54 protein-coding genes and 1 riboswitch (1 of these 55 only partly in view) are annotated in these 55,818 nt (G+C 66.9%); of the genes, 14 read left to right on the forward strand and 40 right to left on the reverse strand.

Translation table 11 applies throughout. The features are described from left to right. Positions 1–279: 279 nt before the first annotated feature. From AC6CH3_RS03525 to AC6CH3_RS03545, 5 genes are all read left to right on the forward strand, one after another. A complete protein-coding gene (locus tag AC6CH3_RS03525; protein ID WP_498131147.1) occupies positions 280–1,524 on the forward strand; it encodes a PucR family transcriptional regulator in 1,245 nt (414 codons plus the stop codon). Positions 1,525–1,612: 88 nt separating this feature from the next. Next, positions 1,613–2,542: an ACP S-malonyltransferase gene (locus AC6CH3_RS03530; RefSeq protein WP_498131148.1), complete on the forward strand. Its 930-nt coding sequence runs from the start codon at positions 1,613–1,615 to the stop codon at positions 2,540–2,542. Next, a complete protein-coding gene (locus AC6CH3_RS03535) occupies positions 2,539–3,627 on the forward strand; it encodes a beta-ketoacyl-ACP synthase III (protein ID WP_498131149.1) in 1,089 nt (362 codons plus the stop codon). The genes AC6CH3_RS03530 and AC6CH3_RS03535 overlap by 4 nt, the downstream gene beginning before the upstream one ends. A 79-nt stretch (positions 3,628–3,706) precedes the next feature. Beyond that, a complete protein-coding gene (locus AC6CH3_RS03540; RefSeq protein WP_400581526.1) occupies positions 3,707–3,952 on the forward strand; it encodes an acyl carrier protein in 246 nt (81 codons plus the stop codon). A 174-nt stretch (positions 3,953–4,126) separates the two neighbouring features. Beyond that, positions 4,127–5,362, forward strand: a complete 1,236-nt coding sequence (locus AC6CH3_RS03545) for a beta-ketoacyl-[acyl-carrier-protein] synthase family protein (RefSeq protein ID WP_498131150.1) — start codon at positions 4,127–4,129, stop codon at positions 5,360–5,362. Positions 5,363–5,433: 71 nt separating this feature from the next. Here the strand turns inward: AC6CH3_RS03545 and AC6CH3_RS03550 are convergent, their stop codons facing one another. The 17 genes from AC6CH3_RS03550 to AC6CH3_RS03630 form a co-directional block, all read right to left on the reverse strand. Continuing rightward, a complete protein-coding gene (locus AC6CH3_RS03550) occupies positions 5,434–5,937 on the reverse strand; it encodes a DUF3145 domain-containing protein (RefSeq protein ID WP_498131151.1) in 504 nt (167 codons plus the stop codon). A 248-nt stretch (positions 5,938–6,185) separates the two neighbouring features. Continuing rightward, positions 6,186–7,112, reverse strand: a complete 927-nt coding sequence (locus tag AC6CH3_RS03555) for a tyrosine recombinase XerC (RefSeq protein WP_498131152.1) — start codon at positions 7,110–7,112, stop codon at positions 6,186–6,188. 91 nt (positions 7,113–7,203) lie between these two features. Next, positions 7,204–8,385, reverse strand: a complete 1,182-nt coding sequence (gene dprA / locus AC6CH3_RS03560; protein ID WP_498131153.1) for a DNA-processing protein DprA — start codon at positions 8,383–8,385, stop codon at positions 7,204–7,206. A gap of 11 nt (positions 8,386–8,396) precedes the next feature. Continuing rightward, positions 8,397–9,941 (reverse strand): YifB family Mg chelatase-like AAA ATPase, encoded by a 1,545-nt coding sequence (locus tag AC6CH3_RS03565; RefSeq protein ID WP_498131154.1) that lies wholly within the window; start codon positions 9,939–9,941, stop codon positions 8,397–8,399. Next, entirely contained in the window at positions 9,941–10,297 is a 357-nt protein-coding gene (locus AC6CH3_RS03570; protein WP_498131155.1) for a YraN family protein, read from the reverse strand. The genes AC6CH3_RS03565 and AC6CH3_RS03570 overlap by 1 nt, the downstream gene beginning before the upstream one ends. A gap of 106 nt (positions 10,298–10,403) precedes the next feature. Next, a complete protein-coding gene (locus tag AC6CH3_RS03575) occupies positions 10,404–10,730 on the reverse strand; it encodes a DUF2469 domain-containing protein (RefSeq protein WP_498131156.1) in 327 nt (108 codons plus the stop codon). 67 nt (positions 10,731–10,797) lie between these two features. Further along, positions 10,798–11,469 carry a ribonuclease HII gene (rnhB, locus tag AC6CH3_RS03580; RefSeq protein ID WP_498131157.1) on the reverse strand — a complete coding sequence of 224 codons (672 nt, stop codon included), beginning with the start codon at positions 11,467–11,469 and terminating at the stop codon, positions 10,798–10,800. A 2-nt stretch (positions 11,470–11,471) separates the two neighbouring features. After that, positions 11,472–12,266 carry a signal peptidase I gene (lepB, locus tag AC6CH3_RS03585; RefSeq protein ID WP_498131158.1) on the reverse strand — a complete coding sequence of 265 codons (795 nt, stop codon included), beginning with the start codon at positions 12,264–12,266 and terminating at the stop codon, positions 11,472–11,474. Then, positions 12,267–12,947, reverse strand: coding sequence for a signal peptidase I (gene lepB, locus AC6CH3_RS03590; RefSeq protein ID WP_498131159.1), 681 nt, complete (start codon positions 12,945–12,947; stop codon positions 12,267–12,269). Positions 12,948–13,031: 84 nt separating this feature from the next. Continuing rightward, positions 13,032–13,391: a 50S ribosomal protein L19 gene (gene rplS, locus AC6CH3_RS03595; RefSeq protein WP_003806064.1), complete on the reverse strand. Its 360-nt coding sequence runs from the start codon at positions 13,389–13,391 to the stop codon at positions 13,032–13,034. 264 nt (positions 13,392–13,655) lie between these two features. Next, positions 13,656–14,450, reverse strand: coding sequence for a tRNA (guanosine(37)-N1)-methyltransferase TrmD (trmD, locus tag AC6CH3_RS03600; protein ID WP_498131160.1), 795 nt, complete (start codon positions 14,448–14,450; stop codon positions 13,656–13,658). A gap of 1 nt (position 14,451) precedes the next feature. Then, the gene (gene rimM, locus AC6CH3_RS03605) at positions 14,452–15,021 is read right to left on the reverse strand and encodes a ribosome maturation factor RimM (RefSeq protein ID WP_498131161.1); all 570 of its coding nucleotides are present in this window, start codon (positions 15,019–15,021) and stop codon (positions 14,452–14,454) included. A gap of 135 nt (positions 15,022–15,156) precedes the next feature. After that, positions 15,157–15,399, reverse strand: coding sequence for an RNA-binding protein (locus tag AC6CH3_RS03610; RefSeq protein ID WP_400581538.1), 243 nt, complete (start codon positions 15,397–15,399; stop codon positions 15,157–15,159). A gap of 1 nt (position 15,400) precedes the next feature. Further along, entirely contained in the window at positions 15,401–15,811 is a 411-nt protein-coding gene (gene rpsP, locus AC6CH3_RS03615; RefSeq protein ID WP_056632653.1) for a 30S ribosomal protein S16, read from the reverse strand. 193 nt (positions 15,812–16,004) lie between these two features. Beyond that, entirely contained in the window at positions 16,005–16,442 is a 438-nt protein-coding gene (locus AC6CH3_RS03620; RefSeq protein ID WP_498131162.1) for a hypothetical protein, read from the reverse strand. A 110-nt stretch (positions 16,443–16,552) separates the two neighbouring features. After that, complete coding sequence (locus AC6CH3_RS03625; RefSeq protein ID WP_498131163.1) at positions 16,553–17,428, reverse strand: VOC family protein; 876 nt, start codon at positions 17,426–17,428, stop codon at positions 16,553–16,555. Positions 17,429–17,500: 72 nt separating this feature from the next. Next, on the reverse strand, positions 17,501–18,589 hold the full coding sequence (locus AC6CH3_RS03630; protein WP_498131164.1) for an amidohydrolase family protein: 1,089 nt from the start codon (positions 18,587–18,589) through the stop codon (positions 17,501–17,503). Between the two features lie 62 nt (positions 18,590–18,651). Continuing rightward, positions 18,652–18,759, forward strand: a riboswitch (TPP riboswitch). Between AC6CH3_RS03630 and thiC the strand changes: the two genes are divergently transcribed. Then, entirely contained in the window at positions 18,754–20,601 is a 1,848-nt protein-coding gene (gene thiC / locus AC6CH3_RS03635; RefSeq protein WP_498131165.1) for a phosphomethylpyrimidine synthase ThiC, read from the forward strand. (Overlaps the previous riboswitch by 6 nt.) A gap of 89 nt (positions 20,602–20,690) precedes the next feature. On the opposite strand, the gene AC6CH3_RS03640 is transcribed toward thiC, so the two are convergent. Then, positions 20,691–21,425: an alpha/beta fold hydrolase gene (locus AC6CH3_RS03640; RefSeq protein ID WP_498131166.1), complete on the reverse strand. Its 735-nt coding sequence runs from the start codon at positions 21,423–21,425 to the stop codon at positions 20,691–20,693. Between the two features lie 52 nt (positions 21,426–21,477). Beyond that, a complete protein-coding gene (ffh, locus tag AC6CH3_RS03645) occupies positions 21,478–23,055 on the reverse strand; it encodes a signal recognition particle protein (protein WP_494034271.1) in 1,578 nt (525 codons plus the stop codon). Positions 23,056–23,198: 143 nt separating this feature from the next. Here ffh and AC6CH3_RS03650 point away from each other — a divergent pair, with 143 nt between their 5' ends. Continuing rightward, positions 23,199–24,602 carry a glucose-6-phosphate dehydrogenase gene (locus AC6CH3_RS03650; protein WP_498131167.1) on the forward strand — a complete coding sequence of 468 codons (1,404 nt, stop codon included), beginning with the start codon at positions 23,199–23,201 and terminating at the stop codon, positions 24,600–24,602. Between the two features lie 137 nt (positions 24,603–24,739). Here AC6CH3_RS03650 and AC6CH3_RS03655 read toward each other — a convergent pair whose 3' ends face one another. Both AC6CH3_RS03655 and AC6CH3_RS03660 read right to left on the reverse strand, forming a co-directional pair. After that, on the reverse strand, positions 24,740–25,078 hold the full coding sequence (locus AC6CH3_RS03655; protein WP_498131168.1) for a P-II family nitrogen regulator: 339 nt from the start codon (positions 25,076–25,078) through the stop codon (positions 24,740–24,742). Further along, positions 25,075–26,439: an ammonium transporter gene (locus AC6CH3_RS03660; protein WP_498131169.1), complete on the reverse strand. Its 1,365-nt coding sequence runs from the start codon at positions 26,437–26,439 to the stop codon at positions 25,075–25,077. Before AC6CH3_RS03660 ends, AC6CH3_RS03655 begins: the two co-directional genes overlap by 4 nt. A gap of 250 nt (positions 26,440–26,689) precedes the next feature. On the opposite strand from AC6CH3_RS03660, the gene AC6CH3_RS03665 reads away from it, so the two are divergent. Then, positions 26,690–27,949: an MFS transporter gene (locus tag AC6CH3_RS03665; protein WP_498131170.1), complete on the forward strand. Its 1,260-nt coding sequence runs from the start codon at positions 26,690–26,692 to the stop codon at positions 27,947–27,949. Between the two features lie 66 nt (positions 27,950–28,015). Here AC6CH3_RS03665 and ftsY read toward each other — a convergent pair whose 3' ends face one another. The 7 genes from ftsY to coaD form a co-directional block, all read right to left on the reverse strand. Then, positions 28,016–29,227 (reverse strand): signal recognition particle-docking protein FtsY, encoded by a 1,212-nt coding sequence (gene ftsY / locus AC6CH3_RS03670; RefSeq protein WP_498131171.1) that lies wholly within the window; start codon positions 29,225–29,227, stop codon positions 28,016–28,018. 211 nt (positions 29,228–29,438) lie between these two features. After that, positions 29,439–33,041: a chromosome segregation protein SMC gene (smc, locus tag AC6CH3_RS03675; RefSeq protein WP_498131172.1), complete on the reverse strand. Its 3,603-nt coding sequence runs from the start codon at positions 33,039–33,041 to the stop codon at positions 29,439–29,441. 110 nt (positions 33,042–33,151) lie between these two features. Beyond that, positions 33,152–34,108: a bifunctional DNA-formamidopyrimidine glycosylase/DNA-(apurinic or apyrimidinic site) lyase gene (gene mutM / locus AC6CH3_RS03680; protein ID WP_498131173.1), complete on the reverse strand. Its 957-nt coding sequence runs from the start codon at positions 34,106–34,108 to the stop codon at positions 33,152–33,154. A 7-nt stretch (positions 34,109–34,115) separates the two neighbouring features. Then, positions 34,116–34,841 carry a ribonuclease III gene (rnc, locus tag AC6CH3_RS03685; RefSeq protein ID WP_498131174.1) on the reverse strand — a complete coding sequence of 242 codons (726 nt, stop codon included), beginning with the start codon at positions 34,839–34,841 and terminating at the stop codon, positions 34,116–34,118. Positions 34,842–34,862: 21 nt separating this feature from the next. Continuing rightward, entirely contained in the window at positions 34,863–35,066 is a 204-nt protein-coding gene (gene rpmF / locus AC6CH3_RS03690; protein WP_009356569.1) for a 50S ribosomal protein L32, read from the reverse strand. Between the two features lie 36 nt (positions 35,067–35,102). Further along, complete coding sequence (locus AC6CH3_RS03695; protein WP_498131175.1) at positions 35,103–35,627, reverse strand: YceD family protein; 525 nt, start codon at positions 35,625–35,627, stop codon at positions 35,103–35,105. A gap of 184 nt (positions 35,628–35,811) precedes the next feature. After that, on the reverse strand, positions 35,812–36,312 hold the full coding sequence (gene coaD, locus AC6CH3_RS03700) for a pantetheine-phosphate adenylyltransferase (RefSeq protein WP_400581554.1): 501 nt from the start codon (positions 36,310–36,312) through the stop codon (positions 35,812–35,814). Positions 36,313–36,404: 92 nt separating this feature from the next. On the opposite strand from coaD, the gene AC6CH3_RS03705 reads away from it, so the two are divergent. Beyond that, a complete protein-coding gene (locus AC6CH3_RS03705) occupies positions 36,405–37,613 on the forward strand; it encodes an aminotransferase class I/II-fold pyridoxal phosphate-dependent enzyme (protein ID WP_498131176.1) in 1,209 nt (402 codons plus the stop codon). Positions 37,614–37,615: 2 nt separating this feature from the next. Further along, a complete protein-coding gene (locus AC6CH3_RS03710) occupies positions 37,616–38,401 on the forward strand; it encodes a spermidine synthase (protein ID WP_498131177.1) in 786 nt (261 codons plus the stop codon). A gap of 16 nt (positions 38,402–38,417) precedes the next feature. Here AC6CH3_RS03710 and rsmD read toward each other — a convergent pair whose 3' ends face one another. From rsmD to thiL, 4 genes are all read right to left on the reverse strand, one after another. Further along, entirely contained in the window at positions 38,418–39,023 is a 606-nt protein-coding gene (gene rsmD, locus AC6CH3_RS03715) for a 16S rRNA (guanine(966)-N(2))-methyltransferase RsmD (protein ID WP_498131178.1), read from the reverse strand. A gap of 63 nt (positions 39,024–39,086) precedes the next feature. Then, positions 39,087–41,348, reverse strand: a complete 2,262-nt coding sequence (locus tag AC6CH3_RS03720) for an ATP-dependent DNA helicase RecG (RefSeq protein WP_498131361.1) — start codon at positions 41,346–41,348, stop codon at positions 39,087–39,089. Further along, complete coding sequence (locus AC6CH3_RS03725; RefSeq protein ID WP_498131362.1) at positions 41,348–42,370, reverse strand: DAK2 domain-containing protein; 1,023 nt, start codon at positions 42,368–42,370, stop codon at positions 41,348–41,350. The genes AC6CH3_RS03720 and AC6CH3_RS03725 overlap by 1 nt, the downstream gene beginning before the upstream one ends. A gap of 22 nt (positions 42,371–42,392) precedes the next feature. Continuing rightward, entirely contained in the window at positions 42,393–43,418 is a 1,026-nt protein-coding gene (thiL, locus tag AC6CH3_RS03730; protein ID WP_498131179.1) for a thiamine-phosphate kinase, read from the reverse strand. Positions 43,419–43,625: 207 nt separating this feature from the next. On the opposite strand from thiL, the gene AC6CH3_RS03735 reads away from it, so the two are divergent. Beyond that, positions 43,626–44,078, forward strand: coding sequence for a DUF3515 family protein (locus tag AC6CH3_RS03735; RefSeq protein WP_498131363.1), 453 nt, complete (start codon positions 43,626–43,628; stop codon positions 44,076–44,078). A gap of 48 nt (positions 44,079–44,126) precedes the next feature. Here the strand turns inward: AC6CH3_RS03735 and AC6CH3_RS03740 are convergent, their stop codons facing one another. The 6 genes from AC6CH3_RS03740 to leuC form a co-directional block, all read right to left on the reverse strand. Beyond that, complete coding sequence (locus tag AC6CH3_RS03740) at positions 44,127–45,272, reverse strand: D-alanine--D-alanine ligase family protein (RefSeq protein WP_498131180.1); 1,146 nt, start codon at positions 45,270–45,272, stop codon at positions 44,127–44,129. A gap of 2 nt (positions 45,273–45,274) precedes the next feature. Then, on the reverse strand, positions 45,275–46,327 hold the full coding sequence (locus AC6CH3_RS03745) for an NAD(P)H-dependent glycerol-3-phosphate dehydrogenase (protein WP_498131181.1): 1,053 nt from the start codon (positions 46,325–46,327) through the stop codon (positions 45,275–45,277). Next, the gene (locus AC6CH3_RS03750) at positions 46,324–47,070 is read right to left on the reverse strand and encodes a lysophospholipid acyltransferase family protein (protein WP_498131182.1); all 747 of its coding nucleotides are present in this window, start codon (positions 47,068–47,070) and stop codon (positions 46,324–46,326) included. The genes AC6CH3_RS03745 and AC6CH3_RS03750 overlap by 4 nt, the downstream gene beginning before the upstream one ends. A 9-nt stretch (positions 47,071–47,079) precedes the next feature. Continuing rightward, positions 47,080–48,405, reverse strand: a complete 1,326-nt coding sequence (murA, locus tag AC6CH3_RS03755) for a UDP-N-acetylglucosamine 1-carboxyvinyltransferase (protein WP_400581564.1) — start codon at positions 48,403–48,405, stop codon at positions 47,080–47,082. Between the two features lie 200 nt (positions 48,406–48,605). Then, complete coding sequence (leuD, locus tag AC6CH3_RS03760; RefSeq protein ID WP_400581565.1) at positions 48,606–49,208, reverse strand: 3-isopropylmalate dehydratase small subunit; 603 nt, start codon at positions 49,206–49,208, stop codon at positions 48,606–48,608. Between the two features lie 9 nt (positions 49,209–49,217). Further along, complete coding sequence (gene leuC, locus AC6CH3_RS03765) at positions 49,218–50,672, reverse strand: 3-isopropylmalate dehydratase large subunit (protein WP_498131183.1); 1,455 nt, start codon at positions 50,670–50,672, stop codon at positions 49,218–49,220. A 111-nt stretch (positions 50,673–50,783) separates the two neighbouring features. On the opposite strand from leuC, the gene AC6CH3_RS03770 reads away from it, so the two are divergent. From AC6CH3_RS03770 to AC6CH3_RS03780, 3 genes are all read left to right on the forward strand, one after another. After that, positions 50,784–51,503 carry an IclR family transcriptional regulator gene (locus AC6CH3_RS03770; RefSeq protein WP_043420062.1) on the forward strand — a complete coding sequence of 240 codons (720 nt, stop codon included), beginning with the start codon at positions 50,784–50,786 and terminating at the stop codon, positions 51,501–51,503. Positions 51,504–51,562: 59 nt separating this feature from the next. Continuing rightward, entirely contained in the window at positions 51,563–52,114 is a 552-nt protein-coding gene (locus AC6CH3_RS03775; RefSeq protein WP_498131184.1) for a DUF1697 domain-containing protein, read from the forward strand. A 71-nt stretch (positions 52,115–52,185) separates the two neighbouring features. After that, positions 52,186–52,938, forward strand: a complete 753-nt coding sequence (locus AC6CH3_RS03780; protein ID WP_498131185.1) for a hypothetical protein — start codon at positions 52,186–52,188, stop codon at positions 52,936–52,938. A 47-nt stretch (positions 52,939–52,985) separates the two neighbouring features. Here the strand turns inward: AC6CH3_RS03780 and AC6CH3_RS03785 are convergent, their stop codons facing one another. Both AC6CH3_RS03785 and AC6CH3_RS03790 read right to left on the reverse strand, forming a co-directional pair. Then, positions 52,986–54,329, reverse strand: coding sequence for an HNH endonuclease (locus AC6CH3_RS03785; protein ID WP_498131364.1), 1,344 nt, complete (start codon positions 54,327–54,329; stop codon positions 52,986–52,988). Between the two features lie 226 nt (positions 54,330–54,555). After that, positions 54,556–55,818 carry the 3' portion of a GTPase gene (locus AC6CH3_RS03790; RefSeq protein ID WP_498131186.1) on the reverse strand. The gene runs 354 nt beyond the window's last position, so only the last 1,263 of its 1,617 coding nucleotides appear in the window; its start codon lies off the right edge, out of view — the gene reads right to left on this strand; its stop codon occupies positions 54,556–54,558.

Here is a 55,818-nt window from a genome sequence, read left to right on the forward strand (position 1 = left end):
CCGTTCGCTGGAGATGCTGGCCCGCCGCGGTGAGGTTGACGCCCAGGCACCTGCGCAGGCCATCGAGAAGTACCGCCTGCACAACGTCAACGCCGGCACCACCGGCAACGCGGGCGGCGAGTCCTGACTCGCCCGGCACACGCACGACGGCGGCCCTCACCGAAAGGTGGGGGCCGCCGTCGTCGTTCGGTGCTTTTGTGGTGCTGTGATGCAGCGCAACCGCAGTTGTAGCCTTTGTACAAAATGGAGCTTGCAGGTTAGGCACCGTATGCTCGATGCATGCCCCAGCCAACCCCCACCCCCGAAAAGCGTAAACCGGTGTCGCGCAGCGTCACACCGGAGAAGTCAGAGACCCTGAAGAAGCTCAGGGCGAGTGTTGGCCAGTTGTCCACCACCACCATGCGCCAGCTGGAAAAGTCCCTGCCCTGGTATACGCGACTCAGTTCTGATGAGCGCTCGGCGCTGGGGCTTGTGGCCCAAAACGGAATCGCCGCCTTCGTTACCTGGTACGAGCGTCCCAGCTCCCCCTCATGGATCCTCACCGATGTTTTCGGTACGGCCCCCACGGAACTCACCCGGTCCATCAGCCTCCAAAAGGCCCTCCAGCTGATCCGGATCGTCGTTGAAGTGGTTGAGGAACAGGTGCCCGTGATCGCGCCGGAGGCCGACCAGCCGTCACTGCGCGAAGCAGTGTTGAGGTATTCACGCGAGGTGGCCTTTGCTGCCGCGGATGTCTACGCGAGGGCCGCCGAGTCGCGGGGATCATGGGACACCCGGTTGGAAGCCTTGATCGTGGACGCCATCCTGCGCGGTGAAAACACCGACGCGCTGCGGTCCAGAATCGCTGCCCTCGGCTGGAAAGCCCAGGAGAGATTCACGGTGATGGTCGGAAATTCGCCGTCGGAACCCAGCGCCAGCTATGTCAGTGAACTGCGCCGCACCGCCGGCCGGTACGCGGAGGACGCCCTCGTCGGGATCCAGGGCGACCGTCTCATCCTGATCCTCGGCGGCGTCCATGACCGCGAAACGGCGTATCTTAAACTGAGCGAAATGTTCGCGCCGGGCCCCGTCGTATACGGCGCAGAGGCGAGTTCCCTGCTGGAGGCCAGCGGCTCTGCCCAGTCGGCCTTCGCCGGGCTCACCGCCGCACGGGCCTGGCCGTCCGCCCCGCGGCCGGTAGCGGCCGACGACCTGCTTCCCGAGCGGGTGATCTCCGGGGACGATGCGGCGCGCCGGTCACTCGTCAAAAACATCTACCGGCCCCTCCTGGCCGCGTCCAACGGGCTTGTGGAAACGCTGGGCACCTACCTGGAACTGGGGCATTCGCTGGAGGCAACAGCCCGGGAACTTTTCGTCCACGCCAATACCGTCCGTTACCGGCTCAAGCGGGTTTGTGACGTGACAGGCTGGGATCCGCTGCTCCCGCGGGAGGCCTTCGTGCTGCAGGCCGCCCTGGTAGTGGGCCGGCTTTCGACCCCGCCGAAGGCCGCCGTAGAACGCCAGCCTGGGCGGAACCAGAGCTGAACCGTTGTAGACTTCCTACAAACTGACCCAGTGAGCTTGGTGTACGCAAACACCCTTGGTTCACGCGGTAATTTGGAAAGCTGGTTACGTGCTTGCAATCGTCTGCCCTGGACAGGGCTCACAGACCCCCGGTTTCTTGGCCCCTTGGCTGGAACTGCCTTCCGTAGCAGGCCATCTGGCCTCCCTCAGCGAAATCGCAGGCATTGACCTCACTGCGCATGGGACAACCTCGGATGAGGAGACCATCAAGGACACCGCCGTTGCGCAGCCCCTGATCGTCGCTGCCGGACTCGTGGCGGCAAAGTCACTGTTTGATGTCGAACTCAGCACCCTGCCGGTCATCCTGGCCGGACACTCGGTGGGCGAGATCACGGCCTCGGCACTGGCCGGGGTGCTCACGGAAAAAGAAGCCATGACTTTCGTCCGCGAACGCGCCAACAGCATGGCCGCGGCCGCTGCCGTCACGCCCACCGGCATGAGCGCCGTAGTTGGCGGCGACCCCGCCGAGGTGCTGGCCGCCATTGAGGCCGCCGGCGCCACCCCCGCCAACGTGAACGGTGCGGGCCAGACCGTCGCCGCCGGCACCTTCGAGCAGCTCAAGGCCCTGGCGGAGAACCCGCCGGCAAAAGCCCGGGTGATTCCGCTCAAGGTGGCCGGGGCATTCCACACCTCGCACATGGCACCTGCCGTAAGCGCGCTCGAAGCCCTGCGCCCTGAGCTGCAGCCCCAGGCGCCCGCTGTTCCCCTGCTGTCCAACTTCGACGGCCAGGAAGTCACGGACGGCGCTGCCGCCGTCGACAGCCTGATCGCCCAGGTGTCCCGTCCCGTCCGCTGGGACCTCTGCATGGAATCCCTCGTGCAGCGCGGGGTCACCGGCGTCATTGAGCTGGCACCCGCCGGCACGCTGGCGGGCCTCGCCAAGCGCGGGATGCCCGGCGTCAAGACCGTGGCAGTGAAGACCCCCGAAGACCTGTCCGCAGCCCTTGCATTGTTCGCTGAACTGGAGGGACAGGCATGAGTGTTCCCACGCTAAAGCAGGCACCCATCAACGAGCACACCCGGATCCTCGGCGTCGGAGCCTACCGTCCCGACGTGGTGGTGACGAACGAGGACGTCTGCCAGTGGATTGACTCCTCCGACGAGTGGATCCGGCAGCGCACGGGAATCATCACCCGCCACCGCGCCCCTGCCGACGTCAGCGTGATTGACATGGCGGAAGGCGCCGCGCGCGAGGCCCTCTCAAAGGCCGGCATCGAGGCCTCCCAGCTCGGAGCCGTCATTGTGTCCACCGTGACGCACCCCTACGCCACGCCGTCCGCGGCCGCAAGCCTTGCCGACCGGCTCGGCGCAACGCCCGCACCCGCATTCGACATCTCGGCCGCCTGCGCAGGGTACTGCTATGGCATTGCCCAAGGCGATGCACTGGTCCGCTCCGGCACCGCCGAGTACGTGCTCGTCGTCGGGGCCGAGAAACTGTCCGACGTCATCGACAACAGCGAACGCACCATCTCGTTCCTGCTGGGCGACGGCGCCGGCGCCGTGGTCATCGGCCCGTCGGAGACGCCGGGCATCGGCCCGTCCGTCTGGGGTTCCGACGGCAGCAAATGGGATGCGATCGGCATGACCCACTCCCTGCTCGATGTTCGCGAGTACTCCGCGGCGCACTCCGGGTCACTCGTCCATGCAGGCTCACCGCAAGGCAGCCCCCTCAGCGCGGACGAAGCGTCCGTCACCGACGCCGCCCTCTGGCCCACCCTGCGCCAGGACGGCCAGACCGTCTTCCGCTGGGCCGTCTGGGAGATGGCGAAGGTGGCACAGCAGGCGCTCGATGCCGCAGGTGTCCAGGCCGAGGACCTCGTGGCGTTCATTCCCCACCAGGCCAACATGCGCATTATCGACGAAATGGTCAAGAAGCTGAAGCTGCCCGAGACCGTCACGGTGGCGCGCGATATCGCGGACGCCGGCAACACATCGGCGGCGTCCATCCCGCTTGCCACGCATCGGCTGCTGCAGGAACACCCCGCGCTGAGCGGCGGCCTCGCGCTGCAGATCGGCTTCGGCGCGGGCCTGGTTTTCGGCGCCCAGGTTGTAGTCCTTCCGTAGGAATCCCCACCAAACCGCAACCGCGGTTTGCCCCGTTTCCGGCAGCCCATGCCGGCAATAACAAGAAAAGGAGCCATCAATGGCTAGCAACGAAGAGATCCTGGCCGGACTGGCTGAAATCGTCAACGAAGAGACCGGTCTGGCCCCCGAGGCTGTCGAGATGGACAAGTCCTTCACCGAGGACCTGGACATCGATTCCATCTCCATGATGACCATCGTCGTTAACGCCGAGGAGAAGTTCGGCGTGCGTATCCCCGACGAAGAGGTCAAGAACCTCAAGACCGTCGGCGACGCCGTGGACTTCATCTCCAACGCCCAGGCCTAAGCAGGCCCCAGCCGCAGAGCGGCTGAAACCCGGCTGGCCGGCCCGCATTTCACTGCTGTGGCCGGCCAGCCGATGCACCACCACAGATTTTCGAACTCCCCTCGCACGCCACCGATGCAGGCCGTCCGGCCACGAAGCACGGGACAGGCTCGCGCACCGACAGAGAGTGATCCCATGACACGCAAAGTAGTCATTACCGGTCTGGGTGCCACCACGCCCATCGGCGGCGACGTACCCACAATGTGGCAGAACGCGCTGAAGGGGGTTTCCGGCGCCCGCACGCTGGAGGACGACTGGGTCGCCAAGTACGAGCTTCCCGTTCACTTCGCCGCCCGGTGCTCCACGCCCGCCCTTGACGTCCTGAGCCGCGTTGAAGCCAAGCGCATGGACCCCTCGACCCAGTTCGGCGTTATCGCTGCCCGCGAAGCCTGGGCTGACTCCGGCATCACGGAATTCGACCAGGACCGCCTGGCCGTGGCCTTTGCCACCGGCATCGGCGGCGTCTGGACCCTCCTGGACGCCTGGGACACCCTGAAGGAGAAGGGCCCCCGCCGGGTCCTGCCCATGACGGTCCCCATGCTCATGCCCAACGGTGTGGCCGCAGCGGTCAGCCTTGACCTCGGCGCCCGGGCAGGCGCCCACACGCCCGTCTCGGCCTGTGCCTCCGGCACCGAGGCCTTGCACCTGGGCCTGGACCTGATCCGCTCCGGCAAGGCCGACATCGTGATGTGCGGCGGCGCCGAAGCCGCCATCCACCCGATGCCGCTGGCCGCGTTCGCCTCCATGCAGGCCCTCTCCCGCCGCAACGACGATCCCGAGGGCGCCTCCCGGCCCTACGACCTCGGCCGCGACGGCTTCGTCATGGGTGAAGGCGCCGGAGCCCTCGTCCTCGAGGCCGAAGAGCACGCCCTTGCCCGCGGTGCCCGGATCTACGGCGAACTGGCCGGCACGTCCGTGACGGCTGACGCCTACCACATCACAGCTCCGGACCCGCAGGGCCTGGGCGCCACCCGCGCTCTCAAGGCAGCCATGTTTGACGGCCGCATCCAGGCCGAGGACGTTGTCCACGTCAACGCGCACGCAACGTCCACACCCGTGGGCGACAAGCCGGAATACACCGCGCTGAAGGCCGCCCTGGGCGGGCAGGTCGACAACGTGGCCGTATCCGCCACCAAGTCGCAGATGGGCCACCTGCTGGGCGCTTCCGGCGCCGTGGAGGCTGTCCTCACCGTGCTGGCCGTGCACGAGCGCAAGGCCCCCCTGACGATCAACCTTGAGAACCAGGATCCGGAGATCCCGCTCGACGTCGTCACCTCCGCCCGCGACCTGCCCGCCGGAGACATCGTGGCACTGAGCAACTCGTTCGGCTTCGGCGGCCACAACGCCGTCATCGCCGTCCGCAGCGTGTGATCACTGATGCATAGCGAAGAAGCCCCCGCCGGTTGGCGGGGGCTTCTTTCGTTGCTATGGGGATCGGCGGGTCAGCCCACCTGGTGCAGCCAGCGGACGGGTGCGCCCTCGGCCGCATGCCGGAAAGGCTCCAGCTCCTCATCCCAGGCCTCGCCGAGGGCAAGGGAGAGCTCGTGGTAGACGGCGGACGGATCGCCCGCACCGGACTCATAGGCGTAGCGGATGCGGTCCTCGGAGACCATGATGTTCCCGTGAACATCCGTCACGGCATGGAAAATTCCCAGCTCGGGCGTGTGGGACCAGCGGCCGCCGTCCACGCCCTGGCTGGGTTCCTCTGTCACCTCGAAGCGCAAATGTGCCCAGCCCCGGAGGGCAGACGCCAGCTGCGCACCTGTCCCCTGCACTCCGGCCCAGGAGAGCTCCGAACGGAACATTCCGGGCGCGGCAGGCTGAGGGGTCCACTCAAGATCTGTCCGCTTGTCCACGACAGATCCGATGGCCCACTCGACATGAGGGCACAGTGCGGTAGGCGCCGAGTGAATGAAGAGCACACCGCGGGTCATTACAACAGACATTCCATCCTCCATAGCTGTAGGTACGTCTTCCCCAACGACCTGCATGGATGGATATCTGGTGCTTCGGCGCCGCGTGGTGCCTCGAACTCCTGCCAATCTATGAAACTGTTGCCGGGCTTGCAAGATGGCCAAAGGCTTAAAGCACAACTTGAAAGTTGCCGGACTTGGCTCTTATTGTGCCGTACCCCGCGTAATTACGCCAGTGGGATTCGGCGCGCCGTCAGGGCTCGCCGGGGACGGCCTGGGCCTTACGCCCTCGGGTGGGCCTGCTGGTAGCTTTTGCGGAGACGGTCAACCGAGACGTGGGTGTAGATCTGGGTGGTGGCAAGGCTGCTGTGCCCCAGAATCTCCTGGACCGCGCGAAGGTCGGCCCCTCCGTCGAGCAAGTGCGTGGCCGCCGAGTGGCGCAGCGCATGGGGACCGGTGGCTGCGGTGTCCCCCAACGCTTCGAAGAGGCCGTTGACGACGCTCCGCACCTGGCGCTGGTCCACACGGCGGCCCCGCACCCCCAGGAACAGGGCAGGCCCGCTGCCTGCCGATGCGAGCTTGGGGCGGCCGCGGCGCAGCCAATCGTCGACGGCGAGCGCGGCCGGCAGTCCGTAGGGAACCGTCCGTTCCTTGTTACCCTTGCCGAGGACACGGAGGGTTCTGCGATCGGGGTCGAGGTCATCGACGTCAAGACCGGCCAGTTCCCCGACGCGCAGGCCGGTGGCATAGAGCAGTTCGACCATTGCCCTGTTCCGCAGCGCCATCGGCGCGCCGTCCTGCGCCGCCTCGTTGAGTTCCGTGAGCAGCCGGGTGAGTTGCTGTTGCTGCAGCACGCCCGGCAGCGAGCCTTCAACCTTTGGTGCCTTCAGGCGCAGGGCCGGATCCGTGTCAATCATCTCTTCCCGGAGCGCCCAGGCGGTGAAGGTCCGGGCAGTGGCCGACCGGCGGGCCAGGGTGGAGCGGGAGATGCCGGCGTCACTCTGTGCGCCCAGCCATCGTCTGAGCGTCCCGAGCTCAATCTCTCCGAGGTCGCGGATTCCCTCCCCTGCGGCGTGTTCCAGCAGGCTTCCGACGTCGGAGAGGTAGGCACGTACGGTGTGCTCCGAGCGGGCCCGTTCGCCGGTCAGGTACCGGCCGAAGCTGCCGACCGCCTCCGCCAGCGCCGGCGGCAGTTCCACTTTCTCCACGCTCTCACTTTCCCAGCAATCGGCGTGCCGTCAAGGAACCCCGCGGCGAGCCGCCGCGTGGCGTTCCCCGGCATGCCGCCACGTACGCCCGTCAGCCGGCATGCTTAGACCGCTTCCAGCCGCCGTTGTGGGATTCGGCAAGTCCCAGGAGCCCTAGCCGTCCGAGCCCCGCCCGCACAGACTCGGGGCCAAGTCCGGCCACGGTGCAGAGTTTTTCCACTGAACTGGTGGACCGCAGCGGCAGGGCATCCAGCAGGATCAGATCCTCCAGCGTGAGTCCGTCATGGACGGCACTTCCGCCGCGTGGATCAGGCATGAAGTCGCCGCTGGGCGCCGCGAGCTCGGCAACCTCGCCGGCATCCGTCACACATACCGCGCCGCCGTCACGCAGGAGCCGGTGGCATCCGGCCGAGTTGGCGCTGTGGATGGATCCAGGCACTGCGCCCACAGCCCTGCCCAGGGACTCCGCGTGGTGCGCCGTATTCAGCGCTCCGGACCGCCATCTGGCCTCGACAACAACCGTCACCGACGCGAGGGCCGCGATGATCCTGTTGCGCTGCAGAAAGCGGTAGCGTGTAGGCGCCGATCCTGGCGGCACCTCGGCGAGGACTGCGCCCTGGTTCGCGACGGCCCGCAGCAGGTCCTCATTCCCCGAGGGATAGAAGCGGTCAACTCCCCCGGCCATCACGGCGATTGTCGGCATGGATTCCGAACTGCCGGCCAAGGCGGCGCGGTGGGCATGCGCATCGATGCCGTAGGCGCCTCCCGAAACCACCGTGAAGCCCCGCTGCGCCAGGGAGTATGCAAGGTCGCCGGTCACTGCCGCGCCATAGCTCGTGCTGTCACGGGAACCGACCAGTGCAATCGACTTCGGTGCAGCAGGAAGCTCCTGCTCGACTCCACGCCACCACAGGCAGATCGGTTCGTGGATGCCGAGATCGACCAGCTGGCGGGGCCACAGATCGTCTCCCGGAATGATCACCCGGCCGCCAAGCCGGTGCATGGTGGCCAAGTCCCGTTCAGGGGCGAGGTCCGGGACCCTTGGCGCCCAGCGCTTGAGAGCTGCACCCAATCCCGCCCAGGAGGCCCCCGAACTGTGTTCCGCCAGTACGCCCGTGAGTTCCCGTTCCAGCGCGGGGCCATAGCTCAACTGCCCGGTGGCAATGCCCAGCGCGTCCAGAGCCCCCGCCACCTGCACCAGAGCCAGTCCTGCCGAGTCCTGAGGCTCCATGAGCCGGGACAGGGCGGCCCGCGCGAGTCTCTCGTTCTGCATGTCGCTCCCTTTCACGCGGCGGCCGAAGCAGCCTGCCGGAGGCCCAGAGCCTGTCCGATGTCATTGAGGTCAGGGCGTTCCCGGCCGGCAAGGTCTGCCAGGGTCCACGCCAATCGCAGGACGCGGTCGTAGCCGCGGGCTGTGAGCACTCCTCTAGCGAGGGACTGGTCCAGGATGCGCGTGGTGGTGGGCGGGAGCCTGAACTCCCCGCGCAGAATCCTTCCGGGGACCTGCGAGTTGGTTTCCATGCCCGCAGGGCCAAGGCGCTGCAGCTGGCGGCGCCTGGCCGCCCCGACCCTGCCGGCGACTGTCGCGGTGTCTTCCTCGCCGCCGGACTGGCCAAAGTCTGCCAGTGAAACCCGCTCGACCTGCAGCTGGATGTCGACCCGGTCAAGCACCGGCCCGGACATCCGCGCCAGATACCGGCGGCGCATCATGGGGGTGCACACGCATTCGATGCCCTTGCCCGATGCCTTCCCGCAGGGACACGGGTTCGCCGCAAGGACCAGCTGGAACCGGGCAGGGTAGGCTGCCGTGCCCGCGGATCTGTGAATCACCAGTTCTCCGCTCTCCAGCGGCTGCCGGAGGGCATCGAGCACTCCCCGTTCGTATTCGGGAGCTTCGTCGAGGAACAAAATTCCGCGGTGGGCGCGTGACGCGGCGCCGGGCCGCGGCAGTCCCGTGCCGCCGCCGATGATGGCGGCGGACGTCGCCGTATGGTGCGGATTCTCGAAGGGCGGGCGCCGGACCAGCTGCAGCGAGGACGACGGCAGCGCACACAGCGAGTGGATCGCTGTCACCTCCATGGCTGCGGTGTCGCCCAGATCGGGCAACAGCCCGGGCAGCCGTTCGGCCAACATGGTCTTTCCCGCACCCGGCGGTCCTGTGAGGAGCAGATGATGGGCCCCCGCTGCGGCAACTTCCAAGGCCCTGCGTGCATCTCCCTGGCCGGCAACATCGCACATGTCAGGGGCCGCGCCGGGCGTAGCGTCCGTTTCTTCGCCCGCTCCCTCATCCTGCGGTTCGAAATCAAGGGCCAGCTCCTGGGGGTCCGCGCCGAAATCGAAGGCGAGCCGGGCGAGGGTTCTGTAGCCCTGGACCCGTGCGCCGGGCACCAATGCGGCTTCGGCGGCGTTCGCCTGTGCCACCACGACGTCCTGATAGCCCGCCTGGACCGCAGCCATCACGGCAGGGAGGACACCGCGGACGGGCCGCAGCCGCCCGTCCAGGCCGAGCTCGGCGATAAATACCGTACGGCCCGTAGTCCTGATGTCATCGGCCGCACACAGTGCTGCCATGGCGATGGCAAGGTCGAAGCCCGAGCCCCGTTTGGGCAAGGACGCAGGAATGAGGTTGGCGGTGATTTTCCGCCGGCTCAGCGGGATTCCGGAGTTCTGCGCGGCGGAACGGATCCGTTCCTTCGCCTCGTTGAGAGAAGCGTCAGGCAGCCCCAGGATCACAAAGGCGGGCAATGTCTGGCCGATGTCGGCCTCGACCTCCACGATGTAGCCGTTTAGCCCCACCAGGGCCACGGAGTAGGTTCTTCCCAGGCCCATTACCCCACCCCCGGCAGGTGCTCAAGGGTCGGCTCGCACACGCCGTCGTCCAGCACCGCAATCACGTCCACGCGGCGCAGCGGCATCCGGAGCTCGTGGTCGCGGCACCAGGCCGCTCCCAGCCGGTGCAACCGTGCAAGCTTGTCCGTGCCCACCGCTTCGAAGGGGTGCCCATAGGCGAGGGACCGCCGCGTTTTCACCTCGGCGATGACGAGGGCGTCGCCGTCGAGCGCAACAATGTCGATCTCTCCTTCAGGGCAGCGCCAGTTGCGCTCCACGATGAGCATGCCCAGCGATTCCAGGTATTCCGCCGCGAGCTCTTCCCCGCGCCGGCCCAGCAGGTCTTTGGCTTTCATTTTCTACCTCCGCAACCAGACTGCGGGGGCAGCGTCGGCGCCAACAGACGCCTATCGCCCTATGTGGGAAAACCGGCCGAACGGACCGCTGTGGAGGAGGAGTCGATCAGTTGCCCAGGCCGGAGTCCTTGGGCAGGGCAAGCTCCTCGTTGCGCGGGAGCTCCTCGACGTTGACGTCCTTGAAAGTGATGACGCGGACGCTCTTCACAAACCGGGCGGACCGGTACACGTCCCAGACCCAGGCGTCCTGGAGTGTGAGGTCGAAGTAGACCTCGCCGTCGGCGCTGCGCGCCTGCAGGTCCACGTGGTTGGCGAGGTAAAAGCGGCGCTCGGTCTCAACCACGTAGCTGAACAGCCCGACGACATCGCGGTATTCACGGTAGAGCTGAAGCTCCATGTCGGTTTCGTAGTTTTCAAGATCCTCGGCACTCATGGTTCCATCTTGCACCATGCAGCGGGCCCCTGCGCACACGGAACAGGCGCAGCGGGGCGGCTGCAGCTTATTCGGACAGCAGGTTCCAGCTGACGCGGTGATAGGGGCTGGGGCCGGAGACCCGGATGGCTTCCCGGTGGGCCGCCGTGCCATACCCCTTGTTGACGTCCCAGCCGAAGGCGGGGTATTCACCGTGCAGCACCTGCATGGTGCGGTCCCGTTCCACCTTGGCCAGAACGCTCGCCGCGGCGACACTCAGGCACTGCATGTCCGCCTTGACCAGCGTGTGCACCGGCGCTTCGCAGCCCGGATCGACCACCACCTCGTCAAACAGCGACGGCTGGGCGTCGGGCGAAAGCCAGTTGTGGCTGCCGTCCAGCAGCACCACATCCGGCGTGATTCCGGCGCCGAGGATTTCGAACCACGCACGGTTGCCTGCCGCCCTCAGCGCCCCCATGATGCCCAGCTCGTCGATTTCCCGGGCAGTGGCGTGGCCAACTGCTGAGGCAACGCTCCAGGCCCTGACCAGGGGGTCCAGCCGTTCGCGGTCAGCGGGCTTCAGCAGCTTGCTGTCCCGGACATCCGCCAGCAGCTCCATCCTCCGCAGGTCCACCACGGCAATCCCCACACTGACGGGGCCGGCCAGGGCACCGCGGCCCACCTCATCGACGCCGGCCAGGAACCGCGCTCCCCGGGGAAGGAAGCGCTTCTCGTAGTCAAGGGTGGGTGCAACGGACATCGCTAGCCTTCCGAGGGGACACTCTTGAAGACGTCCGGATAGTTGTCCAGTGCCGCCCAGCGGTTCAGCGGCCAGGCGATGACGGTGGCCTTGCCCTCCACGTCGACCAGATCAATGAAACCGCCGTTGGAATCCATGTGTGCCCGGGAGTCGGCGGAATGGTTGCGGTTATCCCCCATGACCCAGACCTTGCCTGCCGGCACCACGACGTCGAAGTCGCGCACCAGCGGCACCTCGGCAGGGTTGACGTACTTTTCATCCAGCGGGGCCCCGTTGACGGTCACTTTGCCGTCGGGGCTGCAGCAGGACACGCGGTCCCCGGGCAGGCCGATGACGCGCTTCACCAGATGCTGCTCTGAGTTGTCCGGAAGCAGGCCAACGAAGGTCAGGCCGTCCTCGACCCAGGTGAAGGGGCCGTCCACTTTCTGCGGCGACGGCGGCAGCCATCCCTTCGTGTCCCTGAACACCACCACGTCGCCGCGCTCCAGGGCGAACGGCTCCGGGACCAGCAGGTTGACGAAGATGCGGTCGTTGACGTCCAGGGTGCTGACCATGGACTCCGACGGGATGTAGAACGCGCGGAACAGGAACGTTTTGATGAGGAAGGATAGAACGACGGCGATGACCACCACCGTGGCGATCTCCTTCAGCCACAGCAGGAACGGGTTGCGCTGCGGGGCGGGCTCCTTCACGCGGCGGCCGGCAGGCGCAGCCGGAACGGGCTCACCCAAAGCATGCCTTCCCTGCCTGGCAGCGGCCTGCTGCGGCTCGGAAGTCCCGGGATCGTTCTCCGGCATTTACTGTCCGTCCTTAGTCGTTGTAGTGGCCACCTGCGGCGGCCGTGCCACTGAGGCAAATCTATCAAGCGGCCAGATGATCTGTACCGGCCGGCCGATTACCTTGTCCATGCGCACCATGCCCCCGCCGGGCGCGCCCAGCAGGCTGCGGGAGTCGGCCGATACGGAGCGGTGGTCCCCCATCAGCCAGAGCCGTCCAGCCGGCACGGACACACTGAACTTCTGGTCGCTGGGCGCATCTCCTGCTTGGATATAGGGTTCCACGGCCGGCTGGCCATTTACTGTGAGCCGCTGCTGGACGTCACAGCACACGATGCTGTCGCCTGGCAGCCCGATGACGCGCTTCACGTAGGTGGTGTCGCTGCCCGTGAAGCCCAGCCAGTTTCCGGCGGCGGCCACCGCCTCCGGCAGCGGGCCCGCGCCGGAGTGCAGCGGCGCGAAGGAACCGCGGCCGTCAAACACCACGACGTCGCCGCGGCGGATCGGCTCGGACTGAAAATCGGTGCGGGACACCAGGATCCTGTCGCCCGTACTGAACAGCGGTTCCATGGACGCCGAGGGAATGAAGTAGACATCCAGCCACAGTGAACGGACCAGTCCGCTGAGAAGGACGGCCAGGGCGAAGGCCAGAAACACGAAACGCCAGCCCGGTTTCCCTGGCTGGCGTTTCGTGTCGTCCATGATCCGTATCCTGTGGCGCTGTTGCGGATGGCTCCGGCGCTGGCCGGACACGGGTCGGGGACCCGCCGTGAAAGTCCGAAAGACTTACTTGGCGGTGCTGAAGTCGCGCTTTTCCTTGATCTTCGCAGCCTTACCGCGCAGTGCACGCATGTAGTAAAGCTTGGCGCGGCGCACGTCACCCTTGGTGACGAGCTCGATCTTTTCGATGATCGGGGAGTGCACCGGGAAGGTACGCTCTACGCCGACACCGAAGGAAACCTTGCGGACGGTGAAGGTCTCGCGAATGCCGTCACCCTGGCGGCCCAGGACGAAGCCCTGGAACACCTGGACGCGGGAGTTCTTGCCTTCGATGATGTTTACGTGAACCTTGAGGGTGTCACCCGCGCGGAACTCAGGAACATCGGTGCGCAGCGAGGCTGCATCTACGGAATCGAGGATATGCATTGATCCACTCCTGGTGAACGCCACAGGTCATTCACTTTGGGTCACGGAGACCAAGCCAGGACAGACGTCCGGGAATTGCCGCCGAAGTGTTGTTGTCCGGTACCGCCACTGATTGGCCGTACCGGGGTGCCCTGCTGTTGGCTGCGCTCCCCCTGTGGCAGGTGCGGGCCCAGCAGACACAAGGGTTAATTATGCCCCATATGGCACGAATTGGATAATTTTGGAACGCTTCGTGCCGCTGGGAAGCAGCGGCGCGGGAACTGCCTAGGCGTCCGGCCGCCGCTTCAGGTGACCGTCGACGACGTCGTACCCCAGGTCCGCGAGAGCGGTGCGGTCCGCGCGGGGAAGATTTCCGGCGTCGAACGCCTCCAGCAGGTCCGGGCGGCGTTCCGCCGTCCGCCGGTACTGCTCGCGGCGGCGCCACTGCGCGATTTTTCCGTGGTTGCCGCTGAGCAGGACCGCCGGAACTTCCCGTTCCCGCCAGACGGAGGGCTTGGTGTAGACGGGGTACTCGAGCAGGCCGTCCGAGTGCGACTCCTCCACCAGGGACTCGGGGTTGCCCACCACACCCGGCAACAGCCTGCCGATGGCCTCCACCATGGCCAGGACGGCAACTTCGCCGCCGTTGAGCACATAGTCGCCGAGGCTCACCGGACGCACCGTGAAGTGCTCCGCCGCCCATTCGATGACCCGCTCGTCGATGCCTTCATAGCGGCCGCAGGCGAAGACCAGATGGTCCTCCTCGGCAAGCGCGTAGGCCAGCGCCTGGTTGAACCGCTCCCCCGCAGGGGACGGCACGATCAGCACCGGCTTGCCTGCCTCTGCCGGACGCGCGTCTGCCACCGACGCCAGCGCCTGCGCCCACGGCTCCGCCTTCATGACCATGCCGGCGCCACCGCCGTACGGAGTGTCGTCCACCGTCCGGTGGCGGTCAGTGGTGAAGCTCCGGAGGTCGTGGACGTTCAGGTCCAGCAAGCCGTCCTGGCGCGCCTTGCCGATCAGCGACAGATCCAGCGGTGCCAGGTACTCGGGGAAAATACTGACGACGTCGATGCGCATCTTAGGCTTTGGCCCCCGGCTCAGGTTCGCCGCTGTCGTCCGTGCCCTGCTCGCCGCCATCTTCGGTGTTGATCTCGAACAGCCCGGCCGGCGGGGTCACCAGGACGTAGCCCTCCTCAACGTTGACCTCCGGGACGATCTGTTCCACGAACGGGATCAGGATTTCCTTCCCGTCCGGCGTCTCCACGACAAGCAGATCCTGCACGGGCATCGTGTTCAGGGCGGAGATCTTGCCCACCACCTGGGTACCCACGCGGGCTTCGAGGCCGACGAGCTCGTGTTCGTACCAGCCCTCGTCCTCGTCCTCGTCGAGTTCCTCAGTTTCGATGAACAGCTTGGCGCCTCGGAGTGTCTCGGCTTCGTTCCGCGTGTCAATTTCCTCGAAGGCGAGGAGCAGGATGTCCTTGTTCCAGCGGGCACTGTGCACGGTCAGGGGGCCTGCCGACGCCGGTTCCACCACGAATTCGGTTCCGGGGACAAACCGGTCCCCGGGGGCATCGGTGAGCACCTGGACTGTCACCTCGCCGCGGATTCCGTGGGGTTTGCCGATTCGTGCCACCTGAAGCTGCATGTGTTCCTCTGTTCCGGAGTGCGTTTCTGAAAGTTGGCGCTGTGCCGTGCCCGGCCGGCGGGCGGTGAAAGCAGTCCGGCCCCTCCACCGTTGCTGGTGGAGGGGCCGGACTTTAAGGCAAGTGTTGCAGGCGCGTTACCGGCGGCGGTCGGTATCGACGACGTCGACCCTGACCTGCTCGCCATCTGCCAGCGCAGCCACCACAGTTCGCAGTGCGCGCGCGGTGCGGCCCTGGCGTCCGATTACCCGTCCCAGGTCTTCCTGGTGAACGCGCACCTCGAGGGTATCCCCGCGGCGGTTGCTCTTCGTGCTGACCTTGACATCCTCAGGGGAGTCAACGATTCCGCGGACAAGGTGTTCGAGCGCTTCTGCCAGCAACTTACTCAGCCTCGGTGGTCTCTGCTTCAGCCTCGGCGGGAGCTTCTGCCTTGGCCTTCTTGGTGATGGCTTCCGGGATGATCACGGAACCCTTTTCCGGGGCAACGAAGGCTTCCTTGGCAACCTTGGTCTTCAAGGTGCCTTCCTGGCCCGGGAGGCCCTTGAACTTCTGCCAGTCGCCGGTGACCTTGAGGATCGCGGCAACCTGCTCGGACGGCTGTGCGCCGACGCCGAGCCAGTACTGGGCACGGTCGGAGTCGACCTCGATGTATGAGGGCTCCTCGGTGGGGTGGTACTTGCCGATTTCTTCGATGGCACGTCCGTCACGCTTGGAGCGTGCGTCCATGACGACGATGCGGTAGTACGGTGCGCGCATCTTGCCGAAGCGCTTAAGGCGAATCTTTACGGCCACTTTTGTGGTCACTCCTGTTTCTGAAACGGGCTGAACCCGCGTTTCTGCACCCGTGGGGCGGGCCGTACTTGGGGGTTCGAAAGGACAGGATCCAGACGCGGAGAGAGGGGCCACGCAGATCGAGTACCTGTTTATTGTGCCAGATCAGCGGCCCGATTTCGACTTGACACGGGCGGGGGCCTGAAGCGGCAGGTCAGGAGGACCAGACGTAGAGGCCCGTGCGGCTGTTCTCGTCGACGCTTTCGGCGAGTTCGGCCAGCTGCTGGACGTATTTCCGCGCCTCGGCGGCCCCGAACGGCATGTCATCCTCGGCGGCCCACCGCTCGGCGACATCGTCAAGGACGTTGCCCTCGCCCTCCGATTCGTAGCTGACCAGCTCCGCCAGCGCCCGGACCATGGCCGGCGGCACACCGAGCAGCGAGTCGCTGGCCACGTCCACCATGGCCAGTTCGTAGTCGGCGCCTGCCGCATGGACAGCCGCTCCGGCGAGGTCCCCGAGCTGTTCGATTTCAAAGTCGCTGATCCCCGGGATGCGGACGCCGACCGCGGGGGCGGCTGCGCCCGACTCGAGGTCGGCGGCGCGCTTGAGGGCGTCACTGTGCGTGGCAACAAAGATTTCGGTGAAACCCATGGAATTCGTCCTCGTTCCGTCGACGGCGGGAACCCGGCGGCGGTAAAGGCCGCCCGGGATGTTCGAGTTCAGCCTAACCCACAGGCCCGCCCCGAATCGCGAGCACCGGCTCAGCGTACGGCGACGCGGATCCGGTTGCGCCACGGGTCCTCGAAGCGCAACTCCGCCCCCGTGTGGCGGGCAGCAACGCCGGCGGCCTTCAGGCGGTCGGCGAGCGCGCCGACGTCGTCCCCTGCCGGGACTTCGATGAGGACTTCGCCCAGCCCGAGTGTGTCCCGGCGCGGTCCGGCGCCGCGGCTGTTCCAGACGTTCATGGCCATGTGATGGTGGTAGCCGCCGGCCGAGACGAACAGGGCCTGGCCGTGCCAGCCTGCGGTCTTTTCGAATCCCAGGGTCCCGACGTAGAAGTCATGGGCCGACTGGACGTCACCCACCTGCAGGTGCACGTGGCCCACGCCGGCTTCCGTGCCGCGCTGGCCCTCCAGCGCGTCCTCGGTCAGGTGGTCCTGCAGGTACTTCTGCGGCGGCAGGGCGAGGCTGTCCATGACCACGTTCTTGCCGTCCCAGGACCACGACTCGCGGGGGCGGTCCCAGTAGAGCTCGATGCCGTTCCCCTCAGGGTCGCTGAAGTAGAAGGCCTCACTGACAAGGTGGTCGGCGCTGCCCGTGAACGACCGGGGCTCATACTGGGCGGCGGTGGCGACTGTGGCGGCCAGGGCGGCCTGGTCGTCGAAGAGGAGCGCGGTGTGGAAGAGGCCGGCTTCGCCCCGTCCCGGAATGTTCAGTCCGGGCGCGGGAGCCAGATGGACCAGGGGCGTGTTCAGCCGCCCCAGGTAGAGGCCGCCATCCTGCTCTGCTACGACGTCGAGGCCGAGCGCCCGATGGTAGTAGTCCGTCATAAGCTTCATGTCGCCGACCTTGAGCATCACGGTGCCCATGGTGAGATCGGCAGGAAGAAGATCCTGGCTGCTGGCTGCTGGTGTCATGCGAATGCTCCCGACTCCCTGGCCACCGGATTTCGATGGTCTCTACCTATCTAAATTACTTGAAGCTTCAATTTATTCCGAGCGGACGACACTTCCCCGCAACACCACGGCCCGGAGCCGCCTTATGGTTTCTGGCACTTCCCGCGGGTCCTCTGAACACACCACGACATCGGCGCTCGCGCCCTCGGCCAGGCCGTCCGCACGCAGCCACCGGCGGGCCCTCCAGCACGCAGCATCCAAAGCGGCGGCGGCGGGAAGCCCCGCGCCGTGGAGGGCCAGGATCTCGTCCGAAATCCGGCCGTGCCCGATCACGCTGCCCGCATCAGAGCCCGCAAAAATCTCCACCCCGGCCTCGTAGGCGTCCCGGACCCGCTCGGTCCGGCGCTCCCACAGCGCCCGCATATGGGCCGCGTAGCGGGGAAACTTGGACTCGGCCCGGGCGGCGATCTCCGGGAACGTCGCTATGTTGACCAGTGTCGGCACGATCGGCACGTTCTGCTCCACGAGCCGCGGGATGTGCCGCGGCAGGAGCCCCGTGGCGTGTTCAATGCAGTCGATGCCGGCATCCAGCATCTGGTCGAGGACGTCCTCGCCAAAGCAGTGCGCCGTGACCCTTGCGCCTTCATCATGTGCCGCGCTGACCGCGTCCCGGACAGCAGCGTCTGGGAATGACGGGGCAAGGTCGCCGGCGTCACGGTCGATCCAATCCCCGACCAGCTTGATCCAGCCGTCCCCGGAACGCGCCTGCTTCCGGACCGCCTCCACCAGGTCCTCCGGCTCAACCTCGACGGCGAAATTCTTCAGGTACCGTCGGCTCCGGGCAATGTGCCGTCCGGCACGGATGATCCTCGGCGCCTCAGGGCGCCGCTGCAGCCATCGGGTGTCACTGACCACTCCCGCGTCCCGGACAAGCAGGGTGCCGGCATCGCGGTCGGTCATCGCCTGGGCGTAGGCCACGTCGTCGTCCACGGCGCCGGACGGCCCCAGCCCGATGTGGCAATGCGCGTCCACGAGGCCGGGCAGCACCCAGCCGCCGAGGACCACGTCCGGAATGCCGCCCGGACGCTGAAAGGTCAGTTTGCCGTCCACAGCCCACAGGCCGGTCCGTTCCTGATCCGGGCCGGTGAGCACTGTGCCGGAGAATTCGATGATGCGCGCCATGGATCCAGCCTGTCATATCAGGCGTGGACGGGCACCGCCCAGCCGCCCTGTGGTAGCTTCGTCTACGACCACACGGGTGCCCCTGCAGGGGCTGAGATCGGGCTAGCGCAGCCTGCGACCGTTGAACCTGTCCGGGTAATGCCGGCGAAGGAAGTGAGCAGTACATGAGCACCCAGAAAACAGAGCTGATCCCTGCCCAAAAAGATGCGGCCCAAAATGAAGCTGCCCAAAAAGAAGCAGCCTCCGGCGGAGCAGGCGCGGATATCACGCAGTCCCTGAAGTCGCATTCGCTGGCGTACATCGAGGGCGACGGCCTCCGCGTTCCGGTCACGGAAATCGCCCTGGAGCCGTCACCCAGCGGGGAGCAGAACGAGCCGTTGCGGGTCTACCGGACGGCCGGACCCGGCAGCGATCCCGTGGTGGGCCTCGCGCCGTTCCGCGCGGAATGGATTGAAGCCCGCGGCGACACCGAGCCCTACAGCGGCAGGGAAAGGAACCTGCTCGACGACGGCCGGTCGGCCGTGCGCCGCGGCGCCGCGTCCGCGGAGTGGAAGGGCGCGCAGCCGGTGCCACGCCGCGCCGTCGGCGGTAAGACGGTCACGCAGATGCACTATGCCCGACAGGGCGTCATCACCCCCGAGATGCGGTTCGTGGCACTCCGGGAAAACTGCGACGTTGAGCTGGTCCGCAGCGAAGTGGCGGCCGGGCGCGCCATCATCCCGAACAACATCAACCACCCCGAATCCGAGCCCATGATCATCGGCAAGGCATTCCTGGTGAAGATCAACGCCAACATCGGCAACTCGGCCGTGACAAGTTCCATCGCCGAAGAGGTGGACAAGCTGCAGTGGGCCACCCAGTGGGGCGCGGACACCGTCATGGACCTCTCCACCGGCGATGACATCCACACCACCCGCGAGTGGCTGATCCGCAACTCGCCCGTCCCCATCGGCACGGTTCCCATCTACCAGGCGCTGGAGAAGGTCAACGGCGAGGCCAACGCCCTCACCTGGGAGATTTTCCGTGACACTGTGATCGAGCAGTGCGAGCAGGGCGTGGACTACATGACCATCCACGCCGGGGTCCTGCTGCGCTACGTCCCCCTGACGGCCAACCGGGTGACCGGCATCGTGTCCCGCGGCGGCTCGATCATGGCCGGCTGGTGCCTGGCGCACCACCAGGAGAACTTCCTGTACACGCACTTTGACGAGCTGTGCGAGATCTTCGCGAAGTACGACGTCGCCTTCTCACTTGGAGACGGCCTCCGCCCCGGGGCCACCGCGGACGCCAACGACGCCGCCCAGTTCGCCGAACTCGACACTCTGGCCGAACTGACCCAGCGGGCCTGGGAGTACGACGTGCAGGTCATGGTCGAAGGTCCCGGCCATATCCCGTTCCACCTGGTGCGGGAGAACGTGGAGCGCCAGCAGGAGCTGTGCAAGGGCGCTCCGTTCTACACCCTGGGCCCGCTCGTCACGGACGTGGCACCCGGCTACGACCACATCACCTCGGCCATCGGCGCCACGGAAATCGCCCGCTACGGCACCGCCATGCTCTGTTACGTGACGCCCAAGGAACACCTGGGCCTGCCGAACAAGGACGACGTCAAGACGGGCGTGATCACGTACAAGATCGCCGCCCACGCCGCCGACCTCGCCAAGGGCCATCCGGGAGCGAATGAGAGGGACGATGCCCTGTCCAAGGCGCGCTTCGAGTTCCGCTGGCGGGACCAGTTCGCCCTGTCCCTGGACCCGGTGACCGCTGAGGCCTTCCACGACGAGACGCTGCCGGCAGAACCGGCCAAGACCGCGCATTTCTGCTCCATGTGCGGGCCCAAGTTCTGCTCCATGCGCATCAGCCAGGACATCCGCAACGAATATGGCTCCGCAGAAGCACAGGCGGCGCTGGCCGAGATGGCCGAAGGGATGCGGGAGAAGAGCCAGGAGTTCCTGGCCGCCGGCGGGAAGGTTTACCTGCCGGAGCTGAAGCTTCCCGAGTCCGCCCGCCAGTAACGGCCACCCCTATCGGGCCCGGTCCGGCAGGCATTGGGGGCCCGCCGGACCGGGCCTGCGGTGCACTCCGTGCGGGTAAGGAACGTTGGTCAGGACGCCCGCGGCTGCTGCCGCCGGCTGACCTCGGCAATGAACGACCGGATAAGACGGTCGCCTTCCACGGAGTCGTGGGGCCGGTGCCCGCCCGCTGCAATGCGGTGCAGGGCACCGGTTTCCCGCAGGTACCCGGCGATCTCCTCATAGAGGGGCTCCCAGCCGCCAGTGAGGACCAGCGTGGGAACGCCGGGGACGATCTGCAGCGGTGCATGCCAGGGAGGTGCCTGCAGCCGCAACCGCCTCGCGGCGCGCTGGGCCTCCGGGGTGCTTGGACCGTGGCCTTCCGCGGCGAAGGCGCGCCGCAGATACTCCCGCTCATAGTCGTCGTCGCCGAGCTGGTGCCGGACCTCGAAAAGGGGCTCCATCAGCGCCCGGTGGGCTGCCGTGGCCGGCAATTCGGCAGTCAGCGACAGGCAGGCCGGCTCCACGAGCGTCAGCGAGAACACGAGGTCGGGCCGTTCGACGGCGGCCATCATCGCCGCGATCGCGCCTTGGGCATGCGCCACTATGTGGCCACCGGCGGCACCGCGGCCGTCGTCTGCCAGCGACCGCAGCACGATCCGCGCGTCCTCGGCGAAGTCGGTTTCCAGCGGCTCGGCTTCGGCATCATACCCGTGCCGCCGCAGGAAGAGGGCGTCATACTGCAGGGCCATGCCGTGCTGGCGCGGCCAGGCGGCGGAGCCGAAACTCCCCGCGCCGTGGACGAACACTACCCGCTGCTTAAACATGACCCAACCTTATGGCAGCGGTCCGGCATCCGAGCAGGCAGACATGGTTCCGCTACTTGCCGAGGAACTTGTCGAAGCCCTTGGGAAGGTTCAGCTGGGACGGATCGAAGTCGCCGCCCTGCTGGCCGAAGGACGCACCCGTGGGCAGGGCCTTGGCTGCGTTGGCGCGCCGGGCCTCCGCCTCCCGGAGCTCCTGGGCTGCCTTGGCGGGGTTACCCGAGCGGGCCTTCTTCTTGGGTGCGCTCTTGGCACCCTTGCGGGGCCCGCCGCCGCCCATGCCCGGCATTCCGGGCATTCCCGGCATGCCGCCGCCCTGGGCCATCTTCTTCATCATCTTCTGGGCTTGGCCAAAGCGCTCGAGCAGGCCGTTGACCTCGGAGACGTGCACGCCGGAACCCTTGGCGATGCGGGCGCGGCGTGAACCGTTGATGATCTTGGGGGCCAGCCGCTCGTGCGGGGTCATGGAACGGACGATCGCCTCGACCCGGTCGATTTCGCGTTCGTCGAACTGCTCCAGCTGCTGGCGGATGTTCTGGGCACCGGGCATCATCATGAGCATTTTCTTCATGGAGCCCATGTTGCGGATCTGCTGCATCTGCGCGAGGAAGTCGTCCAGGGTGAAGTCTTCCTGGTCGGCGAACTTCTTCGCCATCCGGGCAGCTTCGTCCTTGTCCCAGGACTTCTCGGCCTGCTCGATCAGGGTCAGGACGTCGCCCATGTCGAGGATGCGGGACGCCATGCGGTCCGGGTGGAACATTTCGAAGTCGTCCACGCCCTCGCCGGTGGACGCGAACATCACGGGCTTTCCGGTGACCGACGCAACGGACAGCGCGGCGCCGCCGCGTGCATCGCCGTCGAGCTTTGACAGTACGACGCCGGTGAAGTTGACGCCCTCGTCGAAGGCCATTGCCGTGTTCACGGCGTCCTGGCCGATCATGGCGTCGATCACGAAGAGGACTTCGTTGGGGACGATGGCCCGGCGGATCTGGCGCGCCTGTTCCATCATGTCGGCGTCCACGCCGAGACGTCCGGCGGTGTCGACGATGACGACGTCGTGCAGCTTCTGGCGGGCCTCTTCGACACCGGCGCGGGCGACGGCGACCGGGTCGCCGGCCGGGTGCTCCAGCTCGGAGGTGGCGCCGGGGTGCGGGGCGAAGACGGGGACGCCGGCGCGCTTGCCGACGACCTGCAGCTGCGTCACGGCGTTGGGGCGCTGAAGGTCGCAGGCCACGAGGATGGGGCTGTGGCCCTGCCCCTTCAGCCATTTGGCGAGCTTGCCCGCGAGGGTGGTCTTGCCGGCACCCTGGAGGCCGGCGAGCATGATAATCGTGGGCCCGGTCTTCGCCAGCCGGATGCGCCGGGTCTCGCCGCCGAGGATTTCAACGAGTTCCTCGTTGACGATCTTCACGATCTGCTGGCTGGGGTTCAGTGCACCGGAGACCTCGGCGCCGAGGGCGCGTTCACGGACCTGGCCGGTGAATTCACGGACCACGGGCACGGCAACGTCGGCGTCCAGCAGGGCCCGCCGGATCTCACGGACTGTGGCGTCGACATCTGCCTCGGTGAGGCGGCCCTTGCCACGGAGATTCTTGAAGGTTGCTGTCAACCGGTCAGAGAGTGAATTGAACACGCGCCGTGCACTTCTTTCAGTGGATGTACGGATGGCGGCCCTGCGGCACACCAGCGTCTCGGCTGCTGTTGCCAGCTGCGTCGACGACGGGACTCAACTATCTAGGGTACCAAGACGGGCCTCCAAGATGGCATGCTGGCACAGTGACGAGCCAAACAACTGTAAAAACCCTGCTCATCCTCGGTGCTTCCGGTGACCTGACAGGACGGCTCCTGCTCCCCGGACTGGCCCGCCTGGTGGCCACCGGCCGGGCGGACGGCCTTCGGCTCGCAGGGGCAGGTTCCGATCCGTGGCCGCAGGAGCAGTGGCGGGACCGCGTCCACACGGCCTTCGCCGAGGCCGCCGGTGCGGCCGATGACGCCGGAAAAAAGGCCCTCTCTGCGCTCAAAGAATCCACCGCTTACCACCAGCTCGACGTTACGGCCGATGGCCCGCTGGCTTCCCTGCTGGCCGGTCTGGAAGGCCCCGTGGCAGTGTACTTCGCGCTGCCGCCGCACGTGAGCCAGAAAGCCTGCGAGATCCTGCAGCCCGGCCAAGTCCCGGCCGGTACCCGCCTGGTCATGGAGAAGCCCTTCGGCTCGGGCGAAGAGTCGGCGCGCGAACTGAACCGCACGCTCCTGACCCTCGTTCCGGAAGATCACATCCACCGTGTGGACCATTTCCTGGGCAAGGCCACCGTCCTGAACATCCTGGGACTCCGCTTCGCCAACAACTTCCTGGAGCCTGTCTGGAACCGCGGGCACATAGAAAAAGTGGAGATCATCTTCGACGAGGACCTGGCCCTCGAAGGGCGTGCCCGCTATTACGACGGTGCCGGAGCGCTGCGGGACATGATCCAAAGCCACCTCCTGCAGATCATGGCGCTGATGGCCATCGAAGCGCCGGCCACGATCCGCGAGCGCGATCTCCGGGACGCCGTGACGGCCGTGCTCCGCGCCAGCAGCGTCAAGGCCCCGTACCGGGCCAGCACGCGGCGGGCCCGCTACACTGCCGGCAGCCTGAACGGCAGGCAGGTTCCCGACTACGTCAGGGAAGAGGGCGTGGACCCGGGCAGGAACACGGAAACGCTCGCCGAGGTCCGGGTCGACATCGACAATTGGCGCTGGAAGGGAGTGCCGTTCATTCTGCGCTCGGGCAAGGCCCTCGGGGAAAAACGCAAGGAAGCGGTGGTCACGTTCCGGCCGGTCCCCCACCTGCCCGGAGGATTCACCGGCGTCGACGCCCCGAACAAGCTCAGGATCGGTTTCGGGCCGGACACGCTGGAGCTCGACGTCGACGTCAACGGCCCCGGGAACATCTTCAGTCTGGACCGCACCACGCTCCTTGCAGAACTGAATGCCTCCGAGCTGCTCCCCTACGGGGAAGTGCTGGAGGGCGTCCTGACCGGCGACCCCCTGCTGTCCGTCCGCGGGGACACTGCGGAGGAGTGCTGGCGCGTCGTTGAGCCGGTGCTCCAAGCCTGGGCAGGGGATGACGTCCCGCTCGAAACGTACGACGCCGGCACGTCCGGTCCCGGGGGCTGGTCCGGTCCGGCCCGGGCCGGCTGACTCCGGGCCACCCAGCCGGGCCGGCTCGGCTCCGGGCCGGCCCGCTCCAGGCCGGCCCGCTCCAGGCGCGCGAAAGGGCCGGTCACCCGATGGTGACCGGCCCTTTCGGTGTTGCCTCTGGCTGCCGGGTTGCGTTGTCAGATGGCGGCTACGCCGCGTTCACCTGTCCGCACCCGCACTGCTTCAAAGACATCGATGGTCCAGACCTTGCCGTCGCCTGCGCGGCCGGTGTTGGAACTGGCGATGATGACGTCGAGGATGTCGTCAGCCTGTTCGTCCGTGGCCAGGACCTCCACGCGGATCTTGGGCAGCAGGTCCACGTTGTACTCGGCACCCCGGTAGACCTCGGTGTACCCCCGCTGCCGGCCGTAGCCGCTGGCTGCACTGACCGTCAGGCCCTGGACCCCGTAGGCCTCCAGGCCTTCCCGGATGGATTCGAGCTTCTCCGGTCGGACGATTGCTGTAATCAGTTTCATGCCCCCACGCTTTCCTTACCTGATGCTGAATCGGACTTCTGCTCTGCGGTTCCTGCAGCGGGAACGGCATCCGTACCGCTGGTCGGGGCATTGCCCTTGATCAGTTCATGCAGCGGCTGGAAGCTGCCCCCTTGGCCGCCGACACCGAACTCGTAGGCGGTCTCGGCGTGCAGGCTGAGGTCCACACCCACCGCTTCCTGTTCCTGGGAGACACGGAAGCCCATGGTCTTGTGGATGGCCAGTGCGATCAGGAGCGTCAGGATGGCCGAGTATGCGATGGCGATTCCGGCCGCCGCGAGCTGTGCCCAGAGCTGGGTCAGGCCGCCGCCGTAGAAGAGGCCGCCGCCGACGCCGTCAACGGGCGTTGCGATGAAGCCCAGGGCCACGGTGCCGATGATGCCGGACACGAGGTGCACGCCCACAACGTCCAGGGAGTCATCGAAGCCCCAGCGGAACTTGAGGCCGACGGCCAGGGCAGATGCGGCACCGGCTACGAGGCCGAGTCCGAGGGCACCAACCGGGCTGACGTTTGCACAGGCCGGGGTAATTGCAACAAGGCCGGCTACAACACCGGATGCAGCGCCCAGGGAGGTGGGGTGTCCGTCACGAATTCGTTCCGTGATGAGCCAGCCGATCATGGCGGCGGCAGGTGCTGCAAGGGTGTTGACCCAGATCAGGCCGCCCTGCTCAGCGGAAGCGGCCAGGCCGCCGTTGAAGCCGAACCAGCCAAACCACAGGATGGCAGCCCCGAGCATCACGAAGGGGATGTTGTGCGGGCGGTGGTTCGGGTCCTTGCCGAAGCCCTTGCGGTTGCCGATGATCAGGACGAGGATCAGAGCCGCCACGCCGGCGTTGATGTGGACCACGGTGCCGCCGGCGAAGTCGATGGCCGGGCCAAGCGCCTGGCCGATTGCGCCTTCCTCACCGAAGAGGCCGCCACCCCAGACCATGTAGGCCAGCGGGCAGTAGACCAGCGTCACCCAGACGGGCACGAACACGGTCCAGGCGCCAAACTTGGCGCGGTCCGCGATGGCTCCGCTGATCAGGGCCACGGTAATGATGGCGAACGTTGCTCCGTAGCCGACAAGAAGGAGGCCGTCCGGTTCCGTGATGCCTTCAAGGCCGAAGTTGGCGAACGGGTTCCCGACCATCTGCAGGAAGCCGTCACCGCCCGTCATGGAGTAGCCCCAGAGTACCCACACAACGCTCACGATGCCGATTGAGATGAAGCTCATCATCATCATGTTCAGTGCTGCTTTGGCGCGCGTCATGCCGCCATAAAAAAATGCCAGACCTGGTGTCATGAACAGCACGAGTGCCGCCGCCACCATGAGCCATACGTGACCTGCGGTAAGTTCCATGGTGCACGTCCTCCCTATGATCGATGCTGCGGAGAGATATCCCCTTGGCCAACGGAGATATCCCCTTGGCCAACGCCTTTTGCGTCCTCCATAAAGTTTTGCTCCGGTGTGTTTCGCTGGCGGAGGATTTAGATTGCCGGTCTGTTACAAGAACCTCCCGGAAGTAAATGGTGCATATCTGGCTTGTTACGGTTATGTTTCACGCTTCCCATGCCTCGTTTTCCGCCCGCTGTCCAAGGATCTCCTCTTCATGACGCCACGCCCCCGTCCCGCCCCCGGAAGACTGCGGTTCCCGGCTTTCAGGCGCACCGGAGATGCCCGGCTGCCCCGTGACATCAAGGTGATGCTCGTCGCGGCGTTCCTTATCGCCCTCGGGTTCGGGCTGGTGGCGCCGGTGCTCCCCCAGTTCGCCACCACTTTCGACGTCGGCGCTACCGCAGCCGCAGTGATCGTCAGCATCTTCGCGTTCATGCGGCTGCTGTTCGCCCCCGCGGGCGGGGTGCTGATCGGGCGGCTGGGCGAGCGACCGGTCTACGTGACGGGCCTGCTGATTGTTGCCGCCTCCACCGCTGCCTGCGCCTTCGCCCAGGACTACTGGCAACTGCTGATCTTCCGGGGCCTGGGCGGTGCCGGCTCCGTCATGTTCACGGTCGCGTCTATGGCACTGGTGATCAGGCTGGCCCCTCCGGAAAGCCGCGGCAGGGTTTCGGGAGCCTATGCCTCCGCGTTCCTGATCGGCAACGTCTGCGGGCCGATCGTGGGGGGCATGCTGGCCGGGTTCGGGCTGCGGGTTCCGTTCCTCGCCTACGCCGGTGCCCTGGTCCTCGCGGCGCTGGTCGTGCAGACGCAACTGAGCCACGTGCCGGGTACCGGAGGCAAGGACGGCTCAGCCGCGCCGGCCATGACATTTGGCGAGGCCCTTGCTGACAGCGCCTACCGCGCGTCGCTGTTCTCGAGTTTCGCCAACGGCTGGGCCACCTTTGGCGTGCGGATGGCAACGGTTCCCCTGTTCGCCGTCGCGGCCCTCGGTGCCGGCCCGGAGGCGGCTGGCTGGGCCTTGGCGGTCTTTGCCGCCGGAAACGCCGTTGCCCTCACCTTCTCGGGGAGGCTGGCTGACAGTCTTGGCCGCAAGCCGCTGATGATTGCCGGGCTCGTGGTCACCGGCACGGCAACGGGCGGGATAGGACTCACGCAGGGTCTGGGCTGGTTCCTTGCCGCCTCGATGCTTGCCGGCGTGGGCGCCGGACTGCTTGGCCCTGCGCAGCAGGCAGCTGTGGCCGATGTGATCGGGCGCGAACGGTCCGGCGGCCGGGTGCTCGCCGCCTACCAGATGACGGCCGACATTGGAGCCATCCTCGGGCCGGTGTTTGCCGGGCTTCTGGCGGACGCATTCGGGTACGGCTGGGCCTTCGCGGCCACGGGCGGGGTGCTGTTGCTGGCGGCTCTCGCGTGGATGCTGGCGCGCGAGACGGCGGCACGGCACCCCTCGGATGCGCCGCAAGCCGACTGACCCGCAGTTGTGACCGTTCTGGGAGCTTGCAACGGCGACAACTGCGGGTCAGTTGGGTGACTGCGGCTAGTTCAGCAGCGCGTCGACGAATCCCTCGGTTTCGAAGGGTGCCAGGTCGTCCGCGCCCTCGCCGAGTCCGATGAGCTTGACGGGCACGCCGAGGGTCTTCTGGATGGCGACGACGATGCCGCCCTTGGCCGTGCCGTCCAGTTTGGTGAGGACGATGCCGGTGATGTTCACGACCTCAGAGAACACCCGGGCCTGGTTGAGCCCGTTCTGGCCCGTCGTGGCGTCGAGCACGAGGAGCACCTCGTCAACCTCGGCGAGCTTCTCGATGACGCGCTTGACCTTGCCAAGCTCGTCCATGAGGCCCACCTTGTTCTGCAGGCGCCCGGCGGTGTCGACCATGACGACGTCGACTTCCTGGTCGATGCCTGCCTTGACCGCCTCGTAGGCGACCGACGCCGGGTCCGCGCCGTCGACGTCGGACTTTACGGTCGGAACGCCCACGCGCTGGCCCCACGTGGCCAGCTGCTCAGCGGCGGCCGCGCGGAAGGTGTCCGCGGCGCCCAGCAGGACGTCCTTGTCTTCCGCGACGAGAACGCGGGCCAGCTTGCCGACGGTGGTGGTCTTTCCGACGCCGTTGACGCCGACCACCATCATCACGGCGGGCTTGCCGCCGTGTCGTTCGATTCGGAGGCTGCGGTCCATTGTGGGGTCAACGAGCTTGATCAGCTCCTCGCGGAGGAGTGCCTTCACCTGCTCGGGCGTGCGCGTTCCCAGGACCTTCACCCGCTCGCGGAGGGCATCCACCAGCTGCATGGTAGGTTCGGTGCCGAGGTCGGCCAGGAGCAGTGTCTCCTCCACTTCGTCCCAGACGTCCTCGTCGATCTTGTCGCTGGAAAGCAGGGCGAGGAGGCCCTTTCCCAGGACATTGTTCGACTTGACGAGGCGCTCGCGGAGGCGCGTGAGTCGCCCTTCAACGGGCAGCGGGGTTTCGACCGCAATGGTTTCCAGGCCGGCGACGTCGTCGGGAACCTCGGTTACCGGGCCTTCGAGGTCTGCGCCGTCGGGCGCTTTCCGTGCCGGCGGCGCCGCAACGGGGCGGTCCTCTAGGAGGGTCCCTCCGCCTCCTGGCGGCAGCACAGGATCGTTGGCGTCTCGGGTTCCGGGGTACTGCTTCCCGGACTTCCGTGCCTTGAGCAGCACCGGGACCAGCGCGCCAACGACCACCAGGGCAGCAAGAATGGGCAGAAGAATTGGAAGGAGTTCGTTCACACTCCCTAGCTTCTCACAACAGCCGCCGGCCCCGCGGGCGTGCCCGAAGTGCCCGTGCGCCGGGAGGGCGCTGGGCTACACCGGGCCTTGGATGGCCGTGCGGTGCTTTTCGTGCCGGTCACGCCCGCCCATGCGGGACATGGCGTGGCGAAGAGGGTGGGAAGACATGCGCAAAGATTACCGCCGCGGCGGCGGGCGCTCCAGCACGCTCCTAGACGTCGGCTCCGAGGCGCTGGCTGATCACGGTGGAAACGCCGTCTCCCCGCATGGTGACCCCGTAGAGGGCGTCCGCAACCTCCATGGTGCGTTTCTGGTGGGTGATAACGATGAGTTGGCTCGATTCGCGCAGCTCTTCAAAGATCGTGATCAGGCGTCCCAGGTTGGTGTCGTCCAGCGCCGCCTCCACCTCGTCCATGACGTAGAAGGGTGAGGGCCGGGCCTTGAAGATCGCCACGAGGAGGGCCACCGCCGTCAGGGACCGTTCGCCGCCCGACAGCAGCGAGAGCCGCTTGATCTTTTTTCCTGCCGGCCGCGCCTCCACCTCAATGCCGGTTGTCAGCATGTCATTGGGGTCGGTGAGGACGAGCCGGCCCTCACCTCCCGGAAACAGCCGCGAGAAGACGTGGACGAACTGCGCTGAAGTGTCCGCAAACGCCTCCGCGAAGACCTTCTGCACACGGTCATCAACTTCCTTGATGATGTCCAGCAGGTCCTTGCGGCTGGACCTGAGGTCTTCCAGTTGGGCGCTCAGGAACTGATGCCGCTCTTCCAGCGCCGCGAATTCCTCCAGCGCCAGCGGGTTGACCTTGCCCAGCGACGCCAGGTCCCGTTCTGCCTTGCGCAGCCGTTTTTCCTGCTCTTCACGGACAAAGGGCTTCCCCTCCACGAGCGGTTTGCCGTCGTCGTCAACGGGCGTCCGGAGTTCCGCCCATTTGTCGGTGGATCCGGCCGCGGGCAGCGGAACCGGCCGGCCCGGTCCGTAGTCCGCCACGAGCTGGTCGGCGGTCAGCCCCAGCTCTTCGACGGATTTGTTCTCCATCGCCTCGATCCTGAGTTTCTGCTGGGTACGCGCCAGCTCGTCGCGGTGCACCGAGTCGGTCAGTTCGGCGAGCTCCCGGGCCAGAGAGTCATTGGCGGTGCGGACGTCGGCCAGTTCCCGGTCGCGCTGCTCGCGGTTTTGCTCGGCAATATCGCGCTCCAGGCCGGCCAGGTCAACGGAGGCGTCACAGAACCGGATGATGTGATCGACAGCCTCTGCGACGGCGGCAGCCCGCCGGGCCTGGATTCTGCGGCGGCGGGCCCGCTCGGCCGCTTCTTCCCGCGCCCGGCGTTCGGATGCAGCAGCCCGTTCCAGCGAGGTGGCCCGGTTGCGCACGGCGGACAGCTGCTCCTCGGCGCTGCGCAGCGACAGCCGGGCATCCATCTCGGCGGAGCGCGCCAGGACGGCGGCAGCGGCAAGCGCATCACGCTCATCCGTGGACGGCTCAGCTTCGGCAGGCGCCTCCTGGGCGGCGGCGAGCCGCGCGGCGATCGCCGTGAGGGCTTCCTGTTCGGTCACGACGTTGGCTTCGGCCCGGGCCAGCGACGCCGCCAGCCTGTCGCTCTCCCCCACTGCGCTGCGCAGCACGGAATTCAGGTGGCCCAGCCGTTCGGCCACCGCAGCAAGGCGCGCGTCGGAGTCGTGGAGCCGTTCGAGGGCCGCATCCGCCCGGTCCTGCGCCTCGGTCCGGCGCGATTCTGCTCCCGCCAGAGCGAAACGGTTTTGTTCCAGTCCGGCGGTAACCGATGCCAGCCGCGACGCGGCGTCGTCGACGGCGGCCTGCACCTCGAGCAGGGAAGGCGCCTTTGCGGAGCCGCCGGTGGCGGTGAAGGCGGTGAAGACGTCGCCCGCCGTCGTGACTGCGGTCAGCTCCGGCAGCCCGGCGATCAGGGCGGCGGCTGCATCCAGGTCCTCGACGACGGCGGTCCCCTGAAGCAGCTGCTGCACTGCGGCCCCTGCGGGGCCCGTGGCAGACACCAGTTCCAGAGCCCAGCGGGCACCGTCAGGCAGAGCCGCTTCCGTTGTCCCGGAAGCTGCCGCCAACGGTCCGGCCGGCTCCGGCCGGGCTTCCAGCAGCAGCGTCGCGCGGCCGGCGTCGTCGTCCTTCAGGAGCTGCAGCACAGCGGCGGCGGCTCCGGCGTCGTGGACCACCACGGCATCTGAGGCGCTGCCGAGAGCGGCGGCAATGGCGGCCTCATAACCGGGCGTTACCGTCAGCTCGGATGCCAAGGGCCCGACGATGCCGGGCAGGCCAGCCCCGAGGGCGTGTTCGGAACCGTCCTTGCGGTTCAGGCCCAGGATGAGGGCATCGTGCCGGGCCTTCAGCGCATCGCGTTCCCGCAGTGCCTCGCGCTCGGCGCTCCGCAGGGAGTCGATCTCTGCCAGGACTGCGTCCAGCGTGGCGCTGGCGTCCTCGTACTCCGCGTCCAGGGACTCTTCGCCGTCCTCTACACCGGCGACCTGGGATTCCAGTGCCGTGAATTCTGACTGGGCCTGCTTCCTGCGCTCCTCGCCGGCTGCCTGGGATTCGCGCAGCCGGCCCACTTCGGCCTGCGCCGATTCGACCCTCGATCTCGCCGCCGCAACCTGGCCTGCCAGCCGCGCCAGGCCTTCGCGCCGGTCGGCTGCAGCCCGGAGGGCGGCTGTGAGACGCTGTTCCTCGGCGGCCGCGGCATTTTCGGCCTCGCTTTTTGCGGCGCTGGCTGCCTCCAGGGCAGTGCGTCTGCCGACGATGAGCTGTTCGAGTTCCGCCTGTTCGGCCCGGACGCGGGCCGCCTGCCGCTCCAGCTGGTCCGGGTCCCGGCCCGGCTCGGGTGCGGCGTCCGCCGAGCCCAGCAGCCGGCACCGTTCCTGCGCCAGTGATCCGAGGGACCGCAGCCGTTCGCGTCCCGCCGAGAGCTGGTACCACGTATCCCGCGCCGCGTTCAGCCGGGGCGTGGCAGCAGCGGCAAGCTGTTCCAGCGTCGCCTGGCGCTGGCGCCCGGCCTCGAGATCCCGTTCGACGACGGCCCGCCGGGCTTTCAGCGCGGTTTCGTCGGCAACTTCCTGCGCCAGGTTGGTGCGGAGCTGGACGAGGTCGTCGGCAAGCAGCCGTGCCCGGGCGTCCCGGACCTCGAACTGCACTGTCTGGGCACGCCGTGCAATCTCGGCCTGTTTGCCCAGCGGCGTGAGCTGCCGCCGGATTTCCCCGGTGAGGTCGCTGAGCCTTTGAAGATTGGCCTGCATGGCCTCCAGCTTGCGGACGGTCTTTTCCTTCCGCCGGCGGTGCTTGAGGATGCCTGCGGCTTCCTCTATGAACCCCCGGCGGTCCTCGGGCGTGGCGTGCAGTACCTTGTCCAGCTGGCCCTGGCCTACGATGACGTGCATTTCCCGTCCCAGGCCCGAATCCGAGAGCAACTCCTGGATATCCAGCAGGCGGCACGCGGCCCCGTTGATGGCGTACTCGGAACCCCCCGTGCGGAACAGGGTCCGGGAGATCGTCACTTCGCTGTATTCAATGGGCAGCGCCCCGTCCGCGTTGTCGATGGTCAGAGAGACGTGCGCCCGTCCCAAGGGCGGCCGGCCGGAGGTGCCGGCGAAGATGACGTCTTCCATCTTGCCGCCGCGGAGGGTCTTGGCTCCCTGCTCGCCCATGACCCAGGACAGGGCATCGACCACGTTGGACTTGCCCGAGCCGTTGGGCCCCACCACCGCGGTGACGCCGGGCTCAAAGTCGAAGGTCGTCGCCGAGGCAAACGACTTGAAGCCCCTGACGGTCAGACTTTTGAGGTGCAAGGTGTTTCGGATCTCCTGAATGGCGGCAGCGGCTGCGTTCCTGCCCTAAATCTACTGCCACGGGGCCGGGAATCCGCGGATTTACGGCGTTCCGGCCACAGAGACAACGGTCACCAGCGGCCGTTTCGGGGTCGCGGCTGGCACACGGGGCAGGTATAGGAGGAGCGGTTCATGAACATGTCGCGCCGCATGCGGCTCACGATGCCGGATGAGGCACAGCGTCGGCACTGCTCCCCTTCGCGGCCGTAGGCGTCCAGGGAACGGCTGAAGTAGCCGGACGCACCGTTGACGTTCACATACAGGGAGTCGAAACTCGTCCCGCCTGCGGCAAGGGCGTCAAGCATGACCTCCCTGGCCGCGGTGAGCACGCGCTCGGCCTCTGTCCGCCGCAGGGTATCGGTGGGGCGGGCGTAATGGAGTTTCGCCCGCCAGAGGGCCTCGTCCGCGTAGATGTTGCCGATTCCGGACACCAGCCCTTGATCGAGGAGGGCCCTTTTCAGGCCGGTCTTGCGGCTGCGCAGCCGGCGGTAAAAGTCCCCAAACGAGAAGTGCGGGTCCAGGGGGTCGCGCGCGATGTGCGACGCCTCCTCAGCGATCAGGGGCAGCGGCTTTTCGGCCAGCCCTCCCGGGCCGGCGTCGTCCGTGGGAACGAGCGACGTGACGAACAGGCCCCCGAATATCCGCTGGTCGACGAAGCGGAGCTGCCCGGGCATGCCGTCCCGCGGGCTCAGGTGAAGGCGGACCTTGAGGTGCTTCTCGTCCGGCACAGTACTGTCCTGCATCAGGAGTTGGCCGCTCATGCCGAGATGGGCCATCAGCGCCACCTTCGGGCGGTCAGCGGCCTCGGAAACAGCGCCGGCGTCCTGCAGCGGCATCCACAGGAATTTCCCGCGGCGCACGATGTCCAGGACCGTGGCGCCTTCAAGGTTTCCGGCGAAGTCTTCGGGCCCGAGGGCGTGGCGCCGCACAGACCGTGGATCCACCACGTCAACGCCGGTGATGGTCCTGCCGAGAACCCAGTTGACCAGGCCGCGGCGGACCACCTCCACTTCGGGAAGTTCAGGCACCGGTCACCTAGGCGCCGGCGGCGGATTCCGGAGACGGGTCCGCCGGTCCCGTGGCTGTGCCTGAAAGTCTCCGCCATGCGTCGGCCGCAGCTTCCTGCTCCGCTTCCTTCTTGGAATGCCCGGTGCCCGTGCCGCAGGGCTTGCCGCCAATCTGCAGCTCCGCGATGAACGTCCGCGCGTGGTCCGGCCCGGAGCCCTCCACGGCGTAGTAGATGCTCCCGAGCTGACGCCCCGCAGCCAGCTCCTGGATGCTGGTCTTCCAGTCGGTGCCGGCCCCAAGGGCGGCGGCGTCCTTCAGGAGCGGACCGATCAGACGCATGACCAGCTGCCGGGCGGTCTCGATGTCGTTGGAGACGTAGGTGGCGCCAATGAGCGCCTCCATGGTGTCCGCCAGGATCGAGGCTTTGTTCTTGCCCTCGGTGAGCTTCTCGCCCTGCCCAAGGTAGATGTAGTCACCAATGCCCAGGCTGCGTCCGATGCCCGCGAGTGCCCGCGTGCTGACCACGGCCGAGCGCCGCTTGGCGAGGTCGCCCTCGGGAAGGGTCGGGTTATCGCGGTACAGCGCGTCCGTCACTGAGAACCCCAAAATGGAGTCGCCCAGGAACTCAAGCCGTTCGTTGGTGGGTATGCCGCCGTTTTCGTAGGCGTAGGAACGGTGTGTCAGAGCAAGACGAAGCGTCCCGGCGTCAATGGAGACACCGAGACGCTTCAGAAGCTCTTCAGTTGAAGACATCCTTTTCAGCCTGTGGGCCGATTAGACGTCCGCGACCTTGCGGCCCTTGTACTCAAGGAACAGCGCAGTGCCAGCCGAGTCGGTAACGACCTTTGCCTGGTGCGGCAGGCTGTAAGTAACCTGGCCGTTCTCGACGGTCTTCACCAGGTGGGGGGCAGTCGCCTTCCACTGGGAGCGGCGGGCGCGGGTATTCGAGCGAGACATTTTCCGCTTGGGAACAGCCACGGCTAACTCATTTCTCTCTAGAAAAACACTTACAAATCAATTTTGCCGGTCAGGCTTAGCCAGATCAGCCAGGGCAGCCCAGCGAGGATCTACGATCTCGTGGTGGTGCCCCGGCTCGTCTTCCAGGCGTGCCCCACATTCGGAACACAGGCCCTGGCAGTCTTCCCGGCATACCGGCTGGAACGGCAGCATGGTTACAACCGCGTCCCGCAACACCGGCTCAAGATCGATCAGATCGTGCTCGACTCGACGTTGCTCTTCATCGTCTTCTTCGTCGGAAGGCAAGGCGCCCTCGTAGAAGAAAAGTTCTTGCACATTGACTTCAAGGTCATACGCAAGGGGATCCAGGCATCGGCCACACTCGCCGGTTACTTCGGCGACTGCGGTTCCTGATACCAGAATTCCTTCGTGTACGGCCTCGAGCCTCAGGTCCAGCTCGATGTCCGAGCCTTCCTGAACGCCAATGAGCGCCACGCCAAGATCACCTGGCGCGGGTACATGTTCCGTCAGTGTACGCATGCTCCCCGGACTGCGTCCGAGGTCCTTGACATCAAGCATCAAGGGCGAACTAGCATCTCGCTTAATGAGAACTCCTGTTGAACATATGACCGACGTATTATCTTAGCCTGAAGTCCGCGAAGGACTCAAACCGGGTGCCGGCCCTGCAGACGGAATTACCCCGGCCGGCGTGACAGTGCCGGAAGGCGCCGCACAACGGACGGAAGCCGGAATGTACCGCTCAAGCCTACCCTCTTGACGGCTGGCCCGAGGCAGGCGCGCCCGCTAGAAGCCGTTTCAGGACGGACCTCGGGACAAACTCCGACACATTGCCGCCGAGCGTGAACACTTCCTTGATCAATGTCGAGGAGAGGTGCAGGTAGTGCGACTCGGCCGGCAGGAACACCGTTTCCACGCCGCTCAGCTGGCGGTTCATCGTGGCCATGGGAAGTTCGTAGTCGAAGTCCGACGACGATCGCAGGCCCTTGACGATGGCGGAGACGCCCCGCTGGCGGCAGTATTCGGCAAGGAGGCCCTCGCCGACCGGTTCCACGACGATGCCGCGCAGGGACGCAAGCGTCTCCTTGGCCATCTCGATCCGGTCTTCCAGGGGAAAGCGGTACTTTTTGGCGTAGTTGGTGGACACCGCCACGATCACTTCGTCGAAGAGGCTCGCGGCTCGGGCGATGACCTCGAGGTGTCCATTGTGGATGGGGTCGAAGGAGCCTGGGCATACGGCGCGTCTCATGCTCCGAACCTACCGTATCTGCCAGCCGGGATACCATGATTTGATGCATCGGCCGCGTGGGAAAACGGGCTGAACGGACAGGCAGGACGGCAATGACAGAGACACTTCCGGCGCCTTGGCAGCGCGCTGCCACCGGGGCCAACCTCCTGGCGTCCGACGGCACCCTCGGCGTCACGATCTTCGAGGAGATGACCACGTTGGCTGTCCGGACCGGGGCAATCAACCTCGGCCAGGGATTCCCTGATGAGGACGGTCCCGCCGAGATCAAGGCCGCGGCCCAGGCGGCCATCGCGCGGGGTTCGAACCAATACGCGCCCGGCAAGGGCATCCCCGAACTCCGGCAGGCCGTCGTGGCACACCAGCAGCGTTTCTACGGGCTGAATCCGGACCCCGATACCGAAATCATTGTCACCACGGGCGCCACCGAAGCGATCGCCGCTTCATTGATGGCACTGGTTGGCCCGGGCGACGAAGTCCTGACCTTTGAGCCGTTCTACGACTCCTACGGCGCGATCATCGGCCTGTCCGGAGCCACCCACGTCACGGCGCCGCTGCTTGCCCCGGACTTCATGCCCGATCCCGCTGCCCTTGAAGACGCCTTCAGCAGCCGCACGAAGGCCGTAGTCATCAACAACCCGCACAACCCCACCGGAGCCGTCTTCCCGGCGGAAGTACTCCAGCGTGTGGTTGACCTTGCGCGGCAGCACGGCGCCCTCATCATCACGGACGAGGTCTACGAGCACCTGACGTTCGGCGTGCGCCACGTCCCGGTTGCCACACTGCCCGGTGCCGCCGAACGGACGGTCACAATTTCCTCGGCAGGAAAGACCTTCTCCTTCACGGGGTGGAAGATCGGCTGGCTGAGCGGTCCGGAGCACCTGGTTTCCGCGATCCGGACCGTGAAGCAGTTCCTGACGTACAGTTCCGGCACGCCCTTCCAGAGCGCCATTGCCGCCGGGCTGGCGCTGCCGGACTCCTTCTACGATGACATCGCAGCCACACTGGGCAAGAAGCGCGACATCCTGAGCGATGGGCTCAGGGCGGCGGGCCTGGACGTGTTCACGCCGAAAGGCACCTACTTCGTGAACGTCGACACCTCTCCGCTGGGCATCAGCGATTCCGTGGAACTCGCCCGCCGGCTGCCTGCCCTCGTGGGCGTGGCAGCCATCCCGGTTCCGGTGTTCTGCCACCCGGAAGGCGCCGAGCGGACCAGGAGCCTGCTGCGGTTCGCCTTCTGCAAAAAGACCGAAGTGCTTGAGGAAGCGGCTGCCCGGCTGGCGACACTGCGGGACAGGCTCTGATAATGGTGGACGGCCCGGCACCGGTGTCCCGCTACCTGCGGACCACGGGCCAGCACGCCGTCATCGAACCCGACACGTACACCGACGGCGGCTTCGTGCTCAAGATCGGCGGAGCGGAACAGTCGCATGTCGATCTGGCCGACCCAGGGGACATCTTCTATGAGTACCTGCGCAGGATCGGTCACGTCGTCGATCTTGCCGCCCCCTGGGGCGAGCCTGTCACCGCCCTGCATCTGGGAGCCGGTGCGTTGACCCTCGTCCGGTACATCCAGGCGACCCGCCCCGGATCCCTGCAGTACGCAGTGGAACTGGAACGGGAGCTGCTGGACTTCGTGCTCGAGCAGCTTCCGCTGCCCGACGGCACCCGGCTGCACACCGTCATCGGCGACGCCCGCGCAGCACTGGCGGAGCTTCCCGCCGAACTGCGCTTCGACGTCGTGATCCTGGACATCTTCTCGGGCCCCGACGCTCCGGAGCATATCGCCTGCAAGGAGTTCTACGAGGAAGCGGCGGCGCTGCTGTCCGAACGGGGCGTACTGATTGTGAATGTCGGTGACGAACCGGGCCTCACCCTGGTCCGCAGCCAGGTCGCCGCACTGCGGCGTGCCATGACAGACGTCGCCGCCGTCGCGGAGTCCGGCATGTTCACGGGCCGGTATCCCGGGAACATCATCCTGGCGGGCACCCAGAAGCCCTGGCCGGCGGAATGGACCGCAGCCCTGACGGCCCGAGGGCCGCATCCGGCCACGGTGCTGGCCGGGGTGGAACTGGACCCGTTCTCAGGCTGAGGCGATTTGGAAGAGCTCAGTCCTCCGCCGCCTGGTCAACATCCACTTCCTGATCGCTGGGCGGCTCGGCAAACCACAGCCGCGTCTCGCCGTACTTCTTTTCCGCAAACCGTTCCAGGACTGCGGGCCAGGACGGCTCCGGTGACCTGGACGACCGCTCCACCACCACCACGGCTCCGGGCGCCAGGTGCCGGCCCAGTTTCTCCAGGACGGCGGCCAGGGCGGGTTCGTCCAAGGGGTACGGCGGGTCCAGGAAAGCGACGTCCCACTGGATGTCTCCGTCCGTCCGCTCAAGGAACGACTCCACCCGCGAGCGGTGCACGGTGACTGCCTTCCGGCCCAGCACGGTGTTGATCATGTCCGCGTTCCGCTGGCAGACCGAGCTGGCCCTGGCGTCGAACTCCACCAGGTCAACGGCCTGCGCTCCCCTGCTGGCGCTCTCCACGCCCAGCGATCCGGAGCCGGCGTACAGGTCGAGCACGCGCGCACCGGCCAGGACGTCGAAGGCGTCCAGCCGGGAAAAGAGCGCTTCCTTGACACGGTCGGTGGTGGGCCGGGTCATCGAGCCCGGCACGCTGACCAGCGGCGTTCCTCCCGCAGCCCCTGCGACGATCCGGCTCATGCTGCCGGCCCCGATTCTTCTGCCGGGAGTGCGGTTGCTTCGGTTCCCAGCGCATCCCTGGTGCTAGCCGCGTTCAAGGAACGCCTCCTTCTCGGGGTTCAGGTAGTCGTCGATGGCCTCGGCCAGGGCAGGGTGGTCCCCGAGTGACGGGTCACGGCCCACGATCTCCTGGGCATCCTGCCGGGCCCGGGCGATGATGTCCTCGTGCTCGAGCACCCTGAGGAGCCTCAGCGTGGACCTGCCACCGGATTGGGAGGCACCCAGGATGTCGCCCTCGCGCCGCAGCTTCAGGTCCTCTTGGGACAGTTCGAAGCCGTCGGTGGTCGCCGCCACGGCGTCCAGCCTGCGGCGGCTCGGATGCCCCGGCTCCAGGGCGGTGACCAGCAGGCAGGTGCCCGGGAGGCCCCCGCGGCCCACGCGGCCCCGCAGCTGGTGGAGCTGCGATATCCCGAAACGGTCCGCATCCAGGATGACCATCAGGGTGGCATTGTGCACGTCCACGCCCACCTCGATCACCGTCGTGGACACCAAGAGCTTCGTTTCGTTGGCGGTGAACGACGCCATGGTTTCTGATTTCACGGGCGGATCCTGGCGCCCGTGCAGGGGCGCCAGGGGCACGCCGGCCAATGCCGGTTCCTCGCGGAGATGCTCGACGACGGCCGTCACCGAGGCGAGCTCCCGCCCGGCGGCGTCGTCCTCCAGTTCCCCGGGGCCTGGTTCCGCTTCGCCGGGACTGAAGTCGCCGTCGTCGTCCGTTCCGATCTTCGGGCACACGACGTAGACCTGATGCCCGGCGTCGATCTCTTCCCTGGACCGGGACCAGATCCGCGAGGCCCAGCCCGGGTTCTCCGCCAGGCCCACGACATGGGTGGTGATCGGTGCCCTGCCCGCCGGCAGTTCGTCGAGCACGGAGGTTTCGAGGTCCCCGAACACCGTCATGGCCACGGTCCGGGGAATGGGCGTGGCGGTCATGACCAGAAGGTGCGGGGGCTTGCTCGCCTTCGCCCTGAGGGCATCGCGCTGTTCCACGCCGAAACGGTGCTGCTCGTCCACCACAATGAGGCCGAGGTCGTAGAAGGAGACGTTGTCGCTGAGCAGGGCGTGGGTGCCGATGACAATGCCGGCGGTGCCGGACGCGGCGTCGAGCAATGCCTGCTTGCGCGCGGCGGTGGGCATGGAGCCGGTGAGCAGGCTGACCTGGACAGCCTTGCCGCCCAGGCCGCCCAGCAGCCCGTCGGCGGCGAGCGGCCCGAGTGTCCTCCGGATGGATTCAAAGTGCTGCGCGGCCAGGACTTCCGTGGGCGCCAACAGTGCGGCCTGTCCCCCGGCGTCCACCACCTGGAGCATGGCCCGGAGCGCCACGATCGTCTTGCCGGAGCCGACCTCCCCCTGCAGGAGCCTGTTCATGGGGCCGCCCTGGGACAGCTCGGCGGCGAGGGTCTTGCCTACGGCGGACTGGCCGGCGGTCAGGGTGAACGGAAGCTGGCGGTCAAAGGCAGCCAGCAGCCCGTCCGGCACCGGCCTCCGCGCCGTTGCTTCCTCGGCGGCCAGCTGGGCGCGCCGGCGCGCCAGGGCGGACTGCAGCACCAGGGCCTCCTGGTACCGGAACCGGTCGCGTGCCCGGCGCCAGTCCCCGGGCGTCTCCGGAGCATGGATCAGGCGGTACGCCTCGGGCATGGGCAGGAACTTTTCACGGGCGGAAATGCCGGCTGGCAGCGGGTCCGCCAGAGCCCCGAGGTCCACAGTGTCCAGCAGCGTGGAGATGACCTTTTGGATGGACCAGCTGGTGAGCTTGGCGGTGGCCGGATAGACGGGGATGGGCATCGCCGCAAGCTTTTCGGGGTCCATGCCGGGAGTGTCCGGGTCTTCATCGAGCAGCAGGAAATCCGGGTTGGTCAGCCCCAGGGTTCCGCCGTAGCGGGTGACCTTGCCGGAGAACATGGCCCGGCGGCCGGGCTGCAGCTCGGCCCTGGCGCGGTAGCCGTTGAAGAAGCTGACCTTCATCGTTCCGGGAATCCCGGAGCCGGGGTTTCCCGGTCCTTGCCGGCGCGGGGTGCCGGCGTCGTCGGAAATCACGACGTCGGTCAGGGAGCCGCGCCTGGCGCGCATCTGCCGGGTACTGTTGGAGACGACCCGTGCGATCAGCGTCACTTCTTCGTCAAGGGGCACCTCGCTGATCGGTGTGAGCTCGCCCCGGCTCAGGTATCGGCGCGGAAAGTAGTTGAGCAGTCCGCCCACCGTGGTGATGCCCAAGTGTTTTTCGACGACGGCGGCGGAGCGCTTGCCGATCCGGCGCTCCAAGCCCAGTTCAAGCTCGGTGTTCATCATCCATCAAGGCTCCGGGCATCGAGGCTCCCGGCATCAAGACTCCGGGTATCGGCAGCCAGCGGTTCGGGGTCCCGCGGCAGGGCGAGCTCGCTGACTGACACGTCAGTGGGCTCCCCGAGGGAACGGATCATCCTGAGGGCCGGCTCGGAATCCAGCACGTGCGCGTGGACGCGCCAGCGGTACCGCCCTTCCGCATCCGGGGATCGCTCCACCTGGCTCAGGATCACCGAATCGCCGAGTTCATCGAGGCGTTGCCTGAGCGTGGCGGCGTCCAGCGGCGACAGGCTGACGGTGCACATGACCTCCACGCCGTCGTCGACCGGCAGGTCGGCATGGATGTGGGGATCCTGCACATCGTAGCCGTGCAGTCCGTCCAGCAGTTCGTTCTGGAGTTCCCCGCCGAGCACCGCCGACCGCAGGCAATCGAGGATCAGGAGCATCCCGACGCCGCCGGCGTCCACGACGTGGGCGGCCTGCAGGGCGTCCAGCTGCGCTTCTGTGCGGATGACGGCGTCGAGGGCCGCCTCCACGGCGGCATCCAGCACCAGGCCCAGGGCCTGGTTGCTGTCATTTCCGTTCTGCGTGGCGTCAACCGCGGCCGCTGCCCGTGCCGCGGCCTCCATGACGGAGAGCATGGTGCCGGGAACGGGATCGCTGAGAGCCGACCAGGCGCGGATTTGTGCCCGGTTCAGCGCAGCGGCCAGCAGCGTGGCAGTGAGCCGGGTGTGTCCGGACAGGGGCTCGGCGGCGGCGCACAGGAAAACCGAGAAAAGCGTGCCCGAGTTTCCCCGGGCCTGTTCCATGGCGGCCTGGCCTGCCTTGGCAAGCACGGCGCCGACGTCGTTCTGGAGCGAATCTTCGCCCGGCGCGGTTTCCTGCAGGGAACGGGTGGCCGCCCGGATGGTCAGGTAAAGGTTGGTGCCGGTATCGCCGTCTGGCACCGGGAAGATGTTGATGGCATTGAGGCGGTCGCTGTGGTTCCCCAGGGCCGTCTCTGCCTTGCCCAACCACCGCTTCATCGCTAGCGCGTTGGCGGCAATCTTAGTCTGCAAAGTGATCCCATCCCACGGAGTCTGCGGGCCGTCCCGCGATCTTTACGCCCGCGGCTTCATTCGTGCCGCGGGTCTGTACTGAGCCTATCCCAGAGAAGCCGGGCGGCAGCTGAACGTGTGCAGGGAATGTGGCAAGCAGACCGTGGTCCTCGCCGCCGCCCAGCACCCAGGCCAGCGGATCGGCGCCGAGCAGGGCGGCGGCGGTCTCCAGCGGCGCCGTCAGCAGCTTCAGCTTCCCGGGATCGAGATCCAGGACCACGCTGCCCGCGATGGCCAGCCTGGTGCCGTCCCGCACAAGGCCATCGGAGATGTCCATCATGGAGGTGGCCCCAGAGAGCCGGGCCAAGGGGCCGGCCTCAAGGGGCGGCTCGGGGCGGCATTGAAGGTCCAGGAGGTGCCTCAACTCCGGGCTCAGCGACTCCACCGGGTGCTGCGACTCCAGGAGGGCAAGCCCGGCCGCGGCCCGGCCGGCGTTCCCTGCAATGGCCAAGGTGTCGCCGGCGGACGCCCCGGAGCGGAGCACCGGCCGCCCGCCGCTGAGGGTGCCGAGGACCGCCACCGTCACAGAGAGCTCGCCCCCGCGGCCCAAATCTCCGCCGGCGACGGAGCACGATCCGGCACCGAGCTTCCCAATGGCGGCGGCCAGTCCGTCCGCCAGGTCCTCGACCCAGTCCACGGGAGTGGCCGCCGGCATGGTCAGACTCACTACCAGTGAGGTTGCCGTAGCGCCCATGGCATTGATGTCGCTGAGGTTCTGGGCAGCCGCCTTCCAGCCCACGTCATAGCCTGTGGTCCGGTAGCCGTTGTTCCACTGGAGCCGGAAATCCTGGTCCTGCACCTGGGTATCGATGCTCACGACCGTCCGACCGTCCGGAGCAGCGACGACCGCGGCATCATCGCCGGGCCCGAGGAGAACAGCAGCGCTGTGTGCCGCGCCCAACTCCAGCCGCGGAAAGATCCGCGTGAGCAGCTCGGCTTCGGACAGTTCTGCGACAGTCAGTGGTGTTTGGGGCACGCCACTACGCTACCGCGGCGGGCGGACATTGTTTCCTGCCGGACACCGGCGTCCGGTTGGATTCAGGCAATTCCTGCGGCGGCGCCGGGATAGGGTTAACCCATGCACTGCCCCTGCGCCGTCCGTGAACCTGCTGGAAACAGATCAGCTCGCAGCCTTTGGCTCCGCGGACCGGCCGGAAGGCCGCGCACCTTGGCCGTCCTCGCGATGGCGGCAGCAGCCGGGCTCGCCCTGGGCGGATGCGCCCCCGCCGTCGATGTTGCCCCCGCCGCGGATGCGGCGGACCCGGGCTGTGCCCCCATGATGGTGGCGCTCCCGGACGCCATCGGCGAACACCGCCTCCGGAAAACCAACAGCCAGGCGACGGCCGCGTGGGGCGATCCGTCCCGGGTCATCCTGCGCTGTGGCGTCAACGTCCCCGGGCCCACCACCGACCGCTGCGTCAGTGTCAACGACGTGGACTGGGTCATCAAGGAGGGCAATCCCGTGTGGACGCTGACCACGTTCGGGCGCGAGCCGGCAACGGAGATCCTGATGGACCCGGACAAGATCAGCTCAGCTACCGTGCTCGCCGATCTCTCGGCGGCGGCCGCGAAGATCAAAGCGAGCCGCAACTGCGTGGGCCAGGAGGACCTGCAGGACCTGCCGGCGAGCAAATAGGGTACGGCAGGCCGGCAGCGGGTCCCGGCGCCTAGCGAGCCCGGGCGGCTAGCGGAGTCCGGTCTTGCGCGTGAGTGCCAGGTGGATCAGTTCGTCGATCAGGTCCGGATAGCTCAGGCCGGAGGCCGCCCACATCTGCGGATACATGCTCTTCGGCGTAAACCCTGGCATGGTGTTGATCTCATTGATGATGACCGCACCGTCCGGGGTGTAGAAGAAATCAACCCGGCTCAGGCCTTCTGCTCCGACGGCGTCGAACGCCACCGCCGCGAGTTCGCGGACCCTCGTTATGGCTTCCTCAGGCATGTCGGCCGGGCAGCTGAGTGCCGCAGCGTCATCAACGTACTTGGCGTCGAAGTCGTAGAACTGGTGGTCGCCGGCCGCCACTGTAATCTCCCCAGGCAGGGAGGTCCGGGGCGCGTCGGAGCCACGGCCCTCCAGCACGGCACACTCGATTTCCCTGCCGACGATGCCCGCCTCGATGACGAGCTTGGGGTCATGTTCGCGGGCGGCTTCGATCGCGGCATCAAGGTCATCCAGCGAATCCACCTTGGAGATGCCCATGGACGAACCGGCACGGGCTGGCTTGACGAACACGGGGTAGCCGAGAAGATCCACGCGCTTGCGGACAGATTCGGAATCGACGCGCCACTGCCGGTCCGTCACGGCGATGTAGGGGCCCACGCGCAGGCCGGCGGCCTCGAAGACCACCTTCATGAAGTGCTTGTCCATGCCTACGGCCGATGCCAGCACTCCGGCGCCGACGTAGCGGGTGTCCGAAAGCTCCAGGAGTCCCTGGATAGTTCCGTCCTCACCGAACGGTCCGTGAAGCAGGGGGAAGACCACGTCCACCGTCCCGAGTTCCCGGGGAACCTCGTTGGGCGACGCCACGATGAGCTGGTGCTCCCCGCCGATTTGGGCCAGCGTCACCGTCTGGTCCGACGGCGCCACCTCGGGCAGCGAGGAGGATGCGAGCGACCACTGCCCCGTGTCCCCGGCGGCGAGGACCCACTGGCCGGACTTGGCGATTCCGATGGGAATGACGTCGTATTTGTTGCGGTCGATCGCTCCCAGCACGCCGGCTGCGGTGACGCAGCTGACAGCGTGTTCGCTGGAACGGCCACCAAAGAGCACCGCAACGCGGGGCTTGCGCGTCGTGGCGTTGTCCGCTGCGGTCAAGTTTTCTTCCGACACTGTCAGTAATCGCCTTCGGGTTTCAGTTCCCGGGCCAGCAGTAGCGGCCCCAGTTGGTCAACGGACAATTTTCCGGCCAGCACCGCGACCACGGCCGCGGTGATGGGCATTTCGACACCGAGCTTACCGGCAAGTTCATGGACTGCCTGGCCGGACTTGATGCCTTCGGCGGTTTGGGTCATCTTTTCCGCCACTTCATCCAGGGTGAGGCCCTGGCCGAGCAGGCGGCCGGCGGTGTGGTTCCGCGAAAGCGGCGATGAGCAGGTGGCAACAAGGTCCCCCAGACCGGCCAGGCCGGCCATGGTCTGCGCCTCGCCGCCCAGGGCGAGAGCCAGCCGGGAAGTTTCGGCGAGCCCGCGCGTGATGACCGAGGCCTTGGTGTTGTCCCCCATCTGCTTTCCTTCACAGATGCCCACGGCCAAGGCAATGACGTTCTTGACGATGCCACCGATTTCGACGCCGACGACATCTGAGGTGGTGTAGGGGCGGAAATACGGTGCAGTGCAGCTCCGCGCGATCCAGCCGGCCGTTGCGGAGTCCGCGCAGGCCACAACTGAAGCCGTGGGCTCTTCCCGCGCGATTTCCATGGCCAGGTTGGGTCCGGAGATCACGGCAATGCGGTCATCCGGGATGTCCAGCTCCTCCCGGATGACCTCGCTCATGCGTGCGTCGGTGCTCAGCTCGAGGCCTTTCATGAGGGACACCACCACGGCGTCCGGCTCCAGCAGGCCCTTCCACTCGCGCAGCTGCAGCCGCAGTGACTGCGCCGGCACGGCGAGCACCACCAGATCGGCCCCTGCGAGCACCTCCGCGACGTCCGTGGACGCCGAAATGCTCGGCGGCAGTTCGACGTCGGCCAGGTACTGGGGATTGCGGTGGAGGCTGTTGATCTGCTCCACAACCTCCGGGCGGCGCCCCCAGATGCGGATGCGGCGATCGGCGCCCGAGGCCGTGGCTGCATCGCCGAGGATCTTAGCGAACGTGGTACCCCAGGATCCCGCGCCCAGGACCGCCACCGACAGGGCGGAGCCGGTCCGGACCTGCCCAGGCGTCATTTTCCACCCCGCTCAACGTCGCGGCCGTGCTTCGTCTGGTTGTGCGCGGCAGGGTCCCAGCGTTTGGCAGGGGCCTGCTCTCCCCGGAGCTCGGCAAGCAGGCCGGTAACGGCATCCATGATGACCTCGGTGGCCTCCATGAGGGTGGCCTTGTCCCTAGGCCGTCCCTCGAAGCGGGAGAGGTCCACCGGATCACCGATCAGGATCCTGGACGTTTTCCTCGGAAAAAGGTGGAACCGTTTGGCATACCGCGGGAAGACCTCATGGGCACCCCAGTGGGCCATGGGCACGACGGGGATGCCGCCCTCAAGCGCCAGCCGCGCGGCACCGGTGTGGCCCTTCATGGGCCAGAGGTCGGGGTCGCGCGTCAGCGTACCCTCCGGATAGATAACGATCGCCCCGCCCTCGGCCACAATCTCCTTGGCGAGCTGCAGCGAGCGGTTCGCGCCCGCCGTCGAGCGTTCCACCGGAATCTGCTTGACGGCGTGGAGCACGCTGCCCAGTACCGGTACCTTGAAAAGCCCGGCCTTCGCGAGGAAGTGCGGTGCCCGCTTTTGGTTGTAGAGCATGTGCCCGATCACAATGGGATCGATCTCGGTGCAGTGGTTGGGCGCGGCAATGAAACCGCCGACGGGAAGTTTTTCCGTGCCTACCCACTTCTTGTTCATCATTAAGTTCAGCAGGGGCCGGGCGATCCCGGCAATGATCACAAATGTGATGTGGCTTTTCGCCGATTCCTTCACCGGGCCACGCTACTTCTCAGAAGTGATGTCGAAGTCGGCCCCGAGTCCTGCCAGCTTTTCAGTAAAGCGCTCGTAACCGCGGTTAATAATGTCGATGCCTGTCACCCGGGACGTGCCCGTCGCTGCCAAGGCGGCGATGAGGTGGCTGAAACCACCGCGGAGGTCGGGAACATCGATGTCCGTGCCCTTAAGCTGCATAGGGCCGGAAATGACGGCTGAATGCCGGAAGTTCCGCTGCCCGAAGCGGCACGGCACGCTGCCCAGGCATTCCCGGTGGACCTGGATGCTGGCCCCCATGCGGATCAGGGCGTCGGTGAAGCCAAAGCGGTTCTCGTACACGGTCTCGTGCACAATCGACACGCCCTCGGCCTGCGTCAGTGCCACCACGAGCGGCTGCTGCCAGTCCGTCATGAAGCCGGGGTGCACGTCGGTCTCAAGCACCAGCGGCGAGAGCTTGCCGCCGCGGTGGTAGAAGCGGATGCCGTCGTCGCCGATGTCCATGCCGCCGCCCACCTTGCGGAAGGTGTTCAGGAAAGTCATCATGTCGCGCTGGGACGCACCTTGAACAAAGATGTCGCCGCGGGTCACCAGCGCAGCGGACGCCCAGGAGGCCGATTCGTTGCGGTCAGCAAGTGCCCGGTGGTTGTAGCCGCCAAGGTCACGGACACCTTCAATGCGGATGGTGCGGTCCGTCTGGACGCTGATGATGGCGCCCATCTTCTGCAGCACCGCAATCAGGTCGACGATCTCCGGCTCGGTGGCGGCGCCGGAGAGCTCCGTGATGCCCTCGGCACGCGTCGCGCTGAGGAGGACCTGCTCCGTGGCGCCGACCGAGGGATACGGCAGGGAAATCTTGGCTCCGTGGAGTCCCTTGGGCGCGGAAATGTGAATGCCGCCCGGGCGCTTCTCCACGACCGCACCGAACTGGCGCAGTACATCCAGGTGGAAGTCAATGGGGCGGTCACCGATCTTGCAGCCGCCAAGATCGGGGATGAAGGCCTCTCCGATGGCGTGGATCAGCGGCCCGCACAGCAGGATCGGGATGCGGGAATCACCGGCGTGGGCGTCGATGGCGGTGCTGGGCGCCGTCTTGGCGTCCTTCGGGTCCAGTGTGAGGTCACCGCTGACGGGATCCTTCTCTACCGTGACGCCGTGGAGCTGAAGCAGGCTGGTGACAACCTCGACGTCCTTGATTTCCGGAACGTTCCGGAGCACTGACGGCTCGTTGCCCAGCAGCGCCGCCACCATGGCCTTGGGTACAAGGTTCTTGGCACCGCGGACGTGGACACGGCCAGTAAGCGGGACGCCTCCGCGGATTGTCAGAACACTACTCATTTACCGGTTTCCTCACGACTACTCGCCCCCAAATCCTTACAAAGGCACCAGCTAAGCATATGAGCTTGCGTTACCGAACCGAAATACGGCCCCTTCTGCCGCAAGCGCAATGGCCCGGGGAGCACTGTTAAGGCCCGCCGCATGGTATGCGACGGGCCTCACTGCCACGCTGGCCCCAGAGTATGCCTGGGGAAGAATTTCTAGGACAGCCTGGCCGGCAGGGTCTTCGGCTTGAAGGCCGGCCGGGTGGCCTCGTAGGTGGTGATGTCTTCCTCGTGCTGCAGGGTCAGGCCGATGTCGTCCAGGCCTTCGAGCAGCCGCCACCGCGTGTAGTCATCGATCGCGAACGGAGCAACGAGGTTGCCGCAGGTGACGGTCTTGGACACGAGATCCACCGTCACCTCGGTGCCCGGGGCATTCTCCAGTGTCTTCCAGATGAGTTCGATGTCGTCCTGGGCGAGTTCGGCGGCCAGCAGGCCCTGCTTTCCGGAGTTGCCGCGGAAAATATCGGCGAACCGGGACGACAATACGGTCTTGAAGCCATAGTCCTTCAGCGCCCAGACGGCGTGCTCGCGGGAAGAGCCCGTGCCGAAGTCCGGACCGGCCACAAGAACCGAGCCGGCGCTGAACGGCGCCTGGTTCAGGATGAAGGACGGGTCCTTCCGCCAGGCCGAGAACAGCGCGTCCTCAAAGCCCGTGCGGGTGATCCGCTTGAGGTAGACAGCCGGGATGATCTGGTCGGTGTCGACGTTGCTCTGGCGCAGCGGGACGCCGATTCCGGTGTGGGTAGTGAACTTTTCCATGGGATCTTCCTAGGCTGCGTCGGTCTGGAGGGCTGCGGATTCCGGTGCCGGATCAAGGTCCGACGGCGAGCTCAGCGTGCCGCGCACGGCTGTGGCTGCTGCGACCACCGGCGATACGAGGTGGGTCCGGCCACCTTTGCCCTGACGTCCTTCAAAGTTGCGGTTGGAGGTGGACGCGCAGCGCTCCCCCGGCTCCAACTGGTCCGGGTTCATGCCCAGGCACATGGAGCATCCGGCGAAACGCCACTCCGCGCCGAAGTCCTTGAACACGCGGTCCAGACCTTCGGCTTCGGCCTCGAGGCGTACCCGGGCGGAACCCGGCACTACGAGCATGCGGACCTGGGGGTCCTTCTGGCGGCCGCGGATGATGTCTGCCGCGGCCCGCAGGTCCTCGATGCGGGAGTTGGTGCAGGAGCCCAGGAAGACTGTGTCAACCCGGATGTCCTTCATGCGCGTTCCCGCCTCCAGCCCCATGTACTGCAGGGCGCGTTCCGCCGCCGCCTTGGCGTTCTCGTCGCCAAAGTCGTTGGGGGAAGGCACCTTGTCCGAGAGCGAGACACCCTGGCCAGGGTTCGTACCCCAGGTGACGAACGGCTCAAGCGTGTCGGCGTCGAGGTCCACCTCGGCATCGAAGACGGCGTCGTCGTCGCTGCGGAGCGTGTTCCAGTATTCGACGGCGGCGTCCCAGTCAGCGCCTTCGGGCGCGTGCGGGCGGCCCTTCATGTAGGCATAGGTGGTTTCGTCAGGGGCCACCAGGCCGGCGCGGGCGCCGGCTTCGATGGACATGTTGCAGATGGTCATCCGGGCTTCCATGGACAGCGCCCGGATGGCCGAGCCGCGGTATTCCAGGACGTAGCCCTGGCCGCCGCCGGTGCCGATCTTGGCGATCACCGCGAGGATGATGTCCTTGGCCGTGACGCCGGGACGGAGGGTGCCCTCGACGTTGATGGCCATGGTCTTGAAGGGCTTCAGGGACAGCGTCTGGGTGGCCATGACGTGCTCCACCTCGGACGTGCCGATGCCCATGGCCAGCGCACCGAAGGCGCCGTGCGTGGACGTATGCGAATCGCCGCAGACCACGGTCATGCCCGGCTGGGTCAGGCCCAGCTGCGGACCCACGACGTGCACGATGCCCTGCTCTGCATCGCCGAGCGAATGGAGGCGGACGCCGAACTCCTGGCAGTTGTTGCGCAGGGTCTGGATCTGCGTGCGGCTGGTCAGGTCGGCAATTGGCTTGTCAATGTCCAGCGTGGGAGTGTTGTGGTCCTCAGTGGCGATGGTGAGGTCCGGGCGGCGCAGTTTGCGGCCGGCCAGCCGCAGCCCTTCGAAGGCCTGCGGCGAGGTCACCTCGTGAACGAGGTGAAGGTCGATGTAGAGAAGGTCCGGCTGTGCGTTGGCGCCGTCGCCATCGCCTTTGCGCACCACGTGCGCGTCCCAGACTTTCTCGGCCAATGTGTTCGCCATGGCCTTCTCCCTTCACTGCTGTTGATTGTTGATTCCACTGAAACAGCAGAGCCGTGTAATACGCCAGTCAAAAGATTTGCATCTCAGATAATGAGACGGCAATATCATTACATGGACAATTCTAGTGGAGTCGGTGTCATTGATAAAGCGGCCCAGGTGCTTGATGCACTCGAGGCCGGACCCACGACTCTGGCGCAGCTCGTCGCTGCCACGGGGCTGGCGAGGCCCACCGTGCACCGGCTCGCGCTGGCGCTCGTTCACCACCGCCTGGTGAGCCGGGACATCCAGGGCCGGTTCGTGCTGGGCAGCCGCCTGGTGGAACTCGCCTCGGCGGCCGGCGAGGACCGCCTCATCGCCTCGGCCGGCCCCGTGCTGATGCAGTTGCGCGACGCCACCGGCGAGAGCGCCCAGATCTTCCGCCGCCAAGGCGACTGGCGCGTCTGCGTCGCCTCCGCGGAGCGGCCGATCGGTCTCCGCGATACGATCCCCGTCGGCACGCAGCTGTCCATGAAGGCGGGCTCCGCAGCCCAGGTTCTGCTTGCGTGGGAAGACCACGACCGGCTGCTGGAGGGGCTGCAGTCCGCCCGCTTTACGCCCACTGTTTTGGCAGGAGTACGACGGCGGGGCTGGGGCCAGAGCCTCGGCGAACGTGAACCGGGGGTCGCCTCTGTTTCAGCGCCGGTCCGCGGACCCTCCGGACGGGTGATCGCCGCCGTTTCTATCTCCGGCCCCATCGAGAGGCTCACCCGCCAGCCCGGCAGGCTGCACGCGGAAGTCGTCTGCAACGCGGCCCGGGTCCTGACCGAGGCTCTCCGCAAGAACAACGACTGACCCTTACCGGTTCCCACCGCCTCCGCTCCCGGGGTTTCGGCTGGCAGTAGTCTGGGCGGATGACGAGCTACGCAGTGTTCCTCCGCGGCATCAACGTGGGCGGCATCACGATCAAGATGGCGGACCTCAAGGAAGCCCTCAAATCCCGGCCCTTCAGCGACGTGAAGACGCTCCTGGCCAGCGGCAATGTGGTACTGACGAGCGACCTGGAGCCGGAAGCGGTCAAGAAGGAGTTTGAGGCGTGCCTGCGGGACGCCTTTGGGTACGACGCCTGGGTGGTGGTGCTCACTGCCTCCCGCGTGGCGGAGCTTGTGGAACTCTGCCACTACCCGGCAGACGACAAGACCACTCACACCTACATCACGCTGGCCTCGGACACGGCAGCGCTTGACGAGCTGTTCACCGCCGGGGAGTCAATCGGCGGGGTGGAACAGACCCGGCTGGGTCCGGAGGCGTCTGCCTGGCTTGCCCCGGCGGGCGGGACCCTGGACAGCCCGTTCAGCAAGCTCTCGGCCAAGCCGAAGTACAAGGCTTCGACTACAACGCGCAACCTCCGGACCATGGTCAAGGTCCGGGACGTCGCAGCCGCACTGGAGCCCGGCTGCGCCTGAGGCCAAGTTGCCAGCCCCTTGTTAGCATGGCCCCTGGAGTTGGTGACACCGCCGGCTGAGAGAGGCAACAGATGGCCCTTGACGGACTGGAGCGCGTCCAGTGGGCTCTCCACCACCATGCGTACGGTCAGGCGACGAATGTTCCCGCCCTGCTTGGCAGCGTCGAGTCAACGGACGCCGACACGCGCAGGGAGGCGTTGCGCGAACTCTGGGGCACCGTCTGGCATCAGGGCACGGTGTATGACTGCACGCCCTTGGTAGTTCCCTTTCTGATCGAGATGCTCGGCGACTCTGTGATCGACAAGGACACGCGGGGAGAACTGACGATCCTGCTGGCCTCAATTGCAGGGGCGACGTCGTTCGTTGACGAATCGAGCTCGCCAAGGATGTGGCCTGCCGCATGGCAGCGGGGCCAGCGAGATCCCGCACCCAACCGGGATCTCGCAGAGGAATGCCGGACGGCTGTCGCCAATCACGCGGACGTCCTCGCCGTCGAGTTCAGACAGGCGCCCAGGCCCGTTCGAATCGGTCTCCTGGCGGTTTTCGCGGCTATCGCGGACCGTCTTCCAGCGGGCTTGGTCGGAAGCATCAATGAGCTGAGTCATGTAATCGACCCCCGGATTGCATCAGCCGCTCAGATTGTCGAGGCACTTGCGGAGCAGCGCCCACTCGACCGAAAGGATCTCGAGGCATTGACTGTTTCGGACGATGATGTCCGCGACTACTTCGACTCCATCGAGGACTGGCCACTGCCCGTTCAAGCCCTCGAGGTTGCACGCGAACTGTGCATCTCAGCCATCGCCTCCGCATCGCCGGAGCCATGACATCCATGATTGCTGCCTACGGTCCGCCCTGTGTGGGAGGCGCGCATTTAGGAAGCGCGCGGCAGCCGTTCCGATGGGCTGGTTCCGGGGAGTGGGGGTGCCGTGGAGTGGTAGGTGTGGCCGGTGGGTGTCTGGAGTTTGAAGGTGTGCCGGGGGCCGGGCCGTGGGATGGCTTTCCATCCGGGTTTTTCTTTGGTGTGGTTGCAGGCTTCGCACAGGCCCGCGCCGTTGGCCAGGCTGGTGGTCCCGCCGGTGTGCCAGGGGATGATGTGGTCGTGGTGGCGGATCGGGGCGTCGCAGTACGGGGTGCGGCAGGTGTCATCGCGGGTCTGGATGAACCGGCGCAGCCCTGCCGGGAAGAGCCGTGCCCGGGAGTCCATCGCGACCAGCTCACCGGTTCCGGGGGCGGTGTAGAGCCGGCGGAGCCACACCTTGAGTGCCTGGCGGCTGGTGGCCCCGCCCGGGTCGGGTTCCTGGCCCGTGGTGCTCCCGCCATCGCTGGGTTCCTGACCGCCGGTAGCCTCGCTTGTCTGGATCAGGGTGCGGGCCCAGCCTGCCGGGACGGTGCCGTAGCCGGTGAGGCGGGCCGGTTCGCTGTCGGCCTGGAAGAGGGTGCGGTCGGTCATGACGAGCTGGATCTCGACCCCGCTGATCCCACCCGGGGCGCCGGTGGTCCATTCGACCAGGGAGTCGGCCATGATCTGGCCACGGGAACGTTCATCCCCGTCCGAGCGCAGCGTATCGGCCTGCCGGCTGAGCGCCGCGTAGACGGCGACGCCCTGGGCGACGGGCAGCAGGGCGGTCAGGTAGGTCATGGTGTCCGGGGCCGGTCGCAGGCTGACGCACCGCTCGGCGGCGGCGTGGCTCGCCCGCTGGGTGACCGAGCGGGGATCCCGCCGGTAGGAGGCGGCTCTGGCCGCGGCCACGATCGCCCTATCGCCTGAACCGTCGAAGGTTCCGGTGTCGGCGGCGAGCTCCTCATCGACCGCGCACCGGTCCGCCGCCGACAGGCACGCCGTTTCTTTCACCAGCAGGGTGGCGCGCCATTCATTCAGCCGGCCAGTCTCCAAGGCGGCCAGGGTGTGCGGCATCTCGGTCACCAGGGCCTTCGCCAAACCCAGCAGGCGGGAGCCGCGGGCCGGGGATTCGTGCCGGGCGAGGGCGATCTGCGCGGCGACGTCCTGGCCCCGCTCCGCCACCGGGACCCCAACCTCGGCCTGGGCGCGGCGCTGGGCGGCATCGAAAGCCACAGCGATCCTCGCCTGCAAACCGGCGACCGCAGACTTCAGCTCCTCCAGCCCGCGCAACTGGTCGATCAGCCCGGCACCGTCGGCGGCCAGCTGCAGCGACCCCGCCGCGGCGAGTAGGTCCTCCACAGTGACACAGGACATCTCGGCATTGGGGGCGGCGGCATCCGGAGCGACGGCACCGGCAAGGCCGGCGCCGGGTGGCGCCGCTGCCAGTATCAGATCGGATTCCCCAATGCCGTCCATACACACAGTGTTCCAGAGGGGTCAGACAAAAAGGGGGCCGGACATTTAAGAAGAACACCAGATACTCAACGCGGACGACGGGGATGGGCGTGGCCAGCCTGGCCACGCCATAGCAGGACACTGCCTAGGCCGCTCCTGCCGCCTTCACAGCGGCGTTGAAGGATTTCAGGCGGCTGATTTCCACTTCCACGGGCTCCACCACAAGCTTCCCGGCTACCTGGGTAACTGCCGCGTTAAGGCGTTTCCGCGCTGCGGCCGCCCGGGCACGTGCAACCCCCGCTGTAATGAATTTCGCGGTCACGGCGAGCAGTATCCCCAGCACTGCGCCTCCGGCAATCATGAGCGTGGGAATCGGCCAGCCCTCGACGCGGGGCACCTCCGGGACCGGCAACTGCAGGTAACCGAGGACAGCGAGCAGACCCAGCCACCCCAATCCGCCTGCGGCCGTCAGCAGCGACAGCCACTGCAGCCCGTTGAAGACGCCCCACCACCAGGACTTCCGTCCGGCTTTAAGGTCAGTCCCGGCGATGGCTTGGTCGAGGGCGTCCGGGAGCTGGTCCCTCCCCCTCCGGGCAGCATCCCGGATGGACGCCCGCCAGGGGCCTGGTGCGCCGTCGCTCGCGGCGTCGGCAAATTCACGGACCGCGGCGTCTGTCCTGGCCCGTTCGGGCGCGCCGGCCGCGGGCAGGGAGGTCCTGTTAACCTCGGGGTTGGCGGCGCTCCGCAGGTTCAGGCGTCGCAGCGGATCCGGCCTGAACCGGACGAGCCACCGCGTAACCGGCCAACCGGTCCTCCGGGTGGATTCCTGCCTGTAGGAGCGTCCCACGGCATCAACCACGAGCGGGACGTTGGCCGCGATGGCGAGCTCCTCCGCCAGCCGCGCCTTCGATCCACTTTTCACGCCTGCTGCCTCTCCTGTCCCGGATGCCTCCGACAGCCGGGCAGAAGCCCTGGAGACATCGGCGGAGAGCCGCAGGGACAGGGCAGCCCTTCGGGCTACAACCTGGCGGATCGCTGCGCGGACGTTGTCCACTCCGGCGCCGGTCAGGGCCGAAGCGGCCACAACCTGGACTTTCCCGAGCCCGTCCCGGGCGAGGAGTCCCTTAAGCGACTCAAGCACCAGCGGTACGTCTGCTTCGGGAAGCCTGTCGGTCTGATTCAGCACCACGAGCGTGACGGCGCCGTGAGAAGCCAGCGGGGCCAGGAAATCGTTGTGGACGGCGGCGTCGGCATACTTCTGCGGATCCAGCACCCAGACGAGGACGTCCACCATTCCCACGAGCCGCTGCACCGTCTTGCGGTTTGCGGTTCTCGTCGAATCGAAGTCCGGCAGGTCCAGCAGGATGAGGCCGCTGGATTCGTCCGCGAAGCCCGGCACGGGCTGGCC

This window comes from Arthrobacter sp. GQ119, from assembly GCF_059759125.1.

What these genes read in the sequence shown, in the direction of transcription:
- AC6CH3_RS03525 (WP_498131147.1), top strand. Translation starts at nt 280, where the DNA reads ATGCCCCAGCCAACCCCCACCCCCGAAAAGCGTAAACCGGTGTCGCGC.
- AC6CH3_RS03535 (WP_498131149.1), top strand. Translation starts at nt 2,539, where the DNA reads ATGAGTGTTCCCACGCTAAAGCAGGCACCCATCAACGAGCACACCCGG.
- AC6CH3_RS03540 (WP_400581526.1), top strand. Translation starts at nt 3,707, where the DNA reads ATGGCTAGCAACGAAGAGATCCTGGCCGGACTGGCTGAAATCGTCAAC.
- AC6CH3_RS03545 (WP_498131150.1), top strand. Translation starts at nt 4,127, where the DNA reads ATGACACGCAAAGTAGTCATTACCGGTCTGGGTGCCACCACGCCCATC.
- AC6CH3_RS03550 (WP_498131151.1), bottom strand. Translation starts at nt 5,937, where the DNA reads ATGTCTGTTGTAATGACCCGCGGTGTGCTCTTCATTCACTCGGCGCCT.
- dprA (WP_498131153.1), bottom strand. Translation starts at nt 8,385, where the DNA reads ATGCAGAACGAGAGACTCGCGCGGGCCGCCCTGTCCCGGCTCATGGAG.
- AC6CH3_RS03565 (WP_498131154.1), bottom strand. Translation starts at nt 9,941, where the DNA reads ATGGGCCTGGGAAGAACCTACTCCGTGGCCCTGGTGGGGCTAAACGGC.
- AC6CH3_RS03570 (WP_498131155.1), bottom strand. Translation starts at nt 10,297, where the DNA reads ATGAAAGCCAAAGACCTGCTGGGCCGGCGCGGGGAAGAGCTCGCGGCG.
- AC6CH3_RS03575 (WP_498131156.1), bottom strand. Translation starts at nt 10,730, where the DNA reads ATGAGTGCCGAGGATCTTGAAAACTACGAAACCGACATGGAGCTTCAG.
- rnhB (WP_498131157.1), bottom strand. Translation starts at nt 11,469, where the DNA reads ATGTCCGTTGCACCCACCCTTGACTACGAGAAGCGCTTCCTTCCCCGG.
- lepB (WP_498131158.1), bottom strand. Translation starts at nt 12,266, where the DNA reads ATGCCGGAGAACGATCCCGGGACTTCCGAGCCGCAGCAGGCCGCTGCC.
- lepB (WP_498131159.1), bottom strand. Translation starts at nt 12,947, where the DNA reads ATGGACGACACGAAACGCCAGCCAGGGAAACCGGGCTGGCGTTTCGTG.
- rplS (WP_003806064.1), bottom strand. Translation starts at nt 13,391, where the DNA reads ATGCATATCCTCGATTCCGTAGATGCAGCCTCGCTGCGCACCGATGTT.
- trmD (WP_498131160.1), bottom strand. Translation starts at nt 14,450, where the DNA reads ATGCGCATCGACGTCGTCAGTATTTTCCCCGAGTACCTGGCACCGCTG.
- rimM (WP_498131161.1), bottom strand. Translation starts at nt 15,021, where the DNA reads ATGCAGCTTCAGGTGGCACGAATCGGCAAACCCCACGGAATCCGCGGC.
- AC6CH3_RS03620 (WP_498131162.1), bottom strand. Translation starts at nt 16,442, where the DNA reads ATGGGTTTCACCGAAATCTTTGTTGCCACGCACAGTGACGCCCTCAAG.
- AC6CH3_RS03625 (WP_498131163.1), bottom strand. Translation starts at nt 17,428, where the DNA reads ATGACACCAGCAGCCAGCAGCCAGGATCTTCTTCCTGCCGATCTCACC.
- AC6CH3_RS03630 (WP_498131164.1), bottom strand. Translation starts at nt 18,589, where the DNA reads ATGGCGCGCATCATCGAATTCTCCGGCACAGTGCTCACCGGCCCGGAT.
- thiC (WP_498131165.1), top strand. Translation starts at nt 18,754, where the DNA reads ATGAGCACCCAGAAAACAGAGCTGATCCCTGCCCAAAAAGATGCGGCC.
- AC6CH3_RS03640 (WP_498131166.1), bottom strand. Translation starts at nt 21,425, where the DNA reads ATGTTTAAGCAGCGGGTAGTGTTCGTCCACGGCGCGGGGAGTTTCGGC.
- AC6CH3_RS03655 (WP_498131168.1), bottom strand. Translation starts at nt 25,078, where the DNA reads ATGAAACTGATTACAGCAATCGTCCGACCGGAGAAGCTCGAATCCATC.
- AC6CH3_RS03660 (WP_498131169.1), bottom strand. Translation starts at nt 26,439, where the DNA reads ATGGAACTTACCGCAGGTCACGTATGGCTCATGGTGGCGGCGGCACTC.
- AC6CH3_RS03665 (WP_498131170.1), top strand. Translation starts at nt 26,690, where the DNA reads ATGACGCCACGCCCCCGTCCCGCCCCCGGAAGACTGCGGTTCCCGGCT.
- rnc (WP_498131174.1), bottom strand. Translation starts at nt 34,841, where the DNA reads ATGTCTTCAACTGAAGAGCTTCTGAAGCGTCTCGGTGTCTCCATTGAC.
- coaD (WP_400581554.1), bottom strand. Translation starts at nt 36,312, where the DNA reads ATGAGACGCGCCGTATGCCCAGGCTCCTTCGACCCCATCCACAATGGA.
- AC6CH3_RS03705 (WP_498131176.1), top strand. Translation starts at nt 36,405, where the DNA reads ATGACAGAGACACTTCCGGCGCCTTGGCAGCGCGCTGCCACCGGGGCC.
- AC6CH3_RS03710 (WP_498131177.1), top strand. Translation starts at nt 37,616, where the DNA reads ATGGTGGACGGCCCGGCACCGGTGTCCCGCTACCTGCGGACCACGGGC.
- rsmD (WP_498131178.1), bottom strand. Translation starts at nt 39,023, where the DNA reads ATGAGCCGGATCGTCGCAGGGGCTGCGGGAGGAACGCCGCTGGTCAGC.
- AC6CH3_RS03720 (WP_498131361.1), bottom strand. Translation starts at nt 41,348, where the DNA reads ATGAACACCGAGCTTGAACTGGGCTTGGAGCGCCGGATCGGCAAGCGC.
- AC6CH3_RS03725 (WP_498131362.1), bottom strand. Translation starts at nt 42,370, where the DNA reads ATGAAGCGGTGGTTGGGCAAGGCAGAGACGGCCCTGGGGAACCACAGC.
- AC6CH3_RS03735 (WP_498131363.1), top strand. Translation starts at nt 43,626, where the DNA reads ATGGCGGCAGCAGCCGGGCTCGCCCTGGGCGGATGCGCCCCCGCCGTC.
- AC6CH3_RS03745 (WP_498131181.1), bottom strand. Translation starts at nt 46,327, where the DNA reads ATGACGCCTGGGCAGGTCCGGACCGGCTCCGCCCTGTCGGTGGCGGTC.
- murA (WP_400581564.1), bottom strand. Translation starts at nt 48,405, where the DNA reads ATGAGTAGTGTTCTGACAATCCGCGGAGGCGTCCCGCTTACTGGCCGT.
- leuD (WP_400581565.1), bottom strand. Translation starts at nt 49,208, where the DNA reads ATGGAAAAGTTCACTACCCACACCGGAATCGGCGTCCCGCTGCGCCAG.
- leuC (WP_498131183.1), bottom strand. Translation starts at nt 50,672, where the DNA reads ATGGCGAACACATTGGCCGAGAAAGTCTGGGACGCGCACGTGGTGCGC.
- AC6CH3_RS03770 (WP_043420062.1), top strand. Translation starts at nt 50,784, where the DNA reads ATGGACAATTCTAGTGGAGTCGGTGTCATTGATAAAGCGGCCCAGGTG.
- AC6CH3_RS03775 (WP_498131184.1), top strand. Translation starts at nt 51,563, where the DNA reads ATGACGAGCTACGCAGTGTTCCTCCGCGGCATCAACGTGGGCGGCATC.
- AC6CH3_RS03780 (WP_498131185.1), top strand. Translation starts at nt 52,186, where the DNA reads ATGGCCCTTGACGGACTGGAGCGCGTCCAGTGGGCTCTCCACCACCAT.
- AC6CH3_RS03785 (WP_498131364.1), bottom strand. Translation starts at nt 54,329, where the DNA reads ATGTCCTGTGTCACTGTGGAGGACCTACTCGCCGCGGCGGGGTCGCTG.